Genomic DNA, 53,898 nt, shown 5'->3' with positions numbered 1-53,898 from the left:
TCAGGGTCGAGGCCAGGGCTACGAAGCCACTCCCGGTCACACCGGCAGCGCCCTTGGAAGACAGCAGCATGATGGCGAGCATGGTGATGGTCTGCCCCAAGGTCAGGTCGATGTTGCACGCCTGGGCGATGAAGATGGCCGCCAGTGACAGGTAGATCGCCGTGCCGTCCAGGTTGAAGGAGTAACCGGTGGGCAGCACCAGCCCCACCACCCCTTTTTTGCAGCCCAGTTTTTCCAGCTTCTCCAGCATGCGCGGCAACACCGGCTCGGTAGAAGAAGTACCGAGCACCACCAGAAACTCCTCACGGAAATAACGCAGCAGTTTCCACAGGCTGAAGCCATGCGCACGGCAGATGCCACCGAGCACGACGATGACGAAGAAGGCGCAGGCGATGTACAAGGTGCCTACCAGCTTCGCCAGGGCGCCAAGCGAGCTGATGCCGTACTGGCCTACGGTAAAGGCCAGGGCACCGAACGCACCGATCGGCGCGAAGCGCATCAGGTAGCCAAAAATGCGAAACACCATGGCCGACGCGGATTCGAGCACATCCAGCACTGGCTTGCCCTTCTCACCCATTGAGGACAGGGCAAAACCGCTGAGTACCGCGATGAACAGCACCGGCAGCACTTCGCCTTTGTTGAATGCGCCGATGAAGGTATCGGGAATGATGTGCATGAAAAAGTCGACCACGCTCAGTTTCGCCGCCGACGCCGCATACTGGCTGAGCCCCTCGGTGCTGAGGGTGGCGGGGTCGATGTTCATGCCCTCGCCGGGCCGAAAGAGGTAGACCGCCGCAAGGCCGATGATCAGGCTGACAACGGTCAACCCCAGGAACAGGAGCAAGGTCTTGCTCATCAAGCGCCCCAGCGAACGCTTGTCGGTCATGCCGGCAATCCCGGTGACGATGGTGCAGAACACGACAGGCGCGATCATCATCTTGATCAGCTTGATGAAGGCATCGCCCAGCGGTTTGAGCGCAACGGCCTGTTGCGCCCAGAAATGCCCGACCACTACGCCCAGCACGACGGCGCAGAGAATCTGGAAGTACAGTGATTTTGCGATCTTCATGAGGCATCACCCATTGTTGAAATTGTGCGGATGCGCTTTGTTGCCTGGGTTACCACGGTTTGCCGCTAGGCCAGGTTTCAACCGGCCATACGCTGAAAACCAGGGGCGTATACAAAACCGGAGAACAGCCTGCGGGCAGTGCGTACCACCGAGGCCTGAATGGTCTGGCCATCAGGGCCGCCGCGCGAAAGCGCGACATCGATACCGCCGCTGGGATGTTCCAGGCGTACTTGGGTGAGTGCTTCGGCAGCATCACCGAGCATGTCCATCACGACAGTGCCTGGGCTGACGCAGGCAGTTGCCAGCCCGATGGACCCTGTGATGGCCAGCGCCCGGTGGCAGTTGTGCGGCATGAAATACCGGACCTGCAGCGTACCGTCATAGCGTGGTGCAGAAATCAGCACGGGCTTTGGTATCACCATGCCGCTGACGTCGCCCAGGCCCATGGCCTTGCCCGCTTTCAGGCGCAGGGCTTCCAGGCGCTGCAGCAGGGCCGCGTTGGCATCCAGTTGCGCTGGGGTTTCCGACCCCGTTACGCCCAGTTGCGCGGCATCGACGATCATCATGGGCATGGCCATGTCGATGCAGGTCACGGGAATACCGTCGAGCACATCCTTGGCCTGCCCCGTCGGGAACAGCTTGCCGGTCTTGCTACCCACGGCATCGAGGAAGGTCAGGTGAACCGGGGCGGCAGTGCCCGGCACGCCGTCGATCGCCGTACGCCCTTCGTAGCGCACGATGCCGCCGGGTGTCTCCACCAGCGAATTGACGAAAGTGTTGGTGTTGAGGTTGCGGATACGCACCAGGGTCTTGCCGTCATTGCCCTTGACCAGCCCTTGCTCGATGGCGAAAGGGCCGACGGCACACAGCATGTTGCCGCAGTTGGGGGCAGTATCGACGCGGCGCTGGGCAACCATCACTTGCACGAACAGGTAGTCGACGTCGGCGTCGGCATGCAGCGAAGGGCTGATGATGGCTACCTTGCTCGTCTGCGGGCTGCCACCGCCGATGCCGTCGATCTCAAGCTCGTGACCGGAGCCCATCAGGTTGATCAGCAGCTCGTCGCGCTCGACCACATTGGCTGGCAGATCCCACGCATGAAAGAACGGGCCTTTGGAGGTACCGCCGCGCATGAGCACACAAGGAATTCGTTGCATGACTACTGACTCTTGTTGATCAATTGGGGAAATTGATGTTCTGGACACAAGAGTGACAAAGATTGATAAATCGATCCAATGCAAATATCGTAGCCATTGTTGCGTTTAACAAAACAATAAAGCGGTGAATTCCCTTAGGAACACATCATGGAATATGAGCTGCAAGACATAAGATCTTTCGTGAAAATCGCCGAACTTGGCAGCTTTCACGAGGCGGCTGAGGTGCTGCACCTCTCGCAACCTGCGTTGAGCCGGCGGATAAAAAAGCTCGAAGAGGGTCTGGGAACACCCCTGCTCGAGCGAACCACCCGTCGCGTGAGCCTGACCACCGTCGGCCGCGATTTTCTGCCCAAGGCCAGGCGCCTGCTGGATGATTTTGAAGATTCGATCCTGAGCATTCGCGAACTTGCAGAGCGCCAGACCGGCCAGGTGACCCTGGCCTGCATCCCCACCGCCGCGTTCTACTTCCTGCCCTCGGTGATTCGTGACTACAACGAGCAGTACCCGAAAATCCGTATTCGGCTGCTGGACCTCAGTGCCAACGAGGGGCTGGAGGCGGTGCTGCGCGGCGAAGCCGATTTCGGCATCAACATGATGAGCGGCCAGCATCCGGATATCGAGTTCGTGTCGCTGGTGCAGGAGCGTTTCGTGCTGGCCTGCCGGCGCGATCACGAACTGGCCGACCGCGCGTCGGTCACCTGGACAGAGCTTGCCGATTACCGGCTCATCGGCGTCGGCCGCCTCAGTGGCAACCGTATGTTGCTGGACCATGCGCTGTCCGGGCTTAGCTGGCGGCCGAAGTGGTTCTATGAGGTGCAGCACCTTTCCACCTCGTTGGGCATGGTCGAAGCAGGGCTGGGGGTGTCGGCCATGCCAAGCCTGGCCATGCCGGCTGCCGACCATCCAACGCTGGTGAGCATTCCGCTGATGGAGCCCGAGGTGACACGCACGCTCGGGCTGGTGTATCGACGTGGGGCCTCGCTTTCACCAGCGGCTGAGAAGTTTGTTTCCATTTTGCTGGAGAAGTGGCCGAACCGTTGATCGGTTGGGGTTACTCAAGAGTCAGGTTTTTAACGGATTGTCCGGGGGCGGGATATCGGGAGGTGGACGCCACAGCAATCCCCAAAGGCCAAAAATCAGAACGCCGGCACAACATCGCCGTGGTAGCGATCCAGGATGAACTGCTTCACCTGAGGCGAATTCAACAATGCCCCAAGCTTCTGTACAGCCGGGTCGCTAGCCTTGTCCCTGCGTACATACAGGTAGTTGGCGTACGGCGATTCCGAGCTTTCGATGAACAACGCATCCTTGTGCGGCTCAAGCTTGGCCTCCAGCGCGTAGTTGGCATTGATCAGCGCCAGGTCCACCTGACCAAGGACGCGCGGCAGCATGGCGGCTTCAAGTTCCTTGAACTTCAGATGCTTCGGATTGCTGGTGATGTCAGCGGCGGTCGCCATGATATTGCCAGGGTCCTTGAGCGTGATCAGCCCCTGCTTGGCAATCAGTAGCAGTGCGCGCCCGGAGTTGGTGGGGTCGTTGGGAATTGCAACGATGGCGCCGTCCTGCAACTCGGCCACAGATTTGACCTTGCTTGAGTAGGCCCCGAACGGTTCGATGTGTACAGCAACAACCGGGACCTGGTCGCTATTGGGCCGGTCTTTCTTGTACGCCTCGTAGTAGGGCTTGCTCTGGAAGTAGTTGGCATCCAGCCGGCCCTCGTCTACCTGGCGGTCAGGCTGGATATAGTCGGTGAAGACCTTGATATCCAGCTCGACCCCCTGCTTGGCCAGCTCAGGTTTGAGGAATTCCAGAATCTCGGCGTGAGGCACAGGCACCACAGCGATCTTGAGCGTTTCAGCCTGTGCAGTACCGAGCGTGGCAGCCAGCAGAGCCAGCGAAAGTGCAATGCGCTTCACGAGAGTTTTCCTTGGAATCGTTGGAGGGTAAACGATGAAAGATCGAGGTCGGTCGAGCCCCGGATGCACCACTGGGCGAATGCCTCGCCCAAGGCGGCGGAGTGTTTGAAACCATGGCCAGAGCACGCTGACACCACCAAGGTGTGCTTCAGCGCAGGGTGTTCGTCGATAATGAAGTGGCGATCTGCAGTGACGGTGTAGGCACAAACGGCAGACTTGACGACCTTGTCGGTCACCCCGGCGATACGGCCTTGTACTTGCAACTCGTACATCTCGCGCTCTTCTGCCGCGCTCACGGTCCGGTCCAGCAGGTCGGGCAGCGATGCCGTGTGGTATTGGGCCGTGGCGATTTTCAGGCTGCCCTCACCCGGCAGCGCAGGGAAACCGTAATTGATTTTGTCGTCCCCGCGCCCATGGGTCAGGATGAACGTTGGCGATGCACCCCCAAGGCCCGCCTGGGCTTCGAGCTCGAACCAGAACAGCTTCTGCCGGTAGACACGCAGCAAACGGTCGAACGGCTCGCCCAACAAACCACCCGCCCAGTTGCCGGCACTGAACACCAGTTTGCGGGCCTTTAACGTACGCAGGTTGGTGCAGACCGTGACGCCGCTTTCATCCGAGCTGATCTGAGTAACCGTTTCACCTGTGTGCAGCGTTGCCCCGTGTTGCACTGCCAGGCGCAACTGCGCGTCGATGCACCGTTCGGGGCGCACGAAGCCGCCACCGGGCTCGAAGTAGCCGATCGCATCGTCGCGCACGTTGGCAAATTGCGGGAAGCGCTGACGGATCTGTGCAGCGCCAAGCACTTCGTGCTCGATTCCGTAGGCTTGGGCCAGGCCTATGGTGCGCAGGGTGAAATCGCTTTTATCGTCCGGATCGAAGTCGGGACTGGAGGTCAGTGCCAGCAAACCGGACTGCTCGAACAGCGATTCGCCGGACAGCGCCTCAAGTTCACGCCAGATTTGCTGGGCCCTCTTCACGATGGGCACATACTGGGCACCCTCGCCAACGGAAAGCCGGGTAATGCGCGTATCACCGTGGCTCGAGCCAAGGGTATGCGGTGGGTGGTAGCGATCGACCCCCACCACATCCACGCCCGCCTTGGCCAATTGATAAACGGTGGCGGCCCCCATGGCACCAAGCCCGATGACGACTACTTCGCAGTGCTCCACTGACTATCGCTCGCTCAAAAAGGCGTTAGTTGAAAGCAGGCGGGCTCAGTAAACAAAGAATTAAAGGGTATATCGATATGCCCTTGAGTAGACCGTGTTCAACCTCAGCTTTCTTTCACTGGCGCGGGTGCCGTTGCGCGAGCGCGTTTAGCAGCATTACCGGACCGATCGCTTGCCATCCACAACAGCAGTGACAAGCCCACCGCCAGCACTGCAATCAGCGCACCCACCCAGCCCAGCGCAGCCAGACCCAACTGCTCAATGGTAACGCCGCCGATCACGGCGCCCAACCCGATGCCCGCGTTCGCCGCAGAGACGTTCAGCGTGCCGGCGAGGGCCTGCGCTTTGGCGCCTGCGATCATCACGCGCACCTGGCAAACAGGGAACAACGCGGTATACGCAATACCCCACGCGGCCAGGGCCACTACCAGCAGCCACAGCGTATCGACCGCGGGCGGTGCACCCGCCATGCCGGCGCCCAGCACCGTCAACAACACGATGGTCGCGCCAAGCGGGCTGCGGTCGACCAGCCGCCCGCCGATGGCGTTGCCAATCATGCCCACCGCACCGAAGCCCATCAGCCACCAGCCGACCTGCGCGCTGGGCACATGGGCAAGGCGCTCGAGCAGGTCAGCCAGGTAGGTGTATGCGCTGAACATGGCAGTAAACACCACCACCGAGAGCGCGACGTGGAAGACGAACTTCGGATCCCGCAGGATGACCGTCTGGCGTTCGCCGCCCGCCCTTTTGGGGGCCTCTGGCAACTGTGGCAGGAATACCCACATCAGCAGCGCAATGACCAGGCAAAGGCCCGAGATCAACCAGAACGTGCCCCGCCAGCCGAGCGCATCGGCTGCCAGTGTGCCCAAGGGAATGCCGAACACGAACGCCGCCGTGATGCCCAGATAGACCCGGGCGACCGCCTTGCCTTCATTGCCTTTACCCGCCAACTGGGCTGCCGATTCACTGGCGGTGCCCCAGAACACGGGAAGCGTGGCAGCAGCCAGGATGCGCGACAATGCCATGGTCCAGAAGTCAGTAGCGACCGCCGACAGCGCATTGGATGCGGCGAAGATCAGCAGAACCCCGAGAAACACCTTTTTGCGATCCCAGTGGGATATCGCAGCGGTGAGAAACGGCCCGACAAGCATCACGGTAAAGGCGAACACGGTGACCAACTGACCCGCTTTGGGCACGGTAATGCCCAGATCCCGGGCGAGCCCGGGCAAGATGCCGAGAATGATGAATTCGGTGGTCAGCACCGCGAACGCCGCCATCGTGAGGATCAGAATGCTGGTGCCTGCACGGGCATCTGCTGCCCCCGACAGGGACGCAGGGTTGGCATGCATGAGCGAATACTCCAGAACAGGAAAATGGAGCAGGAGGTTATACTGGAATAAAATTATCATCTTGGGTATTTAAGCAAGGATACTTAAGAAATTTATTCAACAGTGGGAGGCGCCATTGCTCAGTGAACAACGCTTGAAGGGCATTGCGGTTTTCATTTGCGTGGCAGAGGCCGGAAGCTTCACTGCTGCGGCCGAACGCATGAGCCTGACCACTTCCGCAGTCAGCAAAAGCGTGGCGCGGCTGGAGCAGCGCCTGAACATGAAGCTCTTCGCACGCACCACACGGCGCCTGGCACTGACCGATACGGGGGCCAATTACTACCAGACCTGCAAGCAGATCCTGGCCAGCCTGGAAGAGGCCGAAATGCAAATGCACAGTGCCCAGACCGAGCCCTGCGGCCGGGTGCGCATTGACCTGCCGGCGTCATACGGCAAACTGCGGGTACTACCGCTGCTCATCGAGTTCATTGCCGAGCATGAACTGCTGATGCCACACATCACGCTCACGGACCGCTTCGTCGATCCCATCGAGCATGACATCGACATCCTGGTGCGCATTGGCGGGCCGCAGACCTGGCCCCAGGGTGTAGAACGGCGGCTGATTGGCATCCAGCAGCACATCTTTTGCGCAGCACCGGGTTATCTGCAACGACGGGGAGTGCCTGAAACGGAGCGGGACCTTCATGAGCACGGGTGCGTGCTTTACGGCAGGACCGACGGCGGTGTGTATCCGCTGCACTTCCCGGGCGCTCATGCCAGTGACAGCGAGCAGCGCGTGGTCTCGGGCCGTATTGCAATCGGCAACGCAGAAGGCCAGCTTGCCATGGTGCTGGCCGGGCTGGGGGTGGCCCAATTGCCCTCCTGGCTGGTGCAGGAACATCTTGACGCTGGCACGCTGGTCCAGATCCTGCCTGAGCTGAGCACCATCGGCCTGCCTATCAACGTTGCATGGCTGAAAAGCCGGCAGTCGCTTCCTAAAGTAGCCGCATTGGTCGATGTGATCTGCGCCAGGCTGAGCCAGCAAGCAGCAGCCAAAGCCGGCTAGAGGGGTTGCTCAGCGCTTTGCTCCCCTTCTGCAGGCTGGGTGGTCGAGAGCTCCAGCGCCCCCCTGAGCAAGGCATTGAGCATCGCGCCTGCCTCGCCACCCCGCCCCTCCAACAGCCTCAGCGGAATTCCCTTTAGTGCAGTGGCCGACTCGGCCAGGCCATCACCCAGCAGCGCCAATGGGCAGGCGATATCCATCTGCAAGGCGCGCAGACGATCTGCCAGGCCACTGCTCACTGGGGGCTGCACCAGAACCACCAGCGCGGCAGGCGCAATGGCTGCACACAGCAGTGGCAACTCCTCAAGTGGTTGTTCGCTGCTCAGCACGTCGATACGCTGCTGCTCACCGCTCAGCAGCAAGCCGTGGCACAGCAGTTCAAGCTCAGCACTGCCCCCGGTACCGGCCAACAGCACGCGCGGGGCGTTGGCCTGGTTCAACTGCAGGCGCAACAGCAACCGGGCGCGCAGAAAGGCATCGAGAAACAGCCACTGGCTACGCTGGCCGTAAGAGCTGCCCGACTGTAATGTGCGCCACACAGGCATCAGTACGTCGAGCAACACCGTGGTTTTGGGGAACAGGGTGAACAGCTGCCCGTGAATACCCTCGAGGGCCTGGCCATCGAACGTCTGGGTTGCACGTAGCACGGCAGCACGCCACGCGGCAAAGCCATCAGCAGCCGGTTCAACCGTTTGCTCGTATGCGTCTCGCCGTCTGGCCAGCATTTCGCTGACTTTGCCGATCGGCAGGCCACTGGCGGTCCAGCGCAGTATGTCGCGGATGTGCTGGACATCCTGTGCGGTGTACAGGCGATGGCCGCCCTCGGTGCGCTGCGGGCGGATCAGGCCATGACGACGCTCCCAGGCACGCAAGGTCACCGGGTTGACCCCGGTCAGGCTGACAACGTCACGCATTGGCAACAGGTCGGTGAAGGTCGCTTCGTTCATTGCGGCGGGTCATCAGGACGGTTACACATACTAAACCTATAGCTGCATGCAGGCTAAGCTGCGCATAAGCATACGCAACCACTTCGAGGAGGCCCCATGATCGACGCAAAACTCCTGCAATTGATGGTCGAGGCGTCCAACGACGGCATCGTCATTGCCGAGCAGGAAGGAAACGACAGCATCCTCATCTACGTCAACCCCGCCTTCGAGCGCCTGACCGGCTACGCGGCCGATGACATCCTCTATCAGGATTGCCGCTTCCTGCAGGGCCAGGACCATGACCAGGAAGCGCTGGATGCCATTCGCCAGGCCATCCTGGACGGGCGCCCGTGCTGCCAGGTGCTGCGCAATTACCGCAAGGACGGCAGCCTGTTCTGGAATGAACTGTCGATTTCGCCGATACGAAACGAGGCCGATCAATTGACGTATTACATTGGCATACAGCGTGATGTCACGGCCCAGGTGTTCGCCGAGGAGAGAGTACGAGAGCTGGAAGCGGAGGTCGCCCAATTGCGGCGACAACTGGATGACAGGGACAGCTGACACCCCCGCGCAAAACTGTACAAAATTATGACCCTGTATAGCTTTATGCAGCGGGATCGACTATACCTGTACAAGAAACCATTTTTGTACAGGGCCGCGCATGTCCAGCTACCTGCAAACCTTCGCCGAACGCTTTGCCAGCCTCGATGCGGACAACCTCGACCGCCTGGGTGACTTGTACAGCGAGGATGTCACCTTCCGCGACCCACTGCACAAGATCGACGGGCTGAGCGACCTGCGTGCCTACTTCGCTGAGCTCTACGCCAACACCCAGGAGGTGCGTTACGCCTTCGAGGGTACCGACGAGGTCCAACCGGGCCACGGTTACATTCGCTGGACCCTGCATTTTCGCCACCCACGCCTGGCCAACGGGCGCCTGATCAGCCTGCAGGGTTGCAGCCACCTTCGCTGGCACGAACGCGTGCACTTTCATCAAGACTACTTCGACGCCGGTGCACTGCTTTACGAGCATGTGCCAGTAGTAGGCAGCGCTGTGCGTTGGCTCAAGGGGCGGCTGGCATGAGCCGCTGCTGGCTGACCGGTGCCAGCAGCGGCATCGGCGCCGCGCTGGCGCAACAGCTGCTTGAACAGGGGCATCAGGTTGCGCTGGGTGGCCGGCAGGCCGAAAACCTGGCGCCGCTGACCGCGCAGTTTCCCCAGCAGACGTTGCTGGCCATCGGCGATATCAGTGACCCTCGGCAGGTCGCTGATGTTGCCGCGCACATCGAACGCAACTGGGGCGCGCTCGACCTGGTGATTCTCAATGCAGGCACCTGTGAATACCTGGAGCCGGGTCATTTCGACCCAGAGCTGGTCGAGCGCGTGGTGCGCACCAACCTGATCGGCGTCAGTCACTGCCTGCACGCTGCCCTGCCCTTGCTGCGCCGTGGCCAACGCCCGCACCTGGTGGTGATCGGCAGCTCGGTGTCCTGGCTGGCGCTGCCCCGTGCCGGGGCCTACGGTGCCTCCAAAGCGGCCGTGCGCTACCTGATCGAGTCGCTGCGCATCGATCTGGTCAACGAGGGCATCGATGTCACGCTAATCAGCCCTGGCTTTGTCGATACGCCATTGACCCGCCGCAATGACTTTCCCATGCCCCAGATCTGGAGTGCAGAACGCGCCGCCAGGCACATTGCCGTGCGTTTGCCCAAGCGCCCGCTAGAAATCAACTTCCCCGGCGTATTCACTCTGGTACTGCGCCTGCTGGGCGCAATGCCGGTGCGCTGGCGACTGAAGCTAGGCCAGCGCCTGGCACGCAAGCAACAGGACTGAAACAGACATGCGCATCGCAATCATCGGCAGCGGTATTGCCGGCCTCACCTGTGCCTATCTGCTCTCTCGGCGGCATGAAGTCACTGTGTTCGAGGCCGCCGACTGGATCGGTGGCCACACCCATACCGTCGATGTCCAATGGGGTGGCCGCCAGTACGCAGTGGATACCGGTTTTATCGTATTCAACGACTGGACCTACCCGCACTTCATCCGCCTGCTCGACCAGCTCAAGGTTGCCTCCAGGCCCACCGAAATGAGCTTTTCGGTGCATGACCCGCGTAGCGGTTTCGAATACAACGGCCATGACCTCAACACGCTGTTCGCCCAGCGCAGCAACCTGTTGTCGCCAGGCTTCTGGGGCATGCTGCGCGATATCCTGCGCTTCAACCGCAAGGTCCTTGCCGACCTGGACAGCCAGCGTATCGACGAAGCCACCACCCTGGGTGGCTACCTGCAGACGCAGGGCTATGGCCAGCGCTTCATCGACCACTACATCGTGCCGATGGGCTCGGCTATCTGGTCGATGTCACGCGCCGACATGCTCGGTTTTCCGCTGCAGTTCTTCGTGCGCTTTTGCCGTAACCACGGCCTTCTCTCGGTGAGCAACCGCCCGCAATGGCGGGTGATCGAGGGTGGTTCACGTAGTTACCTGGCGCCGTTGTGCAAGCCATTCGCCGAGCGCATCCGCCTCAACTGCCCGGTTGACCGTGTCAGCCGTGACGAAGGCGGCGTGACCGTGTTCAGCGCGGCCGGCAGCGAGCGCTTCGATAATGTGGTGTTCGCCTGCCACAGCGACCAGGCTTTGGCCTTGCTGGAGGCGCCCAGTGCCGATGAGCGCGCAATACTCGGCGCCATCACCTACGCCAGCAACGACGTGGTGCTGCACACCGACACCCGCCTGCTGCCAACCCGGCGCAAAGCCTGGGCCAGTTGGAACTACCGCCTCGGCGGCCCGCAGCAGGCACCGGCCGCGCTGACCTACGCGATGAACATCCTGCAAGGTATCGAAGCGCCGGTGACCTTCTGCGTGAGCCTGAACCAGACCGCACTGGTGGACCCGACGCAGATCCTCGCCCGCTTCAACTACGCGCACCCGCAGTACAGCCTCGTCGCCCTCGCTGCCCAGGCCAGACAAGCTGAATTGCAGGGCCGACAGCACAGCTACTTCTGCGGCGCCTACTGGGCCAACGGCTTCCACGAGGACGGCGTGGTCAGCGCCTTGAAAGTGGCTGAGTTTTTTGGGGAAGGCTTGTGATCAGCAGCCTGTGCCACGGCTGGGTCAGCCATAGGCGCCTGACCCCGCGCCAGCATGCCTTCCGCTATCGGATCGGCATGTTCTACCTGGACCTGGACGAGCAACCCCGCCTGCTCAGCCTCAGCCGCTGGCTGGGGCGGTCGCGACTGGCGCCGCTGAGCTGGCGCGAAAGCGATTACCTGCCGGCGCTGACCCGCAATGGCATGCCATTGGCCCAGGCCGCTCGGCAATTGGTCGGCCAGGCCACCGGGCAAACGCCTGAAGGCGCCGTGCACCTGCTAACCCAGCCGCGCTGCTGGGGCCTTTCGTTCAACCCGGTGAGTGTCTACTTCTGCCACGACCCCGCCGGCCAGTTGCAGGCGATCCTGCTGGAGGTGCGCAACACGCCATGGCGCGAGCGCTTTCACTACGTGTTGCCGGTGCAAGACGGCCTGTCTACCGGGTTTTGCGTGGCCAAGGCGTTCCATGTGTCGCCGTTCATGCCCCTGGACATGGAGTACCGCCTGCGTTTTCTGCTCGATGCGCGGCGCGTACACGTGCACATGGAGAACTGGCGCGAGGGGCAAAAGGTGTTCGATGCCGACCTCGCGCTGCAACGCGGGCCGCTGGATCGCGCCGCTCTGTACCGCCATATCCTGAGTTTCCCCTGGATGAGCCTGCGCACCGTAGCAGCCATCTACTGGCAGGCCTTGCAGCTGCTGCTCAAGCGCACGCCCATCCACGACCATAGCGCCAGCCTGGGTAACCTGAGCCTGGGCCAAGCCGCCTCCAAGGAGTTAGATGATGACCGAGCCCACCCTGAGCGTTAGCAAGTCCACCGGCCTGACACCACTGCTTGGCAACCTGGCCAGGACGGCCGTGCTGGCCCAGTTGCGCCGCTTGGCCCGCGGCAGTTTGCGGGTGATCTGCAACGATCGTCAGTGGACCTTCGGTGAAGCCGGCAGTGCTCTGCACGCCCAGGTCGAAATCGTTGACGAGGCCGCCTGGAGCCTGGTCGCCAGTAACGGCTCGATCGGCGCCGGGGAAGGCTATATCCATGGCTACTGGCGCACACCCGACCTGGCCGCAGTCACCCGTGTGTTCGTCGCCAACCTTGAGGTGCTCGATGCCATGGAGGGCGGGCTGGCACGCCTGGCACGCCCGGCCCTGCACCTGCTGCACCGGCTCAACCGCAATAGCCGACGCGGTTCACGGCGCAACATCCTGGCCCATTACGACCTGGGCAACGCCTTGTTCGAACGCCTGCTCGACCCAACCATGATGTACTCGGCGGCGCAGTTCGAGAGCGCCGAGCAAACCCTGGAGCAGGCGCAACTGAACAAGCTTGAACGCATCTGCCAGAAGCTCGAGCTCAAACCCCACGAACACCTGCTGGAAATCGGCACCGGCTGGGGCAGCCTGGCCATCCATGCTGCCACCCGGTATGGCTGCCGCGTCACCACCACGACGCTGTCCGAGGCGCAGTACGCCCACACCCTGCAACGGGTGCAAGCGCTGGGCCTTACGCAACGCATCACGGTGCTGCGCGAGGACTACCGCGACCTGAGCGGGCGCTTCGACAAGCTGGTTTCGATCGAGATGATCGAGGCCGTCGGCCACCGTTACCTGCCCACTTACTTCCGCCAGTGTGCCGCACTGCTCAAGGAGGATGGCCTGATGCTGCTGCAGGCCATCACCATTCGCGATCAACGTTACGCCCAGGCGCGGCGCTCGGTGGATTTCATCCAGCGCTACATATTCCCAGGCGGTGCGCTGCCATCACTGAGCGTGCTGCTGGACACCGCCAGCCGCAAGACCGGGTTGAACCTGGTGCATATGGAGGACTTTGGCCAGGACTATGCCCGCACCTTGCGCCATTGGCGCGATAACCTGCGCCAGGCGCGCACGGCACTCAAGGACCTGGGTTACGACGAAACCTTCCAGCGCCTGTGGGAGTTCTACCTGTGTTACTGCCAGGGCGGCTTCGAGGAACGTGCCATTGGCGTGGCGCAACTGCTGTGGGCCGCGCCGCAAGCCCGTCGGGCGCCTTTGCCAGGTGCCTGAACATGTCACGTACCTGGCTTATCGCCAATGCAGTGTGGTTGCAGGCTGGCTGGTGGGTATGTGTACTCGGCGCCCACACGCCCTGGCTGCTTGCCCTGGTGCCGATAGGCTTGGCGCTGCACCTGGGTTATTGCCATGAGCGGCGCGCAGAACTGCGTGCGCTGCTGGCGATAGGGCTTGCAGGTTGTCTGCTGGACAGCCTGCTGGGGGCACTGGGGGTATTTGCTTTTGCCCAATGGCCGCTGCCCGGCTGGCTGGCCCTGATGTGGCTGGTGCTGGCAAGCGGGTTACGCCACAGCCTGGCCTGGGCTGCCCGCCCGCTGTGGCTAGGAGGGCTGCTTGGACTGTTCGGTGGGCCGTTGGCCTACCTGGCGGGGGCGCGGCTGGCCGGGGTGGAACTACCAATGGGTCCCCTGCCTACCGCCCTGCTGCTGGCACCGATCTGGGCGGTGGCATTTCCGTTGATGCTACGGCTCGCGAGAGCGGCCTGAGTCACGGCAAGGCCTTTGGCAGGCGGCGGAAAAACAGGGTGATCTGCCCGACCTCCACACCCAGTTTGCGCATGCTCGAACGGTTGATCAGGGTGTCCTCATCCATCAGGTACATCCAGTCATCGATGTCCATTTCCCAATGCCGGCCGTCGACCGGCAGGTCCAGGCGGTAGCGCCAGTGCAGGGCGTTGCCCGCCACCTCGCCGCGGGCTTCGCCGATCACATCGCCCGCACGACCACGCCAGCGCCCGGGGCCGTCCGGGGTCAGGGTCCAGATGCGCCGCTGGCGCGTACCGTCGCTGTACACGAAGTGCTCGTCAAGAATCAGCCGGTCACCTTCGCGGCGGCTGTCGATGCGCACATCGAAGCGTTTGACCACTTCCCCCGAGCGATTCTGGAACATGCCCCAGGCCTGCACCGGCACGGAGAAGAACGTGACCAGGTCCAGCGCCGGCTTTTCACCGGCGTAATGGTCGACCTCGACATTGCCGCAACTGCCCAGCAGCAGGCAGCCGACCAATAGCAACACTCTTCGCATGTTCAATCTCCTTGATCATTACCGGCCAGGCCGAGCAGGCGCTGGCGCAATTCGGGGTCCCGGGCCCGCGGGTCCAGCCAGATGGCAAAAAATGCCCTGGCAAACGCCGGGTCGGCGATTTCGCGACGCAGTTGACCATCGACATAGAACCGGGAGCCCTGCCCCGGCAGGTACACCCCGGTGATGCGCATGCCCGGGCGCACATCGACGAACGCCTCGTTCATCGCTTGCTCCCAACGCTCAAGCGTGGCCTCGGGCAAAGGGCGGTCGCTCAGACGACGCATTTCATCCAGACTGGCCTGCACCAGCGCCTCGCGTGACAACCTCCGGTGGTAGAGAAGGTCCAGGGCAAAAGGCTCACTCCAGCCCTGCGGCGAGCCTGCGCTCCACAAACGGGCGGTGTAGACACGCAGGCCAAACCAGGTGAACTCACCGCTGCCGACGCTGCGCGCCTCGGGCACCGCTGGCCGCCAGTCCGCCACGGCGGGTGGCATGACGGCAAGCGCAACGGCAAGCACGAACAGGTTGAGGGCTGTGACAGTGCTTCGCATGGCCATACTCTGGAGACCGGAATACTCAAATATTGTACAAGTATATTTTTATGTACAACTTTATGTAGAGATATCGAGTCTTTCACGCAAAATAATGACGGACGGCAATCGTTCGGTTATCGAACGGTAGCGCGTTTTCTGGCATTGACGGTCCTTGCTTCACTGCTCACCATGCCACGGCCTTGCGGGTGCTCACTGCCTTGAGCCAAACCCGCGGGCCAGAAGCATCCAGCAGCTCATTACAATTTCAAGAAACAGGTACATCGGCCATGCCTCCTATTCCCCATGCTTCCATGGGCAGCAAGATTCGCGACGCCTTTGCTGTCGGCAAGACGCGCTGGGGCATGCTCGCCCTGGTGTTCTTCGCCACCACACTGATCTACATCGACCGCGCCGCCCTCGGCATCATGCAGCCCATGCTGGCCAAGGACATGAGCTGGACGGCGATGGACTACGCCAACATCAACTTCTGGTTCCAGGTGGGTTACGCCATCGGCTTCCTGTTGCAGGGCCGGTTGATCGACAAAATCGGCGTAAAACGTGCATTTTTCATGGCGGTACTGCTCTGGAGCCTGGCCACCGGTGCCCATGGCCTGGCCACATCGGCCGCAGGCTTCATGGTCTGCCGCTTCATCCTCGGCCTGACCGAAGCCGCCAATTATCCGGCTTGTGTGAAGACCACACGGCTGTGGTTCCCCGCCGGTGAAAGGGCCATTGCCACCGGGCTGTTCAACGCCGGTACCAACGTTGGCGCGATGATCACCCCGGCGCTGCTGCCAGTGATCCTGGCGGCCTGGGGCTGGCAGGCCGCCTTTATCGCCATGGGTTGCCTGGGCCTGGTCTGGGTGGTGTTCTGGGGCTTGAAATACTTCAACCCTGAAGAGCACCCGACTGTGCGCCAGAGCGAACTGGAGTACATCCAGCGCGAAGCCGAGCCTGAGGCGGTACGTGTGCCCTTCAGCCGCATCCTGCGCATGCGCGGCACCTGGGCCTTCGCCGTGGCATTCGCGATCACCGCACCGGTGTTCTGGTTCTACCTGTACTGGCTGCCACCTTTTCTCAACCAGCAGTACAACCTGGGCATCAGCGTGACCCAGATGGGCATCCCGCTGATCCTGATCTGGCTCACGGCCGACTTCGGCAGCATTGGCGGCGGCATCCTTTCGTCCTGGCTGATAGGCCGTGGCGTACGCGCCATACGGGCACGCCTGATATCGATGCTGATCTTCGCCTGCACCATGATCAGCGTGACCTTCGCCGCCAACGCCAGTGGCCTGTGGGTAGCGGTGCTTGCCATTGCCGTGGCGGTCGGCGCGCACCAGGCCTGGACGGCGAACATATGGAGCCTGCTGATGGATTACACGCCCAAGCACCTGATAAGCACGGTGTTCGGCTTTGGCAGCATGTGTGCGGCCATTGGCGGCATGTTCATGACGCAGATCGTCGGCACCGTGCTGACGGTTACCAATAACAACTACGCAGTGCTGTTCACCATGATCCCGGCGATGTATTTCATTGCACTGGTGTGGTTGTACTTCATGGCGCCGCGCAAGGTTGAAGCGCAGTAAGCGTCAGTTGCCCCCTTCCTGGAAGGGGGCCCGCCGGCGAATGGGGCGCAAAGCGCCCCCGCCATGAATCAGCCTTCGGTCGCTTCGCGCTTCATCCGTGCCCGGCGGGCCAGGATGTTGAGCACTTCGATCGCCGTAGAGAAGGCCATCGCTGCATACACATAACCTTTTGGCACATGGGCACCGAAACCTTCGGCGATCAGGGTCATGCCGATCATGATCAGGAAGCCCAGGGCCAACATGACCACGGTCGGGTTGTCGTTGATGAAGTTCGCCAACGGGTCAGCGGCCACCATCATGACGATCACGGCAGTGATCACGGCAATGATCATGATCGGCAGGTGCTCGGTCATGCCCACAGCGGTGATGATGCTGTCAACCGAGAACACGATGTCCAGCAGCAGGATCTGGAAGATCGCGGCCGCGAAGCCCAGGGTAACCGTGGAGGACACCTTGGCTTCTTCCTTGGCGCCGTGCGGGTCGACGTTTTCGTGGATTTCCTTGGTCGCTTTCCACAGCAGGAACAGGCCACCGGCAATCAGGATCACGTCCTTCCAGGAGAAGGCATTACCGAACACTTCGAATACCGGGTCGGTCAGCTGAACGATCCACGCCACCGTGCTGAGCAGCGCCAAACGCATGATCAAGGCCATGCTGATACCGATACGGCGTGCCTTGGAACGGTATTCGACCGGTAATTTGTTGGTCAGGATCGAGATGAAGATCAGGTTATCGATGCCCAGTACGACTTCCATGGCCACCAGTGTGGCAAGGGCTACCCAGGCGGTGGGGCTTGAGGCGAGTTCCAGCAAATATTCCATTTTTCAGTCCTGCAACGTTTCTGGGTCAGATGTCCTGGGTTTTGTCTTGCTGGTCGGCGTCCTTGGGCTTCTGCCCTTCGGTGCCGATAGCGTCGCTCAGCGCCTGCTGCGCCGCTTCGTTGGTGTCATCGATGGCCTGCTTGGCCGATTTGGCGGCCTGGTCGAGCATCTGCTGGGCAGATTTCTCGGCCTGGTCGCAGCCTGCCAGGCTCATCAGTGCCAAGGCTAGCACCAAGGGTGTGCCAATGGATTTGAATTGCAGCATGGGGTCCTCGCTTGTCGATATCCCGACGGCGCGCAATGCGCCTGATGGCGTCGAATTCTAAAGATGCCGATACATCAGGAAAATTCGTATTTTCAGCGGTTATACTTCGGTTTTTACGAATCGGGAACGCGGTGATGCTCAACTATCGACAGCTTCACTATTTCTGGGCCGTGGCCAAGACCGGCAGCATCGCCCGCGCCAGTGAGCAACTGAACCTGACCCCGCAGACCATCAGCGGTCAGATCAGCCTGTTCGAGCAGACCTACGGCCTGGAGCTGTTCCAACGGGTCGGGCGGCAGCTGGAGCTGACCGAAACCGGTCGCCAGACCTTGATCTACGCCGAGCAGATGTTCCAGATCGGCGGTGAACTGGAGGCCATGCTGCGCGCCGGCCCGCAGGAGCAGATCCTGTTTCGCGTGGGGGTTGCCGACGTGGTGCCCAAATCGATCGTCTATCGCCTGCTCGCGCCCACCATGGAGCTGGACGATGTGCTGCGCATCAACTGCCGTGAGGACAAACTCGAACGCCTGCTGGCAGACCTGGCGATCCAGCGCCTGGACCTGGTGATATCCGACAGCCCGATGCCCAACCACCTGGATATCAAGGGTTACAGCCAGAAGCTCGGGGAATGCGGCTTGAGCTTCTTTGCTACAAAAGCCTTGGCCCAACGCCACGCTGGCGTCTTTCCTGGCTGCCTGCACGATGCACCATTGCTGATCCCGGGCCAGGAAACGGTAGTGCGCAGCCGGCTGCTGCGCTGGCTTGACGAGCAGCAGGTGCAACCGCGGATAATCGGCGAATTCGACGACAGCGCCTTGATGCAGGCATTCGGCCAGTCGGGCAGCGGTATCTTCGTGGCTCCCAGTGTGATTGCCGAGGAAGTGTGCCGCCAGTACGGGGTGGAGCTGATCGGGCAGACCGAGGCGGTGCACGAGTCGTTCTATGCCATTTCGGTTGAACGCAAGGTCAAGCACCCCGGGATCGTTGCCATTACCGAGGGGGCGCGTCGGGAGCTGTTCCATTGGTGAGCGCAAACAGGCCGGGACGACCCTACCAAGGTCTATGGTAAAGTCACGCCCTTTCAAGATACCGAGATAGCGCAGCACATGTCCCCCCTCCTTCGCGTCCTCAACCGCACCAGCCTGGTGACCCAGATCGTCATCGGCCTGATCGCCGGTATTGTCCTGGCCTTGCTTGCGCCAGCCATCGCCCTCGACCTGGGCTTTCTCGGCAAGGTGTTCGTCAGCGCCCTGAAAGCAGTCGCGCCGGTGCTGGTGTTCATTCTGGTCATGGCCTCGATCGCCAACCATCGCCATGGCCAGGAAACCCACATCCGCCCGATTCTCTGGCTGTACCTGCTGGGCACCTTCTCGGCTGCAGTGGTGGCCGTTGTCGCCAGCATGCTGTTCCCTTCGCAACTTGCCCTGAGCGCCAGCGATGTCACCCTGAGCGCGCCTGGCGGCATTGGTGAAGTGCTGCAAAACCTGGTGCTGAGCGCTGTCGACAACCCGATCAACGCCCTGCTCAACGCCAATTTCATTGGTGTGCTGACCTGGGCCATTGGTTTGGGCGTGGCGCTGCGCCATGCCGGCGAAACCACCCGCACCGTGGTCGAGGACCTGTCCAATGGCGTAACCCTGATCGTGCGGGTAGTCATCCGCTTCGCCCCGCTGGGCATTTTCGGCCTGGTCAGTTCGACACTCGCCCAGTCTGGCCTCGATGCCCTGCTTGGCTACCTGCACCTGCTGGGGGTGCTGATCGGCTGCATGCTGTTCGTGGCGCTGGTGATGAACCCGCTGATCGTGTTCTGCAAGATCCGCCGCAACCCTTACCCATTGACGCTGCTGTGCCTGCGCGAAAGTGGTATCACGGCCTTCTTCACCCGCAGCTCGGCGGCCAACATTCCGGTCAACCTGGCACTGTCCGAGCGCCTGGGCCTGCATGAGGACACCTACTCGGTGTCGATCCCGCTGGGTGCGACCATCAATATGGCGGGCGCGGCCATCACAATCACCGTGCTGACCCTGGCAGCCGTGCACACGCTGGGCATCCCGGTAGACCTGCCTACTGCGGTGCTGCTGAGCATGGTGGCGGCGGTCTGCGCCTGTGGTGCGTCGGGCGTGGCTGGCGGTTCGCTGCTGCTGATCCCGCTGGCATGCAGCCTGTTCGGCATTCCCAGCGAGATTGCCATGCAGGTGGTTGCTGTTGGCTTCATCATTGGCGTGCTGCAGGATTCGGCAGAGACTGCGCTGAATTCTTCGACCGATGTGCTGTTCACGGCGGCGGCCTGCCAGGCGCAAGAGCGCCGTAGTGCTTGAGATAACCAGGGCCGCGTAGCGGCCCATTCGCCGGCAAGCCGGCGCCCACAGACTGGCCATGAACTCAAGGCATGTGCAGTGCCCGTGAAAGCGGTTGTGTTGCTTGATTTCAAACCGTGACGCCATCCATATCGTGGGCGCCGGCTTGCCAGCGATGGGGCAGTGATTGCTTAAGCCAGGCGCTTTACCTACGCTAGTGGCCTTTTCCTCGCAATGAGACTTGGCCATGTCAGAAAATCAAACCGCAGACGAAGGCCGCTTCAGCAGTACCGAGATCCGCATTCTCGGCGCGCTGATCGAAAAACAGGCCACCAGCCCTGAAAGTTATCCACTGACCCTCAATGCCCTGGTGCTGGCCTGCAACCAGAAGACCAGCCGTGAGCCGGTGATGAACCTGTCCCAGGGCCAGGTCGGGCAGGCGCTGCGTGCCCTGGAAAGCCAGGGCATGACCCGGCTGCAGATGGGCAGCCGCGCAGACCGTTGGGAACAGCGGGTGGACAAGGCACTGGAGCTGGTACCGGCCCAGCTGATACTGATGGGCCTGATGTTCCTGCGCGGGCCGCAAACCCTCAACGAGCTGTTGACCCGCAGCAACCGCTTGCACGACTTCGATGACACCGAACAGATCCAGCACCAGCTGGAGCGCCTGATCTCGCGTGGTTTGGCACTGCATCTGCCACGCCAGGCCGGGCAGCGCGAAGACCGCTACACCCATGCACTGGGGGATCCGGCAGAAATCGAGGCGATTCTTGCCGCTCGCCAGCAGGAAGGTGGGGCGCGCAACAGTGGCGGCAATGTGTCGGAAGAAAGGATCGAAGCCCTGGAGGCCCGGATTGCCGCGCTGGAGGCGCGCCTGGCCGAGCTTGAAGGCTAAGCCACTCAGTGTTCCGGTTCAGGGAAGTTGCGGCAGCTTTTGCGCTCGGCCATTTCCCGCTCACTGGGGCGCTGGTCGACGAACACGGTACGGCCGTCTGCGTAGATTTCCAGGTAACCCCAGTGCAGGTCCTGCTCCTGCTGCCCGGGCTGGGGTGGCACTAGCCACCAGGGTTCGCGGCTGATCAGGGTCATGGCTTGAATTCCCGAGGGTGTCGGCAGTAAGCATAGACACCCCCGGGTTTCAGGTTTACGCCGGCGCCGAGGTGCGGATCAGGTGATCGAAGGCCGCCAGCGATGCCTTGGCACCCTCACCCACCGCAATGACGATCTGCTTGTACGGCACGGTGGTCACATCACCGGCTGCGAACACGCCCGGGATGCTGGTCGCACCTTTGGCATCGACGATGATCTCGCCACGCGGCGACAGCTCGATCGTCCCCTTGAGCCAGTCGGTATTGGGCAACAGGCCGATCTGCACGAAGATACCTTCCAGCGCCAGCTCATGCTGCTCGTCGGTGGTGCGGTCCTTGTAGCGCAAGCCGGTCACCTTCTCGCCATTGCCCACCACTTCGGTGGTCAGCGCGCTGGTGATCACCTTGACGTTCGGCATGCTGTGCAGCTTGCGCTGCAGCACGGCATCGGCACGCAGCTGGCTGTCGAATTCGATCAACGTCACCTGCGCGACGATGCCGGCCAGGTCAATGGCTGCTTCCACGCCGGAGTTGCCGCCACCGATCACCGCCACACGCTTGCCCTTGAACAGCGGGCCATCGCAGTGCGGGCAGTAAGCCACGCCACGGGCACGGTACTCCTGCTCACCCGGCACGTTCATTTCGCGCCAGCGGGCGCCGGTGGCAAGGATCACGGTCTTGGCTTTGAGCGAGGCGCCGCCGGCCAGGCGTACTTCGTGCAGGCCGCCGTCGGTGGCCGGAATCAGTGCTTCGCCGCGCTGCAGGTTCATGATGTCGACGTCGTACTGCTTGACGTGCTCTTCCAATGCAGTTGCCAGTTTCGGCCCTTCGGTTTCCTGCACCGAGATGAAGTTCTCGATGGCCATGGTATCGAGCACCTGGCCGCCGAAACGCTCGGCAGCGACACCGGTACGGATGCCTTTGCGTGCTGCGTAGATGGCAGCCGCAGCACCGGCGGGGCCGCCGCCGACCACCAGCACGTCAAAGGCGTCCTTGGCATTGATCTTCTCGGCCTGGCGGGCGCCGGCGTTGGTGTCGATCTTGCCGAGGATTTCCTCAAGGCCCATGCGCCCCTGGCCGAACACTTCGCCGTTCAGGTAGATGCTGGGCACGGCCATGATCTTGCGCGACTCGACTTCGTCCTGGAACAGCGCACCGTCGATGGCCACGTGGCGTACGTTAGGGTTGAGCACCGCCATCAGGTTCAGCGCCTGGACCACGTCCGGGCAGTTCTGGCACGACAGCGAGAAGTAGGTCTCGAAGGTGAACTCGCCTTCCAGGGCCTGGATCTGCTCGATCACTTCGGCGCTGGCCTTGGAGGGGTGGCCGCCGACTTGCAGCAGCGCCAGCACCAGGGAGGTGAATTCGTGGCCCATGGGGATGCCGGCAAAACGCAGGCTGATGTCAGCGCCCGGGCGGTTGAGCGAGAACGAAGGCCGACGGGCGTCGGTACCGTCCGCGCTCAAGGTAATGAGGTTCGACAGGCTGGCAATTTCCACCAGCAGGTCGTGCAATTCGCGGGACTTCGCGCCGTCGTCGAGGGAAGCAACGATCTCGATCGGCTGGGTGACCCGCTCCAGGTAGGTTTTCAGTTGCGATTTAAGCGTGGCGTCCAACATACGGGCGATTCCTTTTTCAATCTTCGGATACAAAAACGCCCAGGCAATAGCGCCCGGGCGTTTGGCGGGGCAGTGAGTACTTCAGCTTTGGCGGCTGCTCACCGCCCACGACTGGCGCACGGTCTTAGATTTTGCCGACCAGGTCCAGGGATGGCGCGAGGGTAGCTTCGCCTTCTTTCCACTTGGCTGGGCAGACTTCGCCTGGGTGAGCGGCGATGTACTGGGCAGCCTTGACCTTGCGCAGCAGCTCGCTGGCGTCGCGGCCTACACCACCGTCGTTGATTTCGACGATCTTGATCTGGCCTTCCGGGTTGATCACGAAAGTACCGCGGTCGGCCATACCGGCTTCTTCGATCAGCACGTCGAAGTTGCGCGAGATGACGTGGGTCGGGTCACCGATCAGCGGGTACTTGATCTTGCTGATGGTGTCGGAAGTGTCGTGCCAGGCTTTGTGGGTGAAGTGGGTGTCGGTGGACACACCGTAGATTTCCACGCCCAGCTTCTGGAACTCGGCGTAGTTGTCAGCAAGGTCACCCAGCTCGGTCGGGCAGACGAAAGTGAAGTCGGCCGGGTAGAAGAACACGACAGACCACTTGCCCTTCAGGTCGGCTTCGCTTACCTGAACGAATTCGCCGTTGTGGAAGGCGGTGGCGTTGAACGGTTTGACCTGGCTGTTGATGATAGGCATGAGAGACGCTCCTTCATGGGGTTGAAATCAGTTGACGGAGAGAATCCTAACCGCTGGTCGCCACGAAGGCTCATTGGCAAACCTCATGCTTGCGATTGGTTTTGGCTATAAGCGAGGTTTATTAATAGAAGGGATTGGGCTGAGCAAAGGATTGCGCAAGCATTCAACAGCCTTATCGCTGGCAAACCAGCACACACAGGTACGGCGCCGAGCTTGAGAGCTGGGCCGTACCTGTGAGAGCCGGCTTGCCGGCGATAGGGTCCGTGAGGTTTAGCGCGTAACGGTCCGCATGGTGACGAACTCTTCCGCCGCCGTCGGGTGCACGCCAATGGTCTCGTCGAACTGCTGCTTGGTAGCGCCAGCCTTCAGGGCAACACCCAACCCCTGAATGATCTCGCCGGCATCAGGGCCGACCATGTGGCAGCCCAGCACCTTGTCGGTCTCGGCGTCCACCACCAGCTTCATCAGGGTCTTTTCCTGGATGTCGGTGAGGGTCAGTTTCATGGCGCGGAAGCGGCTCTCGAAGACCTGCACCTTGTGCCCGGCTTCCAGCGCCTGCTCTTCAGTCAGGCCCACGGTACCGATCGGCGGCTGGCTGAACACCGCGGTGGGGATGTTCTGGTAATCCACCGGGCGGTACTGCTCGGGTTTGAACAGGCGCCGCGCCACGGCCATGCCTTCGGCCAGGGCGACCGGGGTGAGCTGCACGCGGCCAATCACATCGCCAATGGCCAGGATCGACGGGGCGGTGGTCTGGTACTGCTCATCCACGCGGATATAACCGCGGCCGTCCAGCTCCACACCGGTGTTTTCCAGGCCCAGGTTGTCGAGCATCGGGCGTCGGCCGGTGGCGTAGAACACACAATCGGTGACCAGCTCGCGGCCATCCTTGAGCGTGGCCTTCAGGCTGCCGTCCTCAAGCTGCTCGATGCGCTGGATATCGGCATTGAACTGCAAGTCCATGCCGCGTTTTTCCAGTTCTTCCTTCAGGTGGGTACGCACCGAGCCGTCGAAACCGCGCAGGAACATCTCGCCGCGGTACAGTAACGTGGTGGCGGCGCCCAGGCCCTGGAAAATGCCGGCGAACTCGACCGCGATGTAGCCGCCCCCCACCACCAGCACCCGGCGTGGCAGTTCTTTGAGGTAGAACGCCTCGTTGGAGGTGATGGCCAGTTCCTTGCCCGGGATGTCCGGCACCTGTGGCCAGCCACCGGTGGCGATGAGGATGTGCCCGGCGCTGTAGCGCTGGCCTTGCACTTCCACTTCGTTGGCGCCGGTGATGCGCGCATGGCCTTCCAGCAAGGTCACGCCGCTGTTGACCAGCAGGTTGCGATAGATGCCGTTGAGGCGCTCGATTTCGCGGTTCTTGTTGGCGATCAGGGTACCCCAGTCGAAGTGGCCCTCTTCCAGGGACCAGCCGTAGCCGGCAGCCTGCTCCAGCTCATCGGCGATGTGGGCGCCATACACCAGCAACTTCTTGGGCACGCAACCGACGTTGACGCAGGTACCACCCAGGTAGCGGCTCTCGGCCACCGCCACTTTTGCACCAAAGCCCGCTGCGAAGCGTGCCGCTCGCACACCACCGGACCCGGCACCAATCACGAACAGATCAAAATCGTAGGCCATGTATTCAGTCTCCTTGGCTGGCGCTCAGCATACCGCCGTTGGCCGCCACAAACAAAAAAGCCACCCCGAAGGGTGGCTCGTCGACCTGCAGGGGCTTATCAGTAAGCCTTGCCGGTCTTGTAGTAGTTCTCGAAGCAGAAGTTGGTGGCGTCGATGTAGCCTTCGGCGCCGCCGCAGTCGAAACGCTGGCCCTTGAACTTGTAGGCAATCACGCAGCCGTTCTGTGCCTGCTGCATCAGTGCGTCGGTGATCTGGATCTCGCCGCCTTTGCCCGGTGGGGTGTTGCGGATGATATCGAAGATATCCGGGGTCAGGATGTAGCGGCCGATGATCGCCAGGTTCGATGGCGCGTCTTCCGGCGCAGGCTTTTCGACCATGTTGGTCACACGGAAGATGTCGTCGCGGATCATGTCGCCGGCAATCACGCCGTACTTGTTGGTTTCCTGCGGGTCGACTTCCTGGATGGCGATGATCGAGCAGCGGAACTGGTTGTACAGTTTGACCATCTGGGTCAGTACGCCGTCACCTTCCGGGTTTACGCACAGGTCGTCCGCCAGCACCACAGCAAACGGTTCGTCACCGATCAGCGGCTGGCCGGTCAGGATGGCGTGGCCCAGGCCTTTCATTTCGGTCTGGCGGGTGTAGGAGAACGAGCACTCGTTGAGCAGGCGGCGGATGCCGACCAGGTATTTTTCCTTGTCGGTGCCCTTGATCTGGTTTTCCAGCTCGTAGCTGATGTCGAAGTGGTCTTCCAGGGCGCGCTTGCCGCGGCCGGTGACGATGGAAATCTCGTTCAGGCCAGCGTCCAGGGCCTCTTCAACGCCATACTGGATCAGTGGCTTGTTGACCACTGGCAGCATTTCCTTGGGCATGGCTTTGGTAGCAGGCAGGAAGCGAGTGCCGTAACCGGCTGCCGGGAACAAGCATTTCTTGATCATAAACGTCCTTAAACAAAGGCAGAGCCTGTGGAATTCGGCGCAGTCTAATCAGGCGGCTGTCACCTTACAATGCCCCGCCTGCGGCCGACCGATGCCATGATAGAGATAACCCAGTGTAGATAGTTCCAAGGGATCGTAAATATTACGGCCATCAAATATCACCGGCATGCGCATCAACCCGCGCACACGGCTGAAATCCGGCTGGCGGAACTGCTTCCATTCAGTCACCAGGGCCAGTGCATCGGCACCCTCCACGCAGGCGTAGGGGTCATCGGTCAGTTTCAGTTGGCCACTGGCCAGCGCCTGCGCATAGCGCTCGGCAACCCCGGCCAGCGCCACCGGGTCACAGGCCTGCACGCGCGTCCCTGCGGCCAGCAAGGCATCGAGCAGCACCAGGCTGGGGGCCTCGCGCAGGTCATCGGTGCCCGGTTTGAAAGCCAGCCCCCACACCGCCACGGTACGCCCGCGCATGAACCCACCGAAATGCTGCTGCAACGCAGTGAACAACAGGGTCTTCTGCTGATCGTTGCGGGCTTGTACTGCCCGCAGGATGGCAGGCTGATAACCTTGCTGCTCGGCGGTGCGGACCAGCGCGCGAATATCCTTCGGGAAGCATGACCCCCCATAACCACAGCCGGCGTAGATGAAATGGCTGCCGATGCGTCGGTCGCTACCGATGCCGTGGCGCACCTGTTCGATGTCCACCCCCAAGTGTGCGCACAGCCCGGCCAATTCATTGATGAACGATATCTTGGTCGCCAGGAAGGCATTGGCTGCGTACTTGCTGAATTCGGCCGCACGCGGGGACATCACCAGGATACGTTCGCGATTGCGCACAAAAGGCGCGTAGAGGCGTTGCAAGGACTGCCGTGCTGCCTCGTTGTCCGTGCCGATGATGATGCGGTCCGGGCGCATGAAATCGTCGATGGCGCTGCCTTCCTTGAGAAACTCAGGGTTGCTCGCCACCTCGACGGTAAAACCGGCGCTGCGGTCGCGCAGGCCCTGCATCACGTGCCGGGCCACGCGCTCTGCGGTGCCGACCGGCACGGTCGACTTGTTGACCACCAGGCAACTGCGCGGCAAATGGCGGCCAAGGCTGTCGGCCACGGCCAGCACGTGCTGCAGGTCGGCCGAGCCGTCTTCCAGGCTGGGCGTGCCGACGGCGATGAACACCACCTGAGCCTTGGCCAGCGAAGGCTGCCACTGGTCGCTGAAGCTCAGCAGCCCTTGGCCGATCCCAGATTGCAACAGTGCCTGCAGCCCCGGTTCATGGATCGGACACTGGCCCTGACGCAGTTGTGCCAGGCGCTGCGGGTCGCGTTCCAGGCACACCACCCGGTTGCCCATCCCGGCGAAACAGGCTGCCGTCACCAACCCTACATACCCTGCCCCGATCACACAGAGGTCCATGGCCGCGCTCCTTGAGTGAGATAGCGGACATTGCTACCCCGCAGGGGTTGCAAAGCGGTGACGGCCGGATGACAGAACCGTGAGGCCAACGGTGAGCGCGTCAGCTACCTGTTCCCTGCCCGATCAGCACCCCCTCGACCTTCTGCCCATACAGGTTGACCCCGTCGTTGGCATGGAACTTCAGCCGGGTCTTCTCGACAGAGCCCTCCACCAGCCGAGGGTCCTGCGGCCGTTCGTGGCGATTGACCCAGGCTGCCACATCCCACGCCTGCTGATCACTCAGGCTGCCTGGCCGGCCCAGCGGCATGTTGTGCTTGATGAAGGAGGCCGCGGTGTTGATCCGGTGCATGCCGGCACCCCAGTTGTAGGAATCCTTGCCCCACAAGGGCGGCATCACGTATTCGCCGGCCACTTTCTGCCCTTCACCATTGTCCCCGTGACAGATGGCGCACTGCTCGCGGTAGACCTGCTGGCCGCGCTTGAAGTCGTAGCCACCCTGGGGTTGTGGTACTTCAGGGTAGCCACGCCCGGCGATCTCCACACCGGTAGGCGCTTTGGTGGACAGCCAGTAGGCATAGGCCGACAGCGCAGTCATCTGCGGGCTGTCGGCGGCCGGGGGCTTGCCGTTCATGCTGAACTGGAAGCAGCCTTGGATACGTTCGGCGTAGGTGTTGACCTTGTCGTTCTTCTTGCGATAGGCCGGGTACATAGGGTACGCACCCCACATCGGCGCGGAGTTTGCCAGGCGGCCCTGGTCGAGGTGGCAGTTACTGCAGTTCATGCCATTACCCACCGCCTCGGGCATCAGTCGGCGGGTGTCGACGAACAGCGCATGGCCCTCGCGTACCATTTTGCCGAAGGCGTTGTCCGGCAGCTCACTCTCAGCGGGAGGCGCGAACTGCGCTGAGGCCTGGGCAGCAGGAACGTTCAACTGCGACTGGTCTTCCATGGCGATGGGCGCCGCAACGGCGTGCCCCATGGCCGACAGCAGCAACGCTGGCATCAATGCTTTCATGGCTTTCATGGCTTTCATGGCTTGACCTCCTGGCTGGCAGGGTTGGCAAAGAATTCTGCGATTGCCTGGACCTCTTGGTCGGTCATGGCCTTGGCCACACCGACCATCAGCTGATTGGGGTCGTTGCTGCGGCTGCCGTCGCGCCAGCCGTTGAGTTGCGCCACCAGGTAGCTGGCAGGCTGCCCGGCCAAGGGCGGAAAGTGCTCGCCAACTCCACTGCCACCAGGGCCATGGCATTGCACGCAACCGGGAATATTGCGGCTCCAGTCGCCGTAAAGGGCCAGTCGGGTGGTGGGGTCGTCTGCGATTTGCTGGCGGCGCAAGCCGGGGGTCGGGTCGCCAGGCAGGCTGGCCAGGTAGTCGCTGACGGCCGTGATCTCATCCTCGGTCAAGGCTTTGGCCAGCGGCTCCATCACTGCCTGTTTACGGCTGCCGGCACGCCAGTCATGCAACTGCTTGCTCAGGTAGCCGGCCGGCAGGCCGGCCAAACGTGGGAACCCAGCGGCGGCTATGCCCTTGCCGTCCGCACCATGGCAGCCCATACAAGCCATGGCGGCGGGGTTGGCGCCACCCTGGGTGAAGATCTTCTGGCCATCGGCGGCGTGCGCCATGGGCCAGGCCAGGATCAGCAGGCTGCCGATCAGGACTCGACTCAACGGGGTCATCACGAATCTCCATTTCTTTTGTTATAAGCTTAGGCTTAAAACACATAAGCAAATGGATACTAGCCCCGCCAGGGAATTGCCAACAATGCCAACCCGACCAACAGATGGCAATTGGCCTTGTTAACCGCGCTTTAGTTGAGCCAGATCAACCGCCAGAGATGCACTTGGTCGCCGCCGTGCGCACATCACCCAGGCGCAGCGGGAAGTTGTTCAAGCGTTCATGCAGCTTGATGCTGCTGCCGCTGCCACGTTCCTCGATGTCCACCAGTGCCGCTGGCCCGGCGCCGGCAGTCAACTTTTGCGGCACGATCAACCGCAGGCCATCGTCGCGCTGCTCTTCGACCAAGGGATCACGGGTGTTCGCCAGCTCCGCCTTGACACAGTCGGCATACTCGCGGGGCGTCTTGCCAGAGATCACATCCATCGTTTCGTGCGACTGCTCCAGCTCGGAAACGCTGACACAACCACCCAGCGTCAGGGACAACGCCGCCACCATCCACTTCATTTGGCACACCTCACCTATCAGGAATGCATCAGACCACGGCCAGGCACTTTTGCTCCGTGCTTTGGCAGATTTATCTAGCCCCATGCCATCAGGCGCGCCAGCCAATCCCGACATCGTGGTATCGTTCGCGTTTGCAGAACCCGACTTTGCGGAGCACCCCATGAAATTCGTACACCAGCGCGAGCATCTCAACGAGGACGACATCGTTGTCGTCGAGTGCTCTCAACGCTGCAACATCCGCCTGATGAACGACGCCAACTTCCGCAGCTTCAAAAATGGCGGCCGACACACTTACCACGGCGGCCACTTCGAGCGGTTCCCGGCCAAGATCACGGTACCCAGCACCGGTTTCTGGAACATCACCATCGACACCGTGACCACCCGTCCCATCTCGGTAACGCGCAAGCCGACCTTGACCCACAAGATCAAGATCATCCGTCGTTCGTCGTCCAAACTCAGATAAGACCGCCATGACCCAGAACATCAAGTACGTCATCAAATACAAGCTCGACGGCGAACGCCGCTGGGATTTCGCCGTCATGCCCGATGCCTCGCACGAGCAGGCACTCGATGCCCTGCGCAAGATCCACGGCGACGACGCCGACAAGATCAGCGACATCCAGGTCAGCAAGGCACTGTAAAAGCGCAGGGAGGACTGCATGAGCAACTGGCCCGACCATCGTATTCTCGATCTGCTGGGCATCGAGTTGCCCATCCTCCAGGCGCCTATGGCCGGCGCCAGCGGCTCGCCCCTGGCAATCGCCGTGGCCAAAGCCGGTGGCCTGGGCGCCCTGCCCTGCGCCATGCTCACGGGCGAGCAGGTGCGCGGCGAGATTGCAGCCTTTCGCAGCGCTTGCCCGGGCGCCCCGCTTAACCTGAATTTTTTCTGCCACCAGCCGCCCACCCCAGACATCGACCGCGAAACGCGCTGGAAGCTGGCACTCAAACCGTATTACACAGAAGTTGGCGCCGACTTCGAGGCTCCCACTCCGGTTTCCAACCGTGCACCGTTCGACGAGCACAGCTGCCGGCTGGTCGAACAATTGCGCCCTGAGGTGGTGAGTTTCCACTTCGGCCTGCCTGAGGCTGCATTGCTGCAGCGGGTAAAAGCAGCCGGGGCCAAGGTGCTGTCCAGTGCCACCACGGTGGAAGAAGCGCTGTGGCTGGAGGCCAAGGGTTGCGACGCGATCATTGCCATGGGCAGTGAAGCCGGTGGCCATCGCGGCATGTTCCTCAGCGAAGACATCAACAGCCAGATCGGCACCTTCGCCCTGGTGCCGCAGGTTGCCGATGCAGTGGGCGTGCCGGTGATCGCCGCTGGCGGCATCGCTGACCACCGTGGCCTGGTTGCAGCACTGGCCCTGGGTGCCAGCGCCGTGCAAATCGGCACGGCCTACCTGTTCTGCCCCCAAGCCAAGGTGTCTGCGGCCCATCGACGCGCGCTGGACAGTGCACCGGCCAGCGACACGGCCCTGACCAACCTGTTCACCGGGCGCCCGGCGCGCGGCATCAACAACCGCGTCATGCGCGAGCTGGGGCCGATGAGTGAACTGGCGCCACGCTTCCCCCTGGCAGGCGGCGCGCTGATGCCGTTGCGGGCAATCACCGACCCGCAAGGCAACAGCGACTTCAGCAACTTGTGGGCGGGGCAAGCGTTGCGGCTGGGCAAGGCAATGCCGGCTGAACAGTTGACCCGGGAGATTGCAGAGAGGGCGTTGGCGCTGGTTGGGCGTTAGGAATTTATCTGGGGTGCCGGCTTGCAGGGGCTGCGGGGCATGGCACCGGCTGTGCCGGTGATTACCGGCAAGCCGGCTCCTGCAAGGATTGCAAGCCAGACAGCACCTTCCGGCTTGGGGCCTATCGCTATATAGTTACCGCTATAACGATAACCTGCACTCCTAGGGAGCTGTTTTCATGCGTATCCGCCTGCCCCACCTCACCGCCACTGCCCTCGCCTGCCTGCTATCACTCAACAGCGCCTGGGCCGACGAGGTGCAGGTTGCGGTCGCGGCAAACTTCACCGCGCCGATCCAGGCCATCGCCAAGGACTTCGAGAAAGACACCGGCCACAAGCTGATCGCCGCCTATGGCGCCACGGGGCAGTTCTACGCACAGATCAAGAACGGCGCACCGTTCGAGGTGTTCCTCGCCGCCGATGACAGCACCCCGGCCAAGCTGGAGCAGGAAAAGGACATCGTCCCCGGCTCGCGCTTCACCTACGCCATCGGCACCCTTGCGCTGTGGTCGGCCAAGGAAGGCTATGTTGACGCCCAAGGTGAGGTACTGAAGAAAAACCAGTACAAGCACCTGTCCATCGCCAACCCGAAGACGGCACCCTACGGCCTGGCCGCCACTCAGGTGCTGGCCAAGCTTGGCCTGGCCGAAGCCACCCAGGGCAAGATCGTCGAAGGCCAGAACATCACCCAGGCCTTCCAGTTCGTCTCCACCGGCAATGCCGAGCTGGGCTTCGTCGCCCTGTCGCAGATCTACAAAGACGGCAAAGTCACCGGTGGTTCGGCCTGGGTCGTACCGCCCGAACTGCACGACCCTATCCGCCAGGACGCCGTCATTCTCAACAAGGGCAAAGACAACCCGGCGGCCAAGGCACTGGTTGAATACCTCAAAGGCCCAAAAGCTGCTGCGCTGATCAAATCCTATGGTTATGAACGCTGATGCCGCTGGACGCCAGTGACCTGGGTGCCATCTGGCTGACGGTGAAACTGGCCAGCCTGACCACCCTGATCTTGCTGCTCATCGGCACGCCTATTGCCTGGTGGCTGGCGCACACGCGCTCTTGGTTGCGCGGGCCGCTGGGTGCGGTGGTGGCGCTACCACTGGTGCTGCCGCCGACGGTGATCGGTTTTTACCTGCTGATCGCCCTCGGCCCGCAGGGCTGGATAGGCCAGGCCACCGAGGCGCTGGGCCTGGGAAGCGTGGTGTTCAGTTTCACTGGGCTGGTGATCGGCTCGACGGTGTACTCCCTGCCGTTCGTGGTGCAACCGCTGCAGAACGCCTTCGCTGCCATCGGCCAGCGCCCGCTGGAAGTTGCCGCCACCTTGCGCGCCAGCCCGTGGGACACCTTCGTGCATGTGGTGCTGCCGCTGGCGCGGCCTGGCTTCATCACCGCCAGCATCCTTGGCTTTGCCCACACCGTAGGCGAGTTTGGCGTGGTGCTGATGATTGGCGGCAACATCCCCGACAAGACCCGCGTGGTCTCGGTGCAGATCTTCGATCACGTCGAGGCCATGGAGTATACGCAAGCCCACTGGCTGGCAGGTGCCATGCTGGTGTTCTCGTTCCTGGTGCTGCTCCTGCTGTACGCGGGGCGCCATGGCAAGCCTGGCTGGAGCTGAAATGACCGGATCGATTGTGGCGCGTCTCAAGCTTGCGCGTGACGACTTCACCCTGGATGTCGACCTGCAACTGCCAGGGCGCGGCATCAGCGCGCTGTTCGGCCATTCCGGCTCGGGCAAAACCTCGTGCCTGCGCTGCCTGGCCGGGCTGGAACGGGCTGCGAGCGCGTACATCGAGGTCAACGGTGAAGTCTGGGAAGACAGCACACGTGGCCACTTCCTGGCGCCGCACCTGCGCCCGGTCGGCTACGTGTTCCAGGAGGCCAGCCTGTTCCCGCACTTGTCGGTGCGCGGCAACCTGGAATTCGGCTGGCGGCGAATTGCACCAGGCCAGCGCAAGGTCAGCCTCGACCAGGCCTGCCAGCTGCTGGGCATCGGCCACCTGCTCGAGCGCAGGCCCGCGACCCTGTCCGGCGGCGAGGCCCAGCGTGTGGGTATCGCCCGGGCGCTGCTCAGCAGCCCGCGCCTGTTATTGATGGATGAGCCCCTGGCCGCACTGGACGGGCCGCGCAAGCGCGAGATCCTGCCCTACCTGGAGCGCCTGCACGAGGAACTGGACATCCCGCTGGTGTACGTCAGCCATGCCCAGGATGAAGTGGCGCGGTTGGCCGATCACCTGGTGCTGCTGGAGCAAGGCAAGGCCACGGCCAGTGGCCCGATTGGCCAGACGCTCGCGCGCCTGGACCTGTCGCTGGCCCAGGGCGACGATGCCGGCGTGGTGTTCGAGGGCCTTGTGGTTGGCCACGACCCGCAGTACGGCCTGCTGGACCTGCGCCTGGCTGGCCACGAAGCGCCTTTACTACGCATTGCCCACCCGGCACACAGCATGGGCAGCGCCTTGCGCGTGAAGGTTCAGGCCCGCGACGTCAGCCTCACGCTAACGGCAGATGGTACCTCCAGCATCCTCAACCGGCTGGCGGTGCGCGTACGCGAAGTGCACCCGGCGGATAACCCGGCGCATGTGCTGGTAAGCCTGGATGCCGGCGGCAATGCCCTGCTGGCGCGCATCACCCGCTTCTCGGCGGACCAGCTCGGCCTGCACCCGGGGCAGGCTTTGTTTGCGCAAATAAAGTCGGTAGCGCTATTGGGCTGAGCATCGCTCGCACGGCCGCTGTCCATTGATCAGTGACCTGAACGAGGCCTGCCGCCCATGCCTGACTGCAACTTGCCCGCCAGCCTGCATTACGTTGACGATAGCCAGCCCGGCCTGAGCCGGCGCCGCTGGCGTGACCGTTTCATCTATTTGGATGCCCAAGGCCAACGTGTGCGCGACAGTGAAACGCTGGCGCGCATCGCCGCCCTGGTGATCCCGCCGGCCTACACCGACGTGTGGATCTGCGCCGACCCGCAAGGCCACCTGCAAGCCACAGGGCGCGATGCGCGTGGCCGCAAGCAGTACCGCTACCACGCCCAGTGGCGCGAGCTGCGCGATCAACACAAATATGGGCGCATGCTGGCTTTTGCCCAGGCATTGCCCAAGCTTCGCGCACAGCTGGAGACACACCTGGCGCGCCCGGGGCTGGACCGGGAAAAGGTAATGGCACTGGTGGTCAGTCTGCTGGACCACACACTGATCCGCATCGGCAACGAGCGCTACCTGCGCGACAACAAATCCTACGGCCTGACCACGCTACGCAACCGCCACGTCAAGGTCGAGGGCAGCACCATCCGCTTCCAGTTCCGCGGCAAGCGCGGCGTGGAACACAATGTCACCCTGCGCGACCGACGCCTGGCCAACCTGCTCAAACGCTGCATGGAGCTGCCGGGGCAGGCGCTGTTCCAGTATCTGGACGAAGAAGGCCAGCGGCACAGCATTGGGTCCAGTGAGATCAACCAGTTCCTGCAACAACTGACCGGGGCCGATTTCACTGCCAAGGATTACCGCACCTGGGCAGGTAGCAGCCTGGCGCTGAGCCTGCTCAGGCCGCTGGCCTGGGAGCCCGAGAGCGAGGCAAAGCGCCAGGTTGCGAGTATCGTCAAGCAGGTGGCCGCGCGCCTGGGCAATACCCCAGCCGTGTGCAGGCGCTGCTACATCCACCCTGCCGTGCTGGAGCATTACGCCTTGGGGCGCCTGGCAGAGCTGCCTGGCAGCCGTGTGCGCAAAGGCCTTGATCCCGAAGAGGTAGCGTTGCTGTTGTTTCTGCAGGCACTGGAGCAAGCGCAAGCCAATTGAGCGAGCCTATGCCTGCAATCATGCAGAGAAATTTCCCATTAAGGCCGAAGCCCCCTATCCTTGCCACCGAGCACCTTCGCCGGGACGCTTACCGCGTTTTACAACGGCACCTGCAACTAAAGACACACAACAGAATTTGTCTGACGGGGAATTAATATCCGCCGAAAGCGTCTTTAATGAGAAGGAAGAGGGACAGGCTCCCACCACTGCGGCACTTGCCGGGTGGATTTTGATATCACCAAGGAGAACTACATGCTGATACTCACCCGTAAGGTTGGCGAAAGCATCGTCATCAACGATGACATCAAAGTCACCATTCTGGGCGTGAAGGGGATGCAGGTGAGGATTGGCATCGATGCACCAAAGGATGTCCAGGTGCACCGGGAAGAAATCTTCAAGCGTATCCAGGCCGGCAGCCCGGCCCCGGAAAAGCACGACGACCAACACTGATTGCGACACTTCAAGCCGCACGGACGCGCTTGATCGATTGGGTACACACACCGCAGCCCGAGCCTCAGGCGCCAAGCAGCTCGCGCACTTTGGCGATCAACTTTTCCACGTCGAACGGTTTGTCGAACGCCGCAGCGAACAGCTCCGGGCGTCCCTGGCTGGCCTGCGCGCCGCTCATGAGGATCACGGGCAGGTCGGGCAGCTGCAACTCTTTGCGGATCGCCAGCACCAGCTCTTCGCCGTTGAGCACCGGCATCATGTAATCGGTGATCACCAGATCCACGCGTTTTTCCTGCAACGCTTCCAGGGCCTTGCGCCCATTGCTCGCCTTTTCCACCAAAAAGCCTTCGTCCTCCAGGGCAAAGCCCAGGATATCGGCGATCAGATATTCGTCATCGACGATCAGGATAGTGTTCATCAGCAGGCCCTTCACCCGCTGCCTTGGGGCACCGGAGTACCCGAGAGCACACCGGATGAGCCCTCGAAAGTCTTGTCCAGGTGGATGCCCTGCGGCCCGATACGCAACTCATGCAGCGCGGGGTCGTGATGGCTGTCACGCACCTTGAGCACAGACAACATGCGCCGCAGTTGCGAATCCAGTTCGACAAAACGCATCAGCAAGAGGTTATCGACGATGCTCGACAGGTCGGGGGCCGGGGCGGTGATTTCCGAGCCGAAGAGGTCGCGCATCTCCCAGGTGAGCATGACGCTGATATCGCGTGCGCGCAGCTCGCCAGTCAAGGCGCGGAAGAACGCGTTGAGCCGTGCAGGATCAGTTGCCAGGCGGCTGAATGCGCCCAGGCTGTCTATCAGGACACGCTTGCTGCCCTGCTGCTGAACTTGTTCCAGCAGGCGCGCACCAACCTGGTCGAGCAAACCCTCGGTAGTCGGCTGCCAGCTCAGTTGCAAAGCACCTTGCCGTTCCAGCGCGGCGAAATCGTAACCCAAGGAGGTGGCCTTCAGGCGTAACCTTGCAGGTGTTTCATAGAAGCCAAAATGCAGCGCGGGGCTCTGGGCAGTTGCTGCGCCAAGAAAGGCCAGGCCCAGTGACGTCTTGCCAACGCCCGAGGGGCCCATCAACAAACTGACCGAGCCACTGGCCAGCCCGCCCCCCAGCATTTCATCCAGCGTGGATACGCCCGTGGTCACCTGGCTCAGCGTGGCCGAGCCCAGCTGGCTGGGGTGGCTGTACAGCGCCTCCAGGCGCGGATACACATGGATCCCGGCCTCGTCGATCAGGCATTCATGGCGCCCGGACAGCGCCCCACTACCCCGCGTTTTGCGCAGTTGCACATGGCGCACGGCGCGGCTGCCCAGCAGTTGTTCGCCCAGTTCGATCACGCCATCGACCATGGTGTGCTCGGGGCTGCCTTCATCGAGCCGGGCACTGGTCAGCAGCAGCACGGTACAGCCGGCAAAAGCGGCATGCCCCTGCAATTCGGAAACGAACTTCTTGGTGTCCAGTGCCGTTTCCGCGCGGACCCGGGCGTTGAGCACGCCGTCAACGATCAGCAGGCTGGCTTGCTGCCGGCCGATTTCCTGGCGGAGCAATTTGACCACCGCATCGAGCCCCTCTTGTTCAAGGGTATCGAAGGCGCTGACGAATTGGACCTGGTCACCGATCAGCGTCGAGTCGAAGAACCTCAAGGTCGCCAGGTACTGAAAAAGCCGTTCATGGGACTCGCTGAGCAAGGTGGCAACCAATACTCGGCCGCCGTTGCGCACATGACCACAGGCCAATTGGTTGGCGAGAATGGTCTTGCCGGCGCCAGGCGGCCCCTGAACGATATATGAGCCACCTGCGACCAGGCCGCCCTTGAGTAGGGCGTCGAGCCCTTCGATCCCCGTCAACAGCCGCTTGAGTGCCTGAACCATGAGGATTACCTGTGGAGTTGAGGGGCCGCAGCGCGCTCCGACGTCGGCAGGTAAAGGCGTATGCAGGTGCCCTTGCCGACCGTGCTCTGCACAGTGATTGCGCCGTTGCTTTGCTTGGCAAAGCCGTAGGCCTGACTGAGCCCAAGGCCTGTACCCTTGCCAAAAGGCTTGGTGGTGAAAAATGGCTCGAAGATGCGTGGCAGTACTTGGGGGTCGATGCCAGCACCGGTGTCGCGCACTTCAAAGCACACGAACGGGCCGTGCAGCCCGTCCACTTCGCCCGTCAGCACCACAGCATCAAGCGCAATGCAGATCGCACCCCGCTCGCCAATTGCATCGCGGGCATTGAACAGCAAATTGAGCAATACCATCTGTAACTGCCCGGCATCCACTTCGATCACGGGCAAGTCAGGTTGCAGGTGCTCCTGCAACTCGACATCGCTCGGCAAGGCGTGCTCCAGCAAACTGCGCGTCGAAGCCAGCACAGTGGCGGGTGCGACCATCGTGACATCCATCTGCCGATGCCGAGCGAACGTCAGCAGTTGCTGAGTCAGCTGGGTACCACGCCGGCCCGCATCCACGATGTGCTCCAGCATACGCTGCACACGCGCCGGGTCCTGGCTATTGAGTGCCAACTTGGCCGAACTCATGATGATAGTGAGCAGGTTGTTGAAATCATGCGCCAACCCACCGGTCAACTGGCCCAGCGCCTCGAGCTTTTGCGCCTGGAACAGTTGGGCGCGGATGGCGTCCAGTTGCAGTGCCGATTCGCGCCGGTCTGTAATATCGCGCGTGACCTTGGCCAGGCCAATGATGTGCCCCAGATCATCGCGGATCACATCGAGGGCGGCCAACGCCCAGAATTGAGTACCGTCCTTGCGTACCCGCCAGCCCTCATCCTGCGCCACGCCCAGTTCAAGGGCTTGCTTGAGCAAATAGTCAGGACGCCCTTCGGCGCAGTCCTGGGGGGTGAAGAACAGCGAGAAATGCCGGCCTATAACTTCGTCAGCACGGTAACCCTTGATCCGCTCGGCGCCTGCATTCCACGACACCACATGGCCAGAGGGGTCGAGCATGTAGATGGCATAGTCCACCACAGCCTGCACCAACTGCTCGTAGCGGTTGGCGGTCATAACAGGCGAGGCGATGCAGTCGGCTGAAACCATGCAAACTCCACAGGCACAGCGGTTGGGCGGCAATGAGTTCGGCCAGAGTAGCCCCCAAGCATGGGCGGACGATGCACCCGTCAGCACGGTGAGGACAGGCTTGGGACATGGATGCAGCACTCATTGGATCCAGTCAGGAACGGCACAGTGGCCTAATGACAGTAAGGTGTCAATCGCCTGTGCCAAAGCCACCCCACTTCTTAGATCATAGGCGCTATAGTTGACTCAACTATAACAATGGGTTATAAAGCGCGCTTGATTGCCAGGGCCTTCTGCTTAGAAGCGTGCCGGCATCAAGCGTGCGAGTGTGGTGGAATTGGTATACACAGCAGACTTAAAATCTGTCGGCGTGAGCCTTGCGGGTTCGAGTCCCGCCACTCGCACCATACTTCCAGGAAAGGCGCCCTTGCGGCGCCTTTTTGCTGCCCGGCGGAAATTCGCCATGCAACTGCTAAAGTGGAGCTTGTCTGCATCCTCTGGAATGCCACCATGCGCTACTCCCTGTTCGCTGGCCAACGCGACGTGATCATCCTGATCGCCCGTGTGCTATTGATGATCCTCTTCGTCATTTCCGGCTGGGCGAAGCTGACCGGCTTCGATGGCACGGTCGGCTACATGACCTCGCTGGGCGCCCCCGCGCCCATGGTTGCCGCAGCGATCGCCGTGATCATGGAGTTCTTCGTCGCCATCATCCTGATCCTCGGCTTCTACACCCGCCCGCTGGCCTTCCTGTTCGCCCTGTTCGTGCTGGGCACCGCGCTGATCGGACATCCATTCTGGAACATGGTCGACCCTGAACGGGCCGCCAACATGACCCAGTTCCTAAAAAACCTGAGCATTGTTGGCGGCTTGCTGCTCCTGGCGGTGAGCGGCCCGGGGCGCTTCTCGCTGGACGGGCGCTGAGTCAGTCGTCCAGGTCGTCGTGCCAGGCTGGGTGGTCGCACTCGTCGTCATCGAGGTCATCCAGCAACGCATCATCCTGCTCGACTTCATCCTCGGCACCCTGAGCGTCCGCTTCGGGTTCGAAGCCGTCGTAGAGGAATTCGTGGTCGAGCAGGTGATCGTGTTCGGGCTCGTGCAGGTCGTCTTCGTCGCGCATGATCGCTCCTGGGAAAGTGGCACGCCTGTATAAGCGCATCGGGTGGCATGGTCAATGGATGGGGGGTTAATGCTGACTTAACCGGTAGCCTTCATCCTGCAAGCTCTCCCTTCAAACGTGACTTGCCCGCCTTAATGGCGGGCTTTTTTTGCACTGCCCTTCATCAGTGACAGACTTCTTCGATGGAACTTCTCCCCCACCTGCCACGCTCGCAAACCTTGCAGGACCCGGAATTTTCAAGGAGAAATCTCATGGCAGTAAACATCGACAGTCTCATCATTACCACTCCGGTGCCGAAATCCGCCTCCAACCCGGTTGCCTTGGAAGTCACTGGCGCACAGGCATTGGCTAGCCTGACCCACGTCGTTGCACGCCAGAGTGACGGCTCGATACGCATGACCGCGCCGACCAAGGGTGCTTCCAGCAAGAGCACCCACCGCACACGCTGCGAATGGAAAGAAGCCGTGTATTGGTCACTGGGCAGCGCAGCGCGCCACCGCAATCACCAGACAATGACCCTGGAGAAGGTAAATCTGGCGCGAAAGGTGGTAATTGCCCAGTTGCATGTGAAAGACAATAACAGCCCGCCAATCAAGGTGTTCTGGAACAAGGGCAAAATCACTGTCGGCTTTCGTTCAGATTTTAACCAGGCCACGCCAGTCAACAGCACCGTGCTGGCCGAGGTGCCGCTAGGTACGCGTTTCGATGTGAGCATCGAGGTGAGCGAAAGTGGCGCTTGCATGGTCAGTGCAAGCAGCAATGGCCGCAGCGGCACTACGACCGCACTGCAACTGGCGCCATCCTGGGCGACGCAGACGCTGAATTTTCACGGCGGCGTCTACAACCAGGTGGACTACAGCGATGACACGCCGGCAGAGGATGCCTCGGTGTGCGTAATCAGCGTACTTGAGCTGAGCCATGAGTGAGCCAGCCATGACAGGCTGCGAACAAGCTCTTCACGAATTTATGACAAGTGCATAGGCACACTGACATTGCTTCGTACGTTCTTTAGGCCCGCCACTTGTTGGCGGGTTTTCTTTTTCTGGTGCCTTGGGGGTCGCACGACTGGCCGGGCTCGCGCGCCAAAAAGCTACTGACGGGGCTCAGACCGGAGCGTCAAGAACGGTCACCCTCACACCCGTAGCCAAAACCTCGTACTCTGTTTCAGAAATCTTTTTCACATCCCCCCCAGCCTGCATTTCGAAATGCTTCAAACCCTCATGCCGAACCATGCCGTGCGGCGAGCGCTCAACGGTTTCATCTTGATAAATGTTGATCACGTACCGCACGTTGTCCGTGCCGACACCGATGATTTTTCCGACATATTTATCTGCCATGTCCGCATCTCCTTCATTACCTCACCGTAGCGGGTGCTTGTTGATCAAGCCACCCTGCTGAGGGATGCAGCCGACTTTCAGACAATCGGGCGCCGCAGCGCCCAACAAGCTCACGCACGACCCTTGGTCAACTTTTTGTACTAATCAGTACATTCCATGGGTAAAATCCACTCCGACTGGCAATTGCCCTACAAACCTACGATCTGGTCATGGAGTGTATTGAGACGATGCAAACGGATTCAAATCGCCTGATGACCGCTCTGGAGCACAAGATGCTGCTTGAGCATTTCAGCATCAGCGCTACCCGGATTGAGGAGCAACTGAAATACATCGTTTGCGGGCAATCCACATCAGGCGAACTAGAGGTGCTGCTTGGCCCATATGAGAATTGCGAGAGCCTGGGTGACCTGAGATTGCTCAGGTGGGTGTTTGTCTACACGGAGGGGGCCCTGGGCCTGAGCGACCCTCAGGTACTTACGGTGGCAATCGACGCAAAGGGCTGCGTAACTGATTTTGCCCTCGTCTAGCGTGCTGACCTGATCGGAGAATCCCTTTCCTCTTGGAATAACGCACTTACCCACTCGACAAATACGCGCACATTGGGGGACAGGCGCCGGCGATCCGGAAACAGCACGGAAACGGTCTTCGGCTCGACTGGAACATCCGGCAGAGCCTCCACCAGGCGCCCGCTATCGATGTATCGCTGCAACGCCGGGCGCAACCCCTGCACCATCCCGATCCCCGCCAGCGCGCAGCAGAGTAACGCCCCGGCATTGTCGACGACGATGGCGCTGCGCATCTTTACACTGATCATTTTACCGTTGCCCCTGAATCGCCAAGGCATGATCTGGCGGCGCTGCTCAACCATGAAGTTGACTGCCAGGTGCGCCTGTAAATCATCCAGCGTGCCGGGTAAACCATGTTTCTGTACGTAGGCGGGAGCCGCGCAGGTCACCAAAGCAACCTCGCCGATACGTTTGGCAACCAGGCTCGAATCATCCAGATCACCGAGCCGCACGGAACAATCGATGCCTTGCGCGATAAGGTCGTTCAGATTGTCAGAGGTTGCCAGAGATATTTCCAGGCCAGGGTAGCGATCCATGAACTCGGGCAATCGCGGGATTATCACCGCCTGGCCGAGTACGGTCTGCATGTCGATCCTGAGCTTGCCTCGCGGCGGGCGGGTCGGCGAAAACCAGTCCAGCGTGTCCGCTAGCTCAGCGAGTAATTTCAGGCTTCGTTCATAGAACTCATCGCCAGCGGGCGTAGTGTTCACCCTGCGCGTGGTGCGGTGTAACAGCTGAACGCCCAATTCGTGCTCAAGATTCTGGATGAGCTTGGAGAGTGCCGGGCGATGCACATTGAGCGCCTCGGCCGCTTTGGTATAGCTGCCATGCTCAACAACTGCCACGAACATTTGCATGGCTTCGATCAGGTTCATCGCGATCTTCCAGTTACCTGTGCATTGGGCCAGACGTACTCTGCACTAAGGACGATAGCGAAGCCAGGCGCCTCTCTCATACACCAAAACAAAATATGCCATCACTGCTTGGTAGCAAGCAGCGATGGCATACCGCAGCCTGGCTGACGGCCGCAGGATGCTATTCAGTCAACCACGACGACGATCTTGCCGATCTGCGCATTCGACTCCATTCGGCGGTGTGCTGCCGCAATTTCATTGAGCGGGAAGACCTGGTCGATGACGGGCTTGAGCTGACCACCTGCCAAGCCTTTGCCAACGAATGCCTTGGCATTGGCCAGCTTTTGAATATCTGTGGTGATTTCGAACAGCTCGTAGCCGCGCACGGTCAGGTGTTTGCCAAGAATGTCGAAGACCGGAACCGGGATATCGCGATGATCGAGAGCGCCGTACTGGAAGAAGATCCCGGTATTGGCCATGGATTTGATCAACTTGGTTGCCTCGGGGCCACCAACGGGGTCGAAAACAATACGCGCGCCTTCGCCCTCGGTGATCGCGGCCACCTCGGCAATCAAATCCGATTCCTGGGTGGCGATTACATATTTTGCACCAACATCCAGCAACGCCTGGCGCTTGGCACTTGTGCGAGTAAGGGCCACCGGGATGGCGCCTAGCATGTTGGCGATCTGGATCGCTGCCAGGCCGACACTGCTCGACGCAGCCGGGATGAGCACGGTTTCGCCAGCCTTTAGATTGCCGTACTCAACCAGGGCGCCGTATGCAGTGACAAACATCATCCAGCTGGCCGCTGCCTCCACGAAGCTGAGGTTGGACGGATGCTTGACGACAGCATGCGCGGGCGCATTGACCACCTCGCCATACATGCCGTAATCAGCGAATGAGAACGACGGCACGACGCTAACTACATCACCTGGAACAACGTCGCTGACGTCACTACCAACCGCGCGGACAATCCCGGCCGCTTCATAGCCGAGCTTCGCCGGGAACTGCGGATCAATCACGTACTGCCCAGTGCGGTACATGATTTCCGCACGGTTCAAGCCGATAGCTTTTACTTCGATCTGAACCTCGCCGCTTTTCGGCGCGGGTACAGCGACTTCATCGAGAATCAGAACATCAGCGTCACCGGTACGGTGAAAGTGAACGACCTTGGGCATGGCACACCTCATTAACGGCTAGGGATAACGGTTCCTTCTGGAAGTCGCGCCCATGCTACCCACCCGCTTGCCTGGGATAGAGAGCTGTTCGGCTCATAAATTGGTACTCAACAAGAACCAATCCCTGGCCGGTCAGCGAATAGAAAGGGCGCGCAGGGCGCATCGAAAGTGAGCCGACCGGCCGTGACCTGCTCATTGAAACACTGCTTGAACGCCGCAAGCTCCAGGGCGTGCGCGACTCTCGGCTCATCACCGACGGCTCCGGGCCTGCGAATGAGAAGATCACCAAGCGAGTTTATCGTCGCGTCAGCGAGGTGGTCAGCCCAACCAAGTAACGGTCTGATGCGCAAACGATGCCTTGTGATGCGGAAACGATCAGGTTTTCTAGCGCGCAAAGAAAAACCCCGCAGACGTTAATCTGCGGGGCTTTCGAATGTGGAGGCCGAGGTCGGAATCGAACCGGCGTAGACGGATTTGCAATCCGGAGCATAACCACTTTGCTACTCGGCCTCAAAGTTCGGATCTAGTTGCTTGCGCTTCTATCTCCTTGAAACGTAGAACCTTTTTCAAAGTTTGCTGCGTTTCGATGGGCGCCATTATGTCTGCATTCCGCCAACCTTGCAACCCCCTGAACAGAAAAAATATTCAAGGGGTTCAAGGTGTTAGCGCAAGCGGCCAAGTTTGCTCCACAACCCCACCACGGCGTTCTCCAACGCACCGCTCGCCGCCATGCCGATTCGCTCCTGCAAGCTTTTGCGTTCGGCATAGTGCACATGGAACAGGTTAGCGTTGCGAGCACGCTCGCTGAGGTACTCGTCGCTGGTCTGCAACTGGTCCACCAGCTTGCGGTTTAGCGCGGCAACACCCAGCCAGACTTCGCCGGTGGCTACTTCGTCGATGTGCAACTGCGGGCGGTAGCGGGCGACGAAGTCCTTGAACAGCTGGTGGGTGATGTCCAGGTCTTCCTGGAACTTCTCGCGCCCCTTCTCGGTGTTCTCGCCGAACACGGTCAGGGTGCGCTTGTACTCGCCGGCAGTCAGCACTTCGAAATCGATATTGTGCTTTTTCAGCAGACGGTTGACGTTCGGCAACTGCGCGACCACGCCGATCGAACCGAGCACGGCAAACGGCGCACTGACGATTTTCTCGCCGATACAGGCCATCATGTAACCACCGCTGGCGGCCACCTTGTCGATGCACACGGTCAGCGGGATGCCGGCCTGGCGGATACGCGCCAGTTGCGAGGCCGCAAGGCCGTAGCTGTGTACCAGGCCGCCACCGCTTTCCAGGCGCAGCACCACTTCGTCACGTGGCGTGGCGAGGGTCAGCAGTGCCGTGATTTCGTTGCGCAGGCTTTCGGTGGCGGACGCCTTGATGTCGCCATCGAAGTCGAGCACGAACACCCGGTCCTTCTCTTCGGCCTTGCCTTTTTTCTGCTGTTTTTCCGCTTTGGCCTGCTGCTTGCGCAGGGCTTTGAGCTGGGCCTTGTCGAGCAAGCCGGATTCCAGCCGCTCGCGCAGCTCTTTATAGAACTCGTTGAGACGGGTGACCTGCAACTGCCCGCCAGCCTTGCGCCGCCCCTTGCCGCGCAAGCCGGCGATGGCAGACAGCACCACCAGGATGGCAATCACCAGGGTGGCGGTTTTAGCGAGAAAGCTTGCGTATTCGGCAAGAAACTCCACGTTGACTCCTTATGAACCTGCGCCTGTACGGCGCGAAACTGTAGCAAGCATACCGGTGCGTCCGTGGCGCTGCCAGCTGCGGTAAACGCTGGCAACACAGTTCAAACGACCTTTTCAAACGCTTGTATGTTTTTCGTTGACAGCCCGTGTGGCGCATCCTAACCTCGCAGCAACCTTCAAGCGGCCGGATACCTTCGTGGGCAACCTCTACCTCATCCGACATGGCCAAGCCTCATTCGGTGCCGACGACTATGACGTCCTGTCGCCGGTGGGTGTGCGGCAAAGCCAGGCACTGGGTGAACACCTCGCCCGGCTGGACCTGCGCCTGGACCGATGCGTGGCGGGTGACCTGCGCCGCCAGCAAGACACTGCGCGGCTGGCACTGCAGGCACTGCAGGGTAATGGCTGCGCAGTGCCCGCCATTGAGACCGACCCTGCGTTCAATGAGTTCGATGCCGACGGTGTTATCCGTGCCCTGCTGCCCGGCCTGCTGACCGAAGAGCCGCAGGCCCTGCACATCCTGCGCAATGGCGCGCAGAACCGCAGCGAATTCCAGCGTCTGTTCGCCCTGATGGTGCAGCGCTGGCACGCGGGCGAACATGCCGACGACGGCCTGGAAACCTGGCAGGCGTTCACCACGCGAGTCCAGGGTGGTTTGCAACGTGTGCTGGACAGCGCCGGCAGCGGCGACAATATCGCGGTGTTCACCTCGGGCGGCACCATTGCCGCCCTGCTTCACCTGACTACCGGAATTACCCCCAGCCAGGCCTTCGCGCTGAACTGGCAGATCATCAACACGTCGCTCAGCCAGCTGAAGTTCCGCGGCCGTGACGTGGCACTGGCTTCCTTCAACAACCAGGCCCATGTGCAGCTGTTGAAGGTGCCGGAGCTCATTACCTATAGATGAGCCCGGCCTGTTGTGTCCCTGTTAGGGACGTGAAATCACTCAATAAGGAATGCGCCATGACCTCCGTAGCTGATGCCGTGAAAAAGATGCAAGAGAAGTTCAATCCGTCTGCAGCCGAAGGCCTTGACCTGGTGTTCGGCTTCGACATCACCGACGAAGGCAAGAAATACGCCCTGATCGTCAAGGACGGCACCTGCGACCTGCAGGAAGGCGAGAACCCGGACGCCAACTGCACCCTGGTCATGGACAGCGAAACCCTCAAAGGCATCGTCAGTGGCGAGACCGACGGCATGCAGGCGTTCATGGGCGGCAAGCTGCGCGTTGAAGGCGACATGATGCTGTCGATGAAGCTCAGCGAGCTGTTCCCTTCCTGAGTGATGGGCGCACCGCGCGAGACGAAAACCGAAGCCTGACCGGCTTCGGTTTTTTTTTGCCCGCCAGTGTGCATTCGGTGCAGTGATCGGCCGGCAACACCCAAACCTATATGGCATCTGGCACGCTTGTACCAGCGCATCGAGGCCATTAGATTAGCCAATAATCCTTGCGATCGATAATAAGGTAAACGCATGACGCTCACCGACCAGTCCACCCAGGTACGCCCCGGCGAAGAACTCGACGCGGCCGTCATCGACCCTTACCTCAAGGCCAATATCGCGGGCCTTGAAGGCGCACCGCGCATCAGCCAGTTCCCCGGGGGGGCTTCCAACCTGACCTACCTGGTCGCTTACCCAGGCCGTGAGTTCGTGCTGCGGCGCCCGCCTTTTGGCCAGAAAGCCAAGTCGGCCCACGACATGGGCCGGGAGTTCCGCATCCTCAACCAGCTCAACAGCGGCTTCCCTTACTGCCCCAAGGCCTACACCCACTGCACCGATGAAACCCTGATCGGCGGCGAGTTCTATGTAATGGAGCGGGTAAACGGCATCATCCTGCGTTCGGACATTCCCGCCGAACTGAACCTGGATGCCACCCGTACCGAGGCCCTGTGCAAAAGCTTTATCGACCGCCTGGTAGAGCTGCACCAGGTCGACTACCAAAGCTGCGGCCTCGCCGACCTGGGCAAGCCTGAAGGCTACGTGCAGCGCCAGATCGAAGGCTGGACCGGCCGCTACGAAAAGGCCCTGACACCCGATGCGCCGCGCTGGGAGCAGGTCATTGCCTGGCTGCGTGAAAAGATGCCGGCCGACCACCCTCGCCCAGGCATCGTGCACAACGACTACCGCTTCGATAACGTGATCCTCGATGCTGAAAACCCCATGCGCATCATTGGCGTGCTGGACTGGGAGATGGCCACGATCGGCGACCCACTGATGGACCTGGGCAACAGCCTGGCCTACTGGATCGAGGCAGGCGACCCGGCGCCGGTGCAATTGATGCGACGCCAGCCGAGCAATGCCCCCGGCATGCTGACCCGCCGCCAGTTCGTCGATTACTACGCCGAGCGTGCGGGCATACGCCTGGACAACTTCGATTACTACTATTGCTATGGGCTGTTCCGCCTGGCGGGCATCGTGCAGCAGATCTACTACCGCTTCTACCACGGCCAGACCCAGGACAAGCGCTTCGCCCAGTTCATCCACATGAACCGGCTGCTGGAGCAGATGAGCTTGCAGGTAATGGCCAAGTCCACGCTCTGACGACAGACAACAAGGAAAACAGCATGTCCAAGACCCACCTGTTCGACCTCGATGGCAAGATCGCTTTCGTCTCCGGCGCCAGCCGTGGCATTGGCGAAGCCATCGCGCACCTGCTGGCCCAGCAAGGCGCCCATGTGATCGTTTCCAGCCGCAAGCTGGAGGGCTGTCAGCAGGTGGCCGATGCGATCATCGCCGCAGGCGGCAAGGCCACTGCAGTGGCCTGCCACATCGGTGAACTGGAACAGATCCAGCAGGTGTTCGCCAGTATCCGCGAACAGTTCGGGCGCCTGGACGTGCTGGTCAACAACGCCGCCACCAACCCGCAGTTCTGCAATGTGCTGGACACCGACGCAGGTGCGTTCCAGAAGACCGTCGACGTCAATATCCGCGGCTATTTCTTCATGTCGGTCGAAGCCGGCAAGCTGATGCGTGAAAACGGCGCTGGCAGCATCATCAACGTGGCGTCGATCAATGGGGTTTCACCGGGCCACTTCCAAGGTATCTACTCGGTGACCAAGGCAGCGGTGATCAACATGACCAAGGTCTTCGCCAAGGAATGCGCGCAATTCGGCATCCGCTGCAATGCCTTGCTGCCGGGCCTGACCGACACCAAATTCGCGTCGGCGCTGGTGAAAAACGATGCAATCCTCAACGCCGCACTGCAGCAGATCCCGCTCAAACGCGTGGCCGACCCCAAGGAAATGGCCGGCGCCGTGCTGTACCTGGCCAGCGATGCCTCCAGCTACACCACCGGCACCGCACTCAATGTCGACGGTGGTTACCTGTCCTGATCAAGCCTTGATCGCCTGCAGGGTGTAACTCAGCGGCAAGCGCTCGGGCTGCAGGTGCAGGCGCCATTCGCCGTCGGCGCCTTTGTCCATCTGCCCGGGTAACGCCTCCCAGGGGATGCTCTGGTGCTCGACCAAGGCCGTCAGTTGCAGCCCTTGCGCCAGCAAGGCACTGATGACTTCACCCAGGCCATGGTTCCACTCATGGGTTTCGGTCTGGGTGAGGCGTTGATCGCTGTCGACGTAGGTCTGGTCGCTGTGCCAAACCGTCGGTGCTTCTTGTTCGAAGTAGGGATACTCCAGTTGCAGCCGGTCCTGGTGGTCTTCATTGACGGCCATCAGCATCGGGTGCCCATCGCGCAGAAACAGCCGTCCGCCAGGTTTGAGCAAGGCCGCCACTGCACGGGCCCAAGGCTCGATGCGCGGTAGCCAGCACAATGCACCGATACCGGTGTAGACCAGGTCGAAGGTGCCTGCCTGCAGTGCCTGATCGGCCTGATAGACATCGGCTTCTACGTAGTCGATGGCCGTATTGCAACGCCCGGCAAGGCGCCGCGCCTGCATCAGCGAAGCTGCCGAATAGTCCAGGCCGCAGACCAGCGCGCCTAACCGCGCCAGCGACAAGGTGTCGGTGCCGATATGGCATTGCAGATGAGCTGTGCGCAGGCCTCGAATATCGCCAAGGCGTGGCAAGTCGAAGCGTACGGTCTCGGAAAGGTGCGCGGGCTGCTGGACCAGCAGCTCGACCTCGTAGTCCTTCGAGGCGGCATGCAGCGGCGCGCGCTCATCCCAGCTGGCGTGGTTGAGTTGATGCGATCGGTCCATGATTGTACGTCCTTGTTATTTGAGTTGCGGTCCCCGGCCCCTTGGCGGGCTTGCCAGCGAGGCGCCGGCAAAGCCCCCAATAGCTCCAAGCGTTACAGGCAGGTGGCCGCCGCCGCCCGCCGCTGCAACGCCACGCCGTCGTTCTTCTGCGCGTAGTAATCCACCCGCGTGCCACCCGCCTGCGGGTAGACATCCACGAATGACTCCGCTTCGCGGGTATACACCGTCAGCCCACCTTGCTTGCGCGGCTCCAGGTAGCCACTGGCGTCGTCCCCGAACACATCCTCCTTCTGCCAACTGAACTGGATGCATTGGGCCACCCGCTCCGGCGCCTTTTGCGAGTCGAGCTGTGCAGTCGGCTTGCCGCCACGGGCCGTATCCATGGTTGCAGAAGCGCAACCGACCAATACCAGCGCCGCAGCCATCGGCAGAATTGCTCGCATGTTCCATCCTCGGGGCAAAAAAGAAAGCGACTCTAGCACTGCGCAGCATTGCGAGTGAATTGTCACACGGGGGCTGTTGTCGCAGATAAGGCATGCCGCCAACAGGAGATTGTCATGAAAGTACCTCGTCTTTTGCCTTCACTGCTACTCGCCGCCCTGCCCTGCCTGCCAATGATGGCGTCAGCCGCACCCTCGGCTGAAGAGAGCGTTACCGCACCAGAAACTCACAACCGCGAACTCAAAGTGGGCGACAAGGCCCCCGACCAGTACAAACGCGACGAAGAAGCCTTGACCGACTGGAAGGCCAAGGGCCTGCCAGCACCGGAGAAAGAAAGCCACTGGGTACGCATGGGCGACCACTATGTGCTGGTGCAGATCACCAATGGCGTTGTGCTGGCCATACACCCGGCGTCCTGACTCAACCGGCAGCGGTCAACGCCGCCATGTGCACCGTGTTGCGCCCGGCTGCCTTGGCCTGATACAGCGCCGCGTCAGCCTGGGCGAGCAGGCTCGCGGTAGTGTCGTGCGGGCCAGGCACGCCGCACCACAGCCCCACGCTGAAGCGCAGCGTGATCTGGTCACCGGCAAAGTGCGCCGGGCTGAGGGCAATGGCCTCCCTCAGGCCCTGCAAGGCTGCCATCGCGCCGTCACGATCGGTGCGTGGCAACAGCAGCAGAAACTCCTCCCCCCCATAGCGGCCAAGACTGTCGCCGTTGCGCAGGCGCTGCTCCAACTGACGCACGCAATGGCACAACACCTCGTCACCGGCCAAGTGCCCATACAGGTCATTGATACGCTTGAAATGGTCGAGGTCGATCATCGCCACGGCCAAGCTGCTGCGTTCGCCACGGGCGCGGTCCAGCTCGCAGGCAAAGCGCTCCAGAATCGCCCGCCGGTTGTAGGTACCCGTCAGCACATCGCGCAAGGCCAGGTGCTTAAGGCGTGATTCGCTGCGCTCCTTGGCCATCAGCACCAGGCCGATGGAGTACATCATCACCGTTACCGTACCGATGGCGACGGAAATGCTCTGCTTGAGGTTGCTGGTGTCGTAGCGCATTTCCACGGCCGTGCCATTGACCACTGCAAGCGCACGCATGCCCAGCCCGACCAGGCTGACAATGGCGCCAATCTGCAGCAACAGGTGCGCCCTGCCCGGCCGTTCGACGTGGCGCCGCACCCAGTACAGGATCAACGTGCACTGCAGCATCAGCACCAGCGTCGCCAGCAGCATGCGCGGCTCCACGGTGTCGAGCAGCAGCATCAGGCCCACCAGCATGCAGGCGGGAATGATGAAGACCTGCCGCCACGGCACAGCCTGCTCGCGCACGCGAAACAGGCTGGCCGAATAGAAGGCCAGGGCCAGTGAAAGCAGGCTGTTGCCCACCCCGTAGCTGAGCCACAGCGGGGCGTGCCCATAAACGGTGTAGCAAACGTAGGCCAACGCGTGGGCGAGCAAACCGCAAGCGGTAAGCCAGAGGTTGTCTTGGCGATTGGACTGGCCGACCAGCAACAGGCAGAACGCCAGGATGGTCGCGACCAGTGCAACGGCGGCGAACAGCGTGGGTGTATGGGCGATCATCATGATTCACCGTGTGGCAGATGGCCGTCTTCGTTGCGACCTGTGCCAAGTCTAAGCGCCCAGCCGCAGTCGAGCCATGACCGAGCGGGACAGAACAGCAGCCGGCAGGCACGCCACTCGTCGTCACTGCGGCAAAAAATTGCCCGCCCAGGAAACCAAACGGATCGATCACAGTCTCAGCAAGTGTCCCGTAAACCTATGCGGATCAAGGACCTATATCGTGATGACCCGCCTTGCAAGCCTTTCTCTGATTGCCGCTTTTCTGTTAGTTGCCGGCTGCCACCATCATCGCTACCACGATGATGACGGCGGATGGCGCGATGGCGACCGCGACCACCGTCACCATCAGCGGCATGACCGCGACGATAACGATCGCCGCCACCGTGACCACGACTACCGCTGACACGTCTTTGCAACCCACTCTTAACCTGATGAATCTCCGAGGCTCCCTATCATGCGTCTGACTTTGCCTTCCCTTGCCCTTGGCCTGCTGCTGTGCCAAGGCGCTTTCGCCGGTGACGGTACCGCCGCCATCGGCGGTGGCCTGGGTGGCGTCCTGGGTAATGTTGTCGGCCAACAGCTCGGCGGCAGCACTGGTGCAGCTGTCGGCGCAGGCCTTGGCGGCGCCGCCGGCAGCGCGGTGGCTGCGCGCAAGGGCAACCGCACCGAAGCCGCCATCGGCGGTGGCCTGGGCTCGGCAGGCGGTTCGCTGTTGGGCGGCAAGGTCGGCGGCTCGACCGGCTCGACCATCGGTGCCGGCCTGGGCGGCGCGGCGGGTGGTGCGATTGGCAACCACCTGGGTGACAACAACGGCAAGAAGCACCGCCGCCACCGTCACTGATTCAGCGCAGCCTGCAGGGGCCAGCTTGCCGGCTCCTGCATCGATCACCCAGTCTCCCGCCGCCTTAACAAGGCAAACCCTCTCCCCGCTGACCCTCATCAACACCCTCTTCACCACAAGCTGCCACACTGACTGCTACTGTCTTTCGTGCCCCCTTGAGTGAAGGAACACCCCCGCCCCATGAACCAGGAACTGCTCTGGGTCCTCGGCCTGCTGGCTGTCGTCATCATGCTCTTTGTCATCAACCGACCACGCATGGACGTCGTCGCGCTGCTGGTGATTCTCGCCCTGCCACTGTCGGGCATCCTCACCGTGGAGCAGGCCCTGGCCGGCTTCAGCGACCCCAACGTGGTATTGATTGCTGCCTTGTTCGTGATCGGCGAAGGGCTGGTGCGTACCGGCATCGCTTATCGCATCGGCGAATGGATGAGCGACCGGGCAGGCAACAGCGAGGCGCGCCTGCTGGTGTTGCTGATGGTGTCAGTGGCCGGGCTGGGCTCGGTGATGAGTTCGACGGGCGTGGTCGCGATCTTCATCCCGGTGGTGCTGAGCATCGCTGCACGCCTGCAGATTTCGCCAAGCCGCCTGATGATGCCGCTGAGCTTCGCCGGCCTGATCAGTGGCATGCTCAGCCTGGTGGCCACACCACCCAACGTGGTGGTGCACAGCGAACTGGTACGCCAAGGCGAGCAAGGTTTCAGCTTCTTCAGTTTCACGCCGTTCGGCCTGGTGGTGCTGGTGCTGGGGATTGGCTACATGCTGCTGACACGCCACTGGCTCAACGGCGAAGTACGCAAGGACGGCCGGGTGGAGAGCCGCCGCACCCTGCTCGACCTGGTACTGGACTACAAGCTCAACGGCCGGGAGCGGCGGCTACGTATTCGGGCGCAATCGCCGTTGATCGGCCATACCCTCGGGGAGCTTGAGCTGCGCACCCGGCATGGCGCCAACGTGATCGGTATCGAGCGCCAGCACAAGTTCACCACGCGGGTGATCGCCGCCGATTCGAGCACCGTCCTGCAGCAGGGTGACGTGCTGCTGCTCGACCTGTTCGCCAATCGCGATGACCTGCGCAGCCTGTGTCAAACCATGCAACTGGAACCTCTTCATTTCAAGGCCGCTTATTTCATCGACCAGTCCCAGGAGTTGGGCATGGCCGAAGTGTCCCTGCCCCACGGCTCGCAACTGATCGGCAAAAGCATCCTGGACCTTGCCTTTCGTACCCGCTACGGCCTCAACGTGGTTGGCTTGCGCCGTGAGCAGACGGCGATCGACGAGCGCCTGGTGGAAGAGCCTCT

62 protein-coding genes and 2 tRNA genes (2 of these 64 running past the window's edge) are annotated in these 53,898 nt (G+C 61.5%); 33 read left to right on the top strand and 31 right to left on the bottom strand.

All coding sequences use genetic code 11. The annotated features are described in order from the left end of the window. Positions 1-1,069, bottom strand: the 5' portion of a protein-coding gene (locus EGJ09_RS12925; protein WP_125924022.1) for a dicarboxylate/amino acid:cation symporter. The gene continues 248 nt to the left of window position 1, outside the view; the window shows 1,069 of its 1,317 coding nt (coding positions 1-1,069); it begins with the start codon at positions 1,067-1,069; its stop codon lies off the left edge, out of view. A 77-nt stretch (positions 1,070-1,146) separates the two neighbouring features. Next, positions 1,147-2,226, bottom strand: coding sequence for a 4-oxalomesaconate tautomerase (locus EGJ09_RS12920; RefSeq protein ID WP_125924020.1), 1,080 nt, complete (start codon positions 2,224-2,226; stop codon positions 1,147-1,149). Between the two features lie 147 nt (positions 2,227-2,373). Between EGJ09_RS12920 and EGJ09_RS12915 the strand changes: the two genes are divergently transcribed. After that, positions 2,374-3,267: a LysR family transcriptional regulator gene (locus EGJ09_RS12915; protein WP_012315010.1), complete on the top strand. Its 894-nt coding sequence runs from the start codon at positions 2,374-2,376 to the stop codon at positions 3,265-3,267. Positions 3,268-3,362: 95 nt separating this feature from the next. Here the strand turns inward: EGJ09_RS12915 and EGJ09_RS12910 are convergent, their stop codons facing one another. The 3 genes from EGJ09_RS12910 to EGJ09_RS12900 form a co-directional block, all read right to left on the bottom strand. Beyond that, complete coding sequence (locus EGJ09_RS12910) at positions 3,363-4,142, bottom strand: MetQ/NlpA family ABC transporter substrate-binding protein (RefSeq protein WP_012315011.1); 780 nt, start codon at positions 4,140-4,142, stop codon at positions 3,363-3,365. Further along, the gene (gene solA, locus EGJ09_RS12905; RefSeq protein ID WP_125924018.1) at positions 4,139-5,314 is read right to left on the bottom strand and encodes an N-methyl-L-tryptophan oxidase; all 1,176 of its coding nucleotides are present in this window, start codon (positions 5,312-5,314) and stop codon (positions 4,139-4,141) included. The genes EGJ09_RS12910 and solA overlap by 4 nt, the downstream gene beginning before the upstream one ends. A gap of 104 nt (positions 5,315-5,418) precedes the next feature. Further along, positions 5,419-6,663 carry an MFS transporter gene (locus tag EGJ09_RS12900; protein WP_125924017.1) on the bottom strand — a complete coding sequence of 415 codons (1,245 nt, stop codon included), beginning with the start codon at positions 6,661-6,663 and terminating at the stop codon, positions 5,419-5,421. Between the two features lie 115 nt (positions 6,664-6,778). Here EGJ09_RS12900 and EGJ09_RS12895 point away from each other — a divergent pair, with 115 nt between their 5' ends. Continuing rightward, the gene (locus tag EGJ09_RS12895) at positions 6,779-7,708 is read left to right on the top strand and encodes a LysR family transcriptional regulator (protein ID WP_115275514.1); all 930 of its coding nucleotides are present in this window, start codon (positions 6,779-6,781) and stop codon (positions 7,706-7,708) included. On the opposite strand, the gene EGJ09_RS12890 is transcribed toward EGJ09_RS12895, so the two are convergent. Continuing rightward, a complete protein-coding gene (locus tag EGJ09_RS12890; RefSeq protein ID WP_125924015.1) occupies positions 7,705-8,652 on the bottom strand; it encodes a MerR family transcriptional regulator in 948 nt (315 codons plus the stop codon). The genes EGJ09_RS12895 and EGJ09_RS12890 overlap by 4 nt on opposite strands. 96 nt (positions 8,653-8,748) lie before the next feature. On the opposite strand from EGJ09_RS12890, the gene EGJ09_RS12885 reads away from it, so the two are divergent. The 7 genes from EGJ09_RS12885 to EGJ09_RS12855 all read left to right on the top strand — a co-directional run bounded on the left by EGJ09_RS12885 (position 8,749) and on the right by EGJ09_RS12855 (position 14,256). Beyond that, positions 8,749-9,195, top strand: coding sequence for a PAS domain S-box protein (locus EGJ09_RS12885; RefSeq protein WP_046785752.1), 447 nt, complete (start codon positions 8,749-8,751; stop codon positions 9,193-9,195). 100 nt (positions 9,196-9,295) lie between these two features. Next, entirely contained in the window at positions 9,296-9,718 is a 423-nt protein-coding gene (locus EGJ09_RS12880; protein ID WP_046785751.1) for a nuclear transport factor 2 family protein, read from the top strand. Further along, complete coding sequence (locus tag EGJ09_RS12875; protein ID WP_125924013.1) at positions 9,715-10,467, top strand: SDR family oxidoreductase; 753 nt, start codon at positions 9,715-9,717, stop codon at positions 10,465-10,467. The genes EGJ09_RS12880 and EGJ09_RS12875 overlap by 4 nt, the downstream gene beginning before the upstream one ends. A 7-nt stretch (positions 10,468-10,474) precedes the next feature. Beyond that, positions 10,475-11,722: an NAD(P)/FAD-dependent oxidoreductase gene (locus EGJ09_RS12870; RefSeq protein WP_125924011.1), complete on the top strand. Its 1,248-nt coding sequence runs from the start codon at positions 10,475-10,477 to the stop codon at positions 11,720-11,722. Further along, positions 11,719-12,531: a DUF1365 domain-containing protein gene (locus tag EGJ09_RS12865; protein ID WP_125924009.1), complete on the top strand. Its 813-nt coding sequence runs from the start codon at positions 11,719-11,721 to the stop codon at positions 12,529-12,531. Before EGJ09_RS12870 ends, EGJ09_RS12865 begins: the two co-directional genes overlap by 4 nt. Beyond that, positions 12,506-13,765: a cyclopropane-fatty-acyl-phospholipid synthase family protein gene (locus tag EGJ09_RS12860; RefSeq protein WP_125924007.1), complete on the top strand. Its 1,260-nt coding sequence runs from the start codon at positions 12,506-12,508 to the stop codon at positions 13,763-13,765. Before EGJ09_RS12865 ends, EGJ09_RS12860 begins: the two co-directional genes overlap by 26 nt. A gap of 2 nt (positions 13,766-13,767) precedes the next feature. Next, positions 13,768-14,256: a DUF2878 domain-containing protein gene (locus EGJ09_RS12855; RefSeq protein WP_125924005.1), complete on the top strand. Its 489-nt coding sequence runs from the start codon at positions 13,768-13,770 to the stop codon at positions 14,254-14,256. A gap of 1 nt (position 14,257) precedes the next feature. On the opposite strand, the gene EGJ09_RS12850 is transcribed toward EGJ09_RS12855, so the two are convergent. Beyond that, positions 14,258-14,794 carry a DUF3833 domain-containing protein gene (locus tag EGJ09_RS12850; protein WP_125924004.1) on the bottom strand — a complete coding sequence of 179 codons (537 nt, stop codon included), beginning with the start codon at positions 14,792-14,794 and terminating at the stop codon, positions 14,258-14,260. A gap of 2 nt (positions 14,795-14,796) precedes the next feature. Beyond that, a complete protein-coding gene (locus tag EGJ09_RS12845; protein WP_046785744.1) occupies positions 14,797-15,351 on the bottom strand; it encodes a chalcone isomerase family protein in 555 nt (184 codons plus the stop codon). A gap of 263 nt (positions 15,352-15,614) precedes the next feature. Between EGJ09_RS12845 and EGJ09_RS12840 the strand changes: the two genes are divergently transcribed. Beyond that, complete coding sequence (locus tag EGJ09_RS12840; protein ID WP_125924002.1) at positions 15,615-16,913, top strand: MFS transporter; 1,299 nt, start codon at positions 15,615-15,617, stop codon at positions 16,911-16,913. 68 nt (positions 16,914-16,981) lie between these two features. Here the strand turns inward: EGJ09_RS12840 and EGJ09_RS12835 are convergent, their stop codons facing one another. Continuing rightward, positions 16,982-17,734, bottom strand: coding sequence for a TerC family protein (locus EGJ09_RS12835; protein ID WP_125924000.1), 753 nt, complete (start codon positions 17,732-17,734; stop codon positions 16,982-16,984). A gap of 25 nt (positions 17,735-17,759) precedes the next feature. After that, entirely contained in the window at positions 17,760-17,999 is a 240-nt protein-coding gene (locus tag EGJ09_RS12830; RefSeq protein ID WP_012315027.1) for a hypothetical protein, read from the bottom strand. 134 nt (positions 18,000-18,133) lie between these two features. Between EGJ09_RS12830 and nhaR the strand changes: the two genes are divergently transcribed. The 3 genes from nhaR to EGJ09_RS12815 all read left to right on the top strand — a co-directional run bounded on the left by nhaR (position 18,134) and on the right by EGJ09_RS12815 (position 21,191). Next, positions 18,134-19,027, top strand: a complete 894-nt coding sequence (nhaR, locus tag EGJ09_RS12825; protein ID WP_125923999.1) for a transcriptional activator NhaR — start codon at positions 18,134-18,136, stop codon at positions 19,025-19,027. A 78-nt stretch (positions 19,028-19,105) separates the two neighbouring features. Next, positions 19,106-20,317, top strand: a complete 1,212-nt coding sequence (sstT, locus tag EGJ09_RS12820) for a serine/threonine transporter SstT (RefSeq protein ID WP_125923997.1) — start codon at positions 19,106-19,108, stop codon at positions 20,315-20,317. 226 nt (positions 20,318-20,543) lie between these two features. Continuing rightward, positions 20,544-21,191 carry a YceH family protein gene (locus EGJ09_RS12815; RefSeq protein WP_115274404.1) on the top strand — a complete coding sequence of 216 codons (648 nt, stop codon included), beginning with the start codon at positions 20,544-20,546 and terminating at the stop codon, positions 21,189-21,191. 5 nt (positions 21,192-21,196) lie between these two features. Here the strand turns inward: EGJ09_RS12815 and EGJ09_RS12810 are convergent, their stop codons facing one another. From EGJ09_RS12810 to EGJ09_RS12770, 9 genes are all read right to left on the bottom strand, one after another. Further along, the gene (locus EGJ09_RS12810; protein ID WP_046785739.1) at positions 21,197-21,385 is read right to left on the bottom strand and encodes a hypothetical protein; all 189 of its coding nucleotides are present in this window, start codon (positions 21,383-21,385) and stop codon (positions 21,197-21,199) included. Positions 21,386-21,440: 55 nt separating this feature from the next. After that, entirely contained in the window at positions 21,441-23,003 is a 1,563-nt protein-coding gene (gene ahpF / locus EGJ09_RS12805; RefSeq protein WP_125923995.1) for an alkyl hydroperoxide reductase subunit F, read from the bottom strand. A gap of 124 nt (positions 23,004-23,127) precedes the next feature. Further along, positions 23,128-23,691, bottom strand: a complete 564-nt coding sequence (ahpC, locus tag EGJ09_RS12800) for an alkyl hydroperoxide reductase subunit C (protein ID WP_012315033.1) — start codon at positions 23,689-23,691, stop codon at positions 23,128-23,130. Between the two features lie 270 nt (positions 23,692-23,961). Next, positions 23,962-25,317: a glutathione-disulfide reductase gene (gorA, locus tag EGJ09_RS12795; protein ID WP_125923994.1), complete on the bottom strand. Its 1,356-nt coding sequence runs from the start codon at positions 25,315-25,317 to the stop codon at positions 23,962-23,964. Between the two features lie 98 nt (positions 25,318-25,415). Then, the gene (gene galU, locus EGJ09_RS12790; RefSeq protein ID WP_012315035.1) at positions 25,416-26,255 is read right to left on the bottom strand and encodes a UTP--glucose-1-phosphate uridylyltransferase GalU; all 840 of its coding nucleotides are present in this window, start codon (positions 26,253-26,255) and stop codon (positions 25,416-25,418) included. A gap of 48 nt (positions 26,256-26,303) precedes the next feature. Further along, positions 26,304-27,665: a UDP-glucose/GDP-mannose dehydrogenase family protein gene (locus EGJ09_RS12785; protein WP_125923991.1), complete on the bottom strand. Its 1,362-nt coding sequence runs from the start codon at positions 27,663-27,665 to the stop codon at positions 26,304-26,306. A gap of 100 nt (positions 27,666-27,765) precedes the next feature. Next, positions 27,766-28,680 (bottom strand): c-type cytochrome, encoded by a 915-nt coding sequence (locus EGJ09_RS12780; RefSeq protein ID WP_119689064.1) that lies wholly within the window; start codon positions 28,678-28,680, stop codon positions 27,766-27,768. A 14-nt stretch (positions 28,681-28,694) separates the two neighbouring features. Beyond that, entirely contained in the window at positions 28,695-29,345 is a 651-nt protein-coding gene (locus tag EGJ09_RS12775) for a cytochrome c (protein WP_125923989.1), read from the bottom strand. 145 nt (positions 29,346-29,490) lie between these two features. Next, positions 29,491-29,850 (bottom strand): hypothetical protein, encoded by a 360-nt coding sequence (locus tag EGJ09_RS12770; protein WP_039602624.1) that lies wholly within the window; start codon positions 29,848-29,850, stop codon positions 29,491-29,493. Between the two features lie 160 nt (positions 29,851-30,010). Between EGJ09_RS12770 and EGJ09_RS12765 the strand changes: the two genes are divergently transcribed. The 8 genes from EGJ09_RS12765 to csrA all read left to right on the top strand — a co-directional run bounded on the left by EGJ09_RS12765 (position 30,011) and on the right by csrA (position 35,826). Further along, positions 30,011-30,313: a DUF1883 domain-containing protein gene (locus EGJ09_RS12765; RefSeq protein ID WP_046785735.1), complete on the top strand. Its 303-nt coding sequence runs from the start codon at positions 30,011-30,013 to the stop codon at positions 30,311-30,313. A gap of 7 nt (positions 30,314-30,320) precedes the next feature. Further along, positions 30,321-30,491 (top strand): hypothetical protein, encoded by a 171-nt coding sequence (locus EGJ09_RS26560; RefSeq protein WP_012315041.1) that lies wholly within the window; start codon positions 30,321-30,323, stop codon positions 30,489-30,491. Between the two features lie 18 nt (positions 30,492-30,509). Then, complete coding sequence (locus EGJ09_RS12760) at positions 30,510-31,586, top strand: nitronate monooxygenase family protein (RefSeq protein WP_125923988.1); 1,077 nt, start codon at positions 30,510-30,512, stop codon at positions 31,584-31,586. Between the two features lie 178 nt (positions 31,587-31,764). Next, positions 31,765-32,523, top strand: a complete 759-nt coding sequence (modA, locus tag EGJ09_RS12755; protein ID WP_125923986.1) for a molybdate ABC transporter substrate-binding protein — start codon at positions 31,765-31,767, stop codon at positions 32,521-32,523. Beyond that, positions 32,523-33,203 (top strand): molybdate ABC transporter permease subunit, encoded by a 681-nt coding sequence (gene modB / locus EGJ09_RS12750; protein ID WP_125923983.1) that lies wholly within the window; start codon positions 32,523-32,525, stop codon positions 33,201-33,203. The genes modA and modB overlap by 1 nt, the downstream gene beginning before the upstream one ends. 1 nt (position 33,204) lies before the next feature. Beyond that, complete coding sequence (gene modC / locus EGJ09_RS12745) at positions 33,205-34,296, top strand: molybdenum ABC transporter ATP-binding protein (RefSeq protein ID WP_046785732.1); 1,092 nt, start codon at positions 33,205-33,207, stop codon at positions 34,294-34,296. A 57-nt stretch (positions 34,297-34,353) separates the two neighbouring features. Beyond that, positions 34,354-35,376, top strand: coding sequence for a DNA topoisomerase IB (locus tag EGJ09_RS12740; protein WP_046785731.1), 1,023 nt, complete (start codon positions 34,354-34,356; stop codon positions 35,374-35,376). A gap of 252 nt (positions 35,377-35,628) precedes the next feature. After that, on the top strand, positions 35,629-35,826 hold the full coding sequence (csrA, locus tag EGJ09_RS12735) for a carbon storage regulator CsrA (protein WP_012315047.1): 198 nt from the start codon (positions 35,629-35,631) through the stop codon (positions 35,824-35,826). 64 nt (positions 35,827-35,890) lie between these two features. Here the strand turns inward: csrA and EGJ09_RS12730 are convergent, their stop codons facing one another. Genes EGJ09_RS12730 through EGJ09_RS12720 form a run of 3 tightly spaced genes read right to left on the bottom strand, consistent with a single transcriptional unit; the run spans position 35,891 to position 38,867 of the window. Continuing rightward, positions 35,891-36,244, bottom strand: a complete 354-nt coding sequence (locus EGJ09_RS12730; RefSeq protein ID WP_125923981.1) for a response regulator — start codon at positions 36,242-36,244, stop codon at positions 35,891-35,893. A gap of 11 nt (positions 36,245-36,255) precedes the next feature. After that, entirely contained in the window at positions 36,256-37,701 is a 1,446-nt protein-coding gene (locus EGJ09_RS12725) for an ATPase domain-containing protein (protein ID WP_115274396.1), read from the bottom strand. A 5-nt stretch (positions 37,702-37,706) separates the two neighbouring features. After that, entirely contained in the window at positions 37,707-38,867 is a 1,161-nt protein-coding gene (locus EGJ09_RS12720; RefSeq protein ID WP_115274395.1) for a nitrogen regulation protein NR(II), read from the bottom strand. A gap of 301 nt (positions 38,868-39,168) precedes the next feature. Here EGJ09_RS12720 and EGJ09_RS12715 point away from each other — a divergent pair. Further along, positions 39,169-39,253 (top strand) — tRNA-Leu (locus EGJ09_RS12715). 103 nt (positions 39,254-39,356) lie between these two features. After that, positions 39,357-39,770, top strand: coding sequence for a DoxX family protein (locus EGJ09_RS12710; protein WP_115274394.1), 414 nt, complete (start codon positions 39,357-39,359; stop codon positions 39,768-39,770). A gap of 1 nt (position 39,771) precedes the next feature. Here the strand turns inward: EGJ09_RS12710 and EGJ09_RS12705 are convergent, their stop codons facing one another. Further along, positions 39,772-39,966, bottom strand: coding sequence for a hypothetical protein (locus EGJ09_RS12705; protein WP_046785728.1), 195 nt, complete (start codon positions 39,964-39,966; stop codon positions 39,772-39,774). A 251-nt stretch (positions 39,967-40,217) separates the two neighbouring features. Here EGJ09_RS12705 and EGJ09_RS12700 point away from each other — a divergent pair, with 251 nt between their 5' ends. Further along, a complete protein-coding gene (locus tag EGJ09_RS12700) occupies positions 40,218-40,892 on the top strand; it encodes a polysaccharide lyase family 7 protein (RefSeq protein ID WP_125923980.1) in 675 nt (224 codons plus the stop codon). A 177-nt stretch (positions 40,893-41,069) separates the two neighbouring features. Here EGJ09_RS12700 and EGJ09_RS12695 read toward each other — a convergent pair whose 3' ends face one another. Continuing rightward, positions 41,070-41,303 (bottom strand): hypothetical protein, encoded by a 234-nt coding sequence (locus EGJ09_RS12695; protein ID WP_046785726.1) that lies wholly within the window; start codon positions 41,301-41,303, stop codon positions 41,070-41,072. A gap of 227 nt (positions 41,304-41,530) precedes the next feature. Between EGJ09_RS12695 and EGJ09_RS12690 the strand changes: the two genes are divergently transcribed. After that, positions 41,531-41,830, top strand: a complete 300-nt coding sequence (locus EGJ09_RS12690) for a hypothetical protein (RefSeq protein ID WP_125923978.1) — start codon at positions 41,531-41,533, stop codon at positions 41,828-41,830. Here EGJ09_RS12690 and EGJ09_RS12685 read toward each other — a convergent pair. The 4 genes from EGJ09_RS12685 to sohB all read right to left on the bottom strand — a co-directional run bounded on the left by EGJ09_RS12685 (position 41,827) and on the right by sohB (position 45,583). Next, positions 41,827-42,744: a LysR family transcriptional regulator gene (locus tag EGJ09_RS12685; RefSeq protein ID WP_125923976.1), complete on the bottom strand. Its 918-nt coding sequence runs from the start codon at positions 42,742-42,744 to the stop codon at positions 41,827-41,829. The two genes, EGJ09_RS12690 and EGJ09_RS12685, sit on opposite strands and share 4 nt — an antisense overlap. Positions 42,745-42,908: 164 nt before the next feature. Further along, entirely contained in the window at positions 42,909-43,901 is a 993-nt protein-coding gene (locus EGJ09_RS12680) for a zinc-dependent alcohol dehydrogenase family protein (protein WP_125923974.1), read from the bottom strand. 436 nt (positions 43,902-44,337) lie between these two features. After that, positions 44,338-44,411: transfer RNA gene (locus EGJ09_RS12675), tRNA-Cys, on the bottom strand. A 152-nt stretch (positions 44,412-44,563) separates the two neighbouring features. Further along, positions 44,564-45,583: a protease SohB gene (gene sohB / locus EGJ09_RS12670; protein ID WP_125923972.1), complete on the bottom strand. Its 1,020-nt coding sequence runs from the start codon at positions 45,581-45,583 to the stop codon at positions 44,564-44,566. Between the two features lie 196 nt (positions 45,584-45,779). Here sohB and EGJ09_RS12665 point away from each other — a divergent pair, with 196 nt between their 5' ends. The 4 genes from EGJ09_RS12665 to EGJ09_RS12650 all read left to right on the top strand — a co-directional run bounded on the left by EGJ09_RS12665 (position 45,780) and on the right by EGJ09_RS12650 (position 48,915). Further along, positions 45,780-46,490 carry a histidine phosphatase family protein gene (locus EGJ09_RS12665; RefSeq protein WP_125923970.1) on the top strand — a complete coding sequence of 237 codons (711 nt, stop codon included), beginning with the start codon at positions 45,780-45,782 and terminating at the stop codon, positions 46,488-46,490. 56 nt (positions 46,491-46,546) lie between these two features. Continuing rightward, positions 46,547-46,864: an SCP2 sterol-binding domain-containing protein gene (locus EGJ09_RS12660; RefSeq protein WP_039601984.1), complete on the top strand. Its 318-nt coding sequence runs from the start codon at positions 46,547-46,549 to the stop codon at positions 46,862-46,864. A 192-nt stretch (positions 46,865-47,056) separates the two neighbouring features. Further along, positions 47,057-48,124 carry a phosphotransferase family protein gene (locus EGJ09_RS12655; RefSeq protein ID WP_046785721.1) on the top strand — a complete coding sequence of 356 codons (1,068 nt, stop codon included), beginning with the start codon at positions 47,057-47,059 and terminating at the stop codon, positions 48,122-48,124. A gap of 23 nt (positions 48,125-48,147) precedes the next feature. Continuing rightward, entirely contained in the window at positions 48,148-48,915 is a 768-nt protein-coding gene (locus EGJ09_RS12650; RefSeq protein WP_046785720.1) for an SDR family oxidoreductase, read from the top strand. Here the strand turns inward: EGJ09_RS12650 and EGJ09_RS12645 are convergent, their stop codons facing one another. Both EGJ09_RS12645 and EGJ09_RS12640 read right to left on the bottom strand, forming a co-directional pair. Further along, a complete protein-coding gene (locus EGJ09_RS12645) occupies positions 48,916-49,737 on the bottom strand; it encodes a bifunctional 2-polyprenyl-6-hydroxyphenol methylase/3-demethylubiquinol 3-O-methyltransferase UbiG (RefSeq protein WP_125923968.1) in 822 nt (273 codons plus the stop codon). Between the two features lie 92 nt (positions 49,738-49,829). Then, positions 49,830-50,180: a hypothetical protein gene (locus EGJ09_RS12640; protein ID WP_125923966.1), complete on the bottom strand. Its 351-nt coding sequence runs from the start codon at positions 50,178-50,180 to the stop codon at positions 49,830-49,832. Positions 50,181-50,294: 114 nt separating this feature from the next. On the opposite strand from EGJ09_RS12640, the gene EGJ09_RS12635 reads away from it, so the two are divergent. Further along, positions 50,295-50,597 (top strand): RcnB family protein, encoded by a 303-nt coding sequence (locus EGJ09_RS12635; protein WP_046785718.1) that lies wholly within the window; start codon positions 50,295-50,297, stop codon positions 50,595-50,597. Between the two features lies 1 nt (position 50,598). Here EGJ09_RS12635 and EGJ09_RS12630 read toward each other — a convergent pair whose 3' ends face one another. Further along, complete coding sequence (locus EGJ09_RS12630; protein ID WP_125924084.1) at positions 50,599-51,759, bottom strand: GGDEF domain-containing protein; 1,161 nt, start codon at positions 51,757-51,759, stop codon at positions 50,599-50,601. A gap of 223 nt (positions 51,760-51,982) precedes the next feature. On the opposite strand from EGJ09_RS12630, the gene EGJ09_RS26915 reads away from it, so the two are divergent. From EGJ09_RS26915 to EGJ09_RS12615, 3 genes are all read left to right on the top strand, one after another. After that, on the top strand, positions 51,983-52,162 hold the full coding sequence (locus tag EGJ09_RS26915) for a hypothetical protein (protein WP_080516485.1): 180 nt from the start codon (positions 51,983-51,985) through the stop codon (positions 52,160-52,162). A 51-nt stretch (positions 52,163-52,213) separates the two neighbouring features. Next, a complete protein-coding gene (locus EGJ09_RS12620) occupies positions 52,214-52,600 on the top strand; it encodes a glycine zipper domain-containing protein (protein WP_039604046.1) in 387 nt (128 codons plus the stop codon). Positions 52,601-52,780: 180 nt separating this feature from the next. Next, positions 52,781-53,898 carry the 5' portion of an SLC13 family permease gene (locus EGJ09_RS12615; RefSeq protein ID WP_125923964.1) on the top strand. Its footprint extends 712 nt past the window's final position, so only the first 1,118 of its 1,830 coding nucleotides appear in the window; its start codon is at positions 52,781-52,783; the stop codon falls past the right edge of the window.

It is taken from the genome of Pseudomonas sp. p106 (assembly GCF_003936645.1).
GTDB classification, from domain to species: Bacteria; Pseudomonadota; Gammaproteobacteria; order Pseudomonadales; family Pseudomonadaceae; genus Aquipseudomonas; species Aquipseudomonas putida_E.
The sequence above is the reverse complement of the archived record's forward strand: the minus strand, read 5'-3'. Positions and strand labels throughout refer to the sequence as shown.

What these genes read in the sequence shown, in the direction of transcription:
- EGJ09_RS12880 (WP_046785751.1), top strand. Translation starts at nt 9,296, where the DNA reads ATGTCCAGCTACCTGCAAACCTTCGCCGAACGCTTTGCCAGCCTCGAT.
- EGJ09_RS12620 (WP_039604046.1), top strand. Translation starts at nt 52,214, where the DNA reads ATGCGTCTGACTTTGCCTTCCCTTGCCCTTGGCCTGCTGCTGTGCCAA.
- EGJ09_RS26560 (WP_012315041.1), top strand. Translation starts at nt 30,321, where the DNA reads ATGACCCAGAACATCAAGTACGTCATCAAATACAAGCTCGACGGCGAA.
- sstT (WP_125923997.1), top strand. Translation starts at nt 19,106, where the DNA reads ATGTCCCCCCTCCTTCGCGTCCTCAACCGCACCAGCCTGGTGACCCAG.
- EGJ09_RS12720 (WP_115274395.1), bottom strand. Translation starts at nt 38,867, where the DNA reads ATGGTTTCAGCCGACTGCATCGCCTCGCCTGTTATGACCGCCAACCGC.
- EGJ09_RS12645 (WP_125923968.1), bottom strand. Translation starts at nt 49,737, where the DNA reads ATGGACCGATCGCATCAACTCAACCACGCCAGCTGGGATGAGCGCGCG.
- EGJ09_RS12920 (WP_125924020.1), bottom strand. Translation starts at nt 2,226, where the DNA reads ATGCAACGAATTCCTTGTGTGCTCATGCGCGGCGGTACCTCCAAAGGC.
- EGJ09_RS12785 (WP_125923991.1), bottom strand. Translation starts at nt 27,665, where the DNA reads ATGGACCTCTGTGTGATCGGGGCAGGGTATGTAGGGTTGGTGACGGCA.
- EGJ09_RS12780 (WP_119689064.1), bottom strand. Translation starts at nt 28,680, where the DNA reads ATGAAAGCATTGATGCCAGCGTTGCTGCTGTCGGCCATGGGGCACGCC.
- EGJ09_RS12630 (WP_125924084.1), bottom strand. Translation starts at nt 51,759, where the DNA reads ATGATCGCCCATACACCCACGCTGTTCGCCGCCGTTGCACTGGTCGCG.
- EGJ09_RS12875 (WP_125924013.1), top strand. Translation starts at nt 9,715, where the DNA reads ATGAGCCGCTGCTGGCTGACCGGTGCCAGCAGCGGCATCGGCGCCGCG.
- EGJ09_RS12690 (WP_125923978.1), top strand. Translation starts at nt 41,531, where the DNA reads ATGCAAACGGATTCAAATCGCCTGATGACCGCTCTGGAGCACAAGATG.
- EGJ09_RS12855 (WP_125924005.1), top strand. Translation starts at nt 13,768, where the DNA reads ATGTCACGTACCTGGCTTATCGCCAATGCAGTGTGGTTGCAGGCTGGC.
- EGJ09_RS12640 (WP_125923966.1), bottom strand. Translation starts at nt 50,180, where the DNA reads ATGCGAGCAATTCTGCCGATGGCTGCGGCGCTGGTATTGGTCGGTTGC.
- ahpF (WP_125923995.1), bottom strand. Translation starts at nt 23,003, where the DNA reads ATGTTGGACGCCACGCTTAAATCGCAACTGAAAACCTACCTGGAGCGG.
- EGJ09_RS12655 (WP_046785721.1), top strand. Translation starts at nt 47,057, where the DNA reads ATGACGCTCACCGACCAGTCCACCCAGGTACGCCCCGGCGAAGAACTC.
- EGJ09_RS12685 (WP_125923976.1), bottom strand. Translation starts at nt 42,744, where the DNA reads ATGAACCTGATCGAAGCCATGCAAATGTTCGTGGCAGTTGTTGAGCAT.
- EGJ09_RS12705 (WP_046785728.1), bottom strand. Translation starts at nt 39,966, where the DNA reads ATGCGCGACGAAGACGACCTGCACGAGCCCGAACACGATCACCTGCTC.
- EGJ09_RS12725 (WP_115274396.1), bottom strand. Translation starts at nt 37,701, where the DNA reads ATGGTTCAGGCACTCAAGCGGCTGTTGACGGGGATCGAAGGGCTCGAC.
- EGJ09_RS12870 (WP_125924011.1), top strand. Translation starts at nt 10,475, where the DNA reads ATGCGCATCGCAATCATCGGCAGCGGTATTGCCGGCCTCACCTGTGCC.
- EGJ09_RS12700 (WP_125923980.1), top strand. Translation starts at nt 40,218, where the DNA reads ATGGCAGTAAACATCGACAGTCTCATCATTACCACTCCGGTGCCGAAA.
- EGJ09_RS12680 (WP_125923974.1), bottom strand. Translation starts at nt 43,901, where the DNA reads ATGCCCAAGGTCGTTCACTTTCACCGTACCGGTGACGCTGATGTTCTG.
- EGJ09_RS12890 (WP_125924015.1), bottom strand. Translation starts at nt 8,652, where the DNA reads ATGAACGAAGCGACCTTCACCGACCTGTTGCCAATGCGTGACGTTGTC.
- csrA (WP_012315047.1), top strand. Translation starts at nt 35,629, where the DNA reads ATGCTGATACTCACCCGTAAGGTTGGCGAAAGCATCGTCATCAACGAT.
- EGJ09_RS12860 (WP_125924007.1), top strand. Translation starts at nt 12,506, where the DNA reads ATGACCGAGCCCACCCTGAGCGTTAGCAAGTCCACCGGCCTGACACCA.
- EGJ09_RS12650 (WP_046785720.1), top strand. Translation starts at nt 48,148, where the DNA reads ATGTCCAAGACCCACCTGTTCGACCTCGATGGCAAGATCGCTTTCGTC.
- EGJ09_RS12840 (WP_125924002.1), top strand. Translation starts at nt 15,615, where the DNA reads ATGCCTCCTATTCCCCATGCTTCCATGGGCAGCAAGATTCGCGACGCC.
- EGJ09_RS12730 (WP_125923981.1), bottom strand. Translation starts at nt 36,244, where the DNA reads ATGAACACTATCCTGATCGTCGATGACGAATATCTGATCGCCGATATC.
- galU (WP_012315035.1), bottom strand. Translation starts at nt 26,255, where the DNA reads ATGATCAAGAAATGCTTGTTCCCGGCAGCCGGTTACGGCACTCGCTTC.
- EGJ09_RS12815 (WP_115274404.1), top strand. Translation starts at nt 20,544, where the DNA reads ATGTCAGAAAATCAAACCGCAGACGAAGGCCGCTTCAGCAGTACCGAG.
- EGJ09_RS12835 (WP_125924000.1), bottom strand. Translation starts at nt 17,734, where the DNA reads ATGGAATATTTGCTGGAACTCGCCTCAAGCCCCACCGCCTGGGTAGCC.
- EGJ09_RS12810 (WP_046785739.1), bottom strand. Translation starts at nt 21,385, where the DNA reads ATGACCCTGATCAGCCGCGAACCCTGGTGGCTAGTGCCACCCCAGCCC.
- EGJ09_RS12710 (WP_115274394.1), top strand. Translation starts at nt 39,357, where the DNA reads ATGCGCTACTCCCTGTTCGCTGGCCAACGCGACGTGATCATCCTGATC.
- EGJ09_RS12900 (WP_125924017.1), bottom strand. Translation starts at nt 6,663, where the DNA reads ATGCATGCCAACCCTGCGTCCCTGTCGGGGGCAGCAGATGCCCGTGCA.
- EGJ09_RS12850 (WP_125924004.1), bottom strand. Translation starts at nt 14,794, where the DNA reads ATGCGAAGAGTGTTGCTATTGGTCGGCTGCCTGCTGCTGGGCAGTTGC.
- gorA (WP_125923994.1), bottom strand. Translation starts at nt 25,317, where the DNA reads ATGGCCTACGATTTTGATCTGTTCGTGATTGGTGCCGGGTCCGGTGGT.
- ahpC (WP_012315033.1), bottom strand. Translation starts at nt 23,691, where the DNA reads ATGCCTATCATCAACAGCCAGGTCAAACCGTTCAACGCCACCGCCTTC.
- EGJ09_RS26915 (WP_080516485.1), top strand. Translation starts at nt 51,983, where the DNA reads ATGACCCGCCTTGCAAGCCTTTCTCTGATTGCCGCTTTTCTGTTAGTT.
- nhaR (WP_125923999.1), top strand. Translation starts at nt 18,134, where the DNA reads ATGCTCAACTATCGACAGCTTCACTATTTCTGGGCCGTGGCCAAGACC.
- EGJ09_RS12635 (WP_046785718.1), top strand. Translation starts at nt 50,295, where the DNA reads ATGAAAGTACCTCGTCTTTTGCCTTCACTGCTACTCGCCGCCCTGCCC.
- modA (WP_125923986.1), top strand. Translation starts at nt 31,765, where the DNA reads ATGCGTATCCGCCTGCCCCACCTCACCGCCACTGCCCTCGCCTGCCTG.
- EGJ09_RS12760 (WP_125923988.1), top strand. Translation starts at nt 30,510, where the DNA reads ATGAGCAACTGGCCCGACCATCGTATTCTCGATCTGCTGGGCATCGAG.
- EGJ09_RS12770 (WP_039602624.1), bottom strand. Translation starts at nt 29,850, where the DNA reads ATGAAGTGGATGGTGGCGGCGTTGTCCCTGACGCTGGGTGGTTGTGTC.
- EGJ09_RS12740 (WP_046785731.1), top strand. Translation starts at nt 34,354, where the DNA reads ATGCCTGACTGCAACTTGCCCGCCAGCCTGCATTACGTTGACGATAGC.
- EGJ09_RS12915 (WP_012315010.1), top strand. Translation starts at nt 2,374, where the DNA reads ATGGAATATGAGCTGCAAGACATAAGATCTTTCGTGAAAATCGCCGAA.
- EGJ09_RS12695 (WP_046785726.1), bottom strand. Translation starts at nt 41,303, where the DNA reads ATGGCAGATAAATATGTCGGAAAAATCATCGGTGTCGGCACGGACAAC.
- EGJ09_RS12845 (WP_046785744.1), bottom strand. Translation starts at nt 15,351, where the DNA reads ATGGCCATGCGAAGCACTGTCACAGCCCTCAACCTGTTCGTGCTTGCC.
- EGJ09_RS12830 (WP_012315027.1), bottom strand. Translation starts at nt 17,999, where the DNA reads ATGCTGCAATTCAAATCCATTGGCACACCCTTGGTGCTAGCCTTGGCA.
- EGJ09_RS12775 (WP_125923989.1), bottom strand. Translation starts at nt 29,345, where the DNA reads ATGACCCCGTTGAGTCGAGTCCTGATCGGCAGCCTGCTGATCCTGGCC.
- modB (WP_125923983.1), top strand. Translation starts at nt 32,523, where the DNA reads ATGCCGCTGGACGCCAGTGACCTGGGTGCCATCTGGCTGACGGTGAAA.
- EGJ09_RS12660 (WP_039601984.1), top strand. Translation starts at nt 46,547, where the DNA reads ATGACCTCCGTAGCTGATGCCGTGAAAAAGATGCAAGAGAAGTTCAAT.
- modC (WP_046785732.1), top strand. Translation starts at nt 33,205, where the DNA reads ATGACCGGATCGATTGTGGCGCGTCTCAAGCTTGCGCGTGACGACTTC.
- EGJ09_RS12885 (WP_046785752.1), top strand. Translation starts at nt 8,749, where the DNA reads ATGATCGACGCAAAACTCCTGCAATTGATGGTCGAGGCGTCCAACGAC.
- EGJ09_RS12765 (WP_046785735.1), top strand. Translation starts at nt 30,011, where the DNA reads ATGAAATTCGTACACCAGCGCGAGCATCTCAACGAGGACGACATCGTT.